We start from the raw sequence: 57671 nt of genomic DNA on the forward strand, positions 1-57671 counted from the left end.
TCCGGCGGGCTTCGGGACGGGCGGGCAGGGCGCGGCGCAGCATGGCAGGGATTCTGTGCTTCGGGTACGACTCTCGCGACCCGTTTACCCCTTACACACGCGGTCGCTGGGCCGGAAGGTGAGCGAACACACGTGCTCTGCCATGCTGACCCGGTGATGACGACCTGGCGGCACCTGCCCGCACCGGCCCGCGAGATCGCCGAGACGGCCACCGACGCGGTGGGCGCCGCGCAGGCCCGCGACGCCGAGACGTACGCCCCGGCCGTCGAGCGGCTGGCCGCCGCCGACCGGTCCGGGCTGGTGCTCGGCGGTGTGGTCCGGCTGCTGCTGGAGGAGGGCCATCCGGACGGGCTGGACGGCGACGACGTACGCCAGGTGCTGGAACAGTGCGTCCGGTCGGCGGCGGCCTGGTGGCCCGACGTCGACCCGCACGTGCTGCTGGTGCTGCTGGCCGGCGCGCTCGGCGTCTACGACCCCGGTGACGACGAGAACCCGCCCGGCCCGGCGGCGGTCGCCCGGCACGCCCCGCTGCTCGTGGCCGACCTGCTGGCGGTCACCGGACGACCGTTCGCCGAGTACCTGACCGCCGCGTTCGCCGAGGTGGCGCGCACGGAGACGCACGACTGACGGACCTGTTGGCCGGCGGCTCACCGGCCGGCGGCTGGCGCGTCGGTTTACGGGCCCGCGGCTGGCGCGTCGGCCTACGGGCTCGCGGCCAGGAAGACGAACGCGGCGAGCAGCACCAGGTGCACGCCGCCCTGGAGCACTGTGGCCCGGCCCGGCACGACGGTGAGCACCGCTGTGACAGCGGTCAGCGCCAGCAGCGTCATCTGGGTGCCGCCCAGGCCCAGCATCAGCGGCCCGTCCAGCCAGATCGAGGCGATCGCGATGGCCGGGATGGTCAGGCCGATGCTGGCCATGGCCGAGCCGAGCGCGAGGTTGAGGCTGATCTGCACGCGGTCCCGCCGGGCCGCCCGGGCGGCGGCGAGCGTCTCCGGCAGCAGCACCAGCAGCGCGATGACCACGCCGACGAACGCCTGCGGCAGGTTCGCCGCGCTGACCGCGGTCTCGATCGCCGGGGAGATCGTCTTCGCGTCGCCGACCACCGCGACGAGCGCCACCACCAGCAGGGCCAGGCTGGCCAGGGCGGTACGTGTGGACGGCGGCTCGGCGTGGCCGTCGCCGGTCTTGTCCTCGGCGAGGATGCTGCCCTCCTGGGTGACCGGGAGGAAGTAGTCGCGGTGCCGGCCGGTCTGCACCATCACGAACAGCAGATAGAGGGCCAGCGAGGCGACCGCCGCGAAGGCGAGCTGGGCGGGGGAGAACTCCGGGCCCGGCCGGCTCGTGGTGAACGTCGGCACCACCATGCTGAGCGTGGCGAGCGTCGCCACCGTCGCCAGCGCCCCTCCGGTGCCCTCCGGATTGAACACCGCCACCTGCCGGCGCAGCGCGCCGAGCAGCAGCGACAGGCCGAGGATGCCGTTGCAGGTGATCATGACGGCGGCGAAGACGGTGTCCCGCGCCAGCGCCTGCGTCTTGTCCCCACCGCTGATCATCAGCGTGACGATCAGACCGACTTCGATCACGGTGACCGCCACCGCCAGCACGAGCGAGCCGTACGGCTCACCGACCTTGTGCGCCACCACCTCGGCGTGGTGTACGGCCGCCAGCACAGCCGCCGCGAGCAGGGCCGCCACCACGAAGATGAGCGGGCCGGGCAGCTCCCGTCCCCAGGTCATCACGAGCACGAGCACGGCGACCAGGGGCGCGACGGTGGTCCAATCGGTCAGGCGGGATCGGATCATCGGCGGCATGCGCATAACTTTGCCAGGCGGCAGGGTCGACGCCGCGTGGCGGGGTGGCTTCGGGCAGTCCTGTCGATCTATTCGGTCGAGGCCGGTTGCTCCACATGGGTGGGCAGGTCACGGAGGTCCGCGATCACCGGTCCGATCCAGCCGGGATCGGTGTCCTGGTGCTCGGTGGTCCGCAGCACCGTCATGCCGACCGCCGCCGCGCCGGCCAGTTCGCCGTCCGCGCCGTCGCCCACGTAGACGCATTCCGCCGGCGCGACGCCCAGGCGCTGCGCGGCGGTGCGGTAGATCGCCGGGTCCGGCTTGGCCAGCCCGACCGCGCTGGAGAAGACCGCGACGTCGAAGCGCCGGGCGAGTGGGCCGGCCGCCCACGCCTCGGCGGTCTCGGAAGTGGCATTGCTGATCAGGGCCAGCCGGTGGCCGCGCTCGCGCAGCGCGTCGAGCACGTCCAGGGTGCCGACCGGGACGCGGCCCAACACGCGGCGGGCCAGCGCACGCCGATGCGCGGCGGCGCGGCTTACCTGCTCGTCCGTCGGCGAGCCGCCGAGGCGTTCGGCGAGGATGCGGACGGTCTCCTCCGCGCTCCACCGGACGAGCCGGTCCCGCCACGTCGCGTGGTACGCGGCGACGAGCGCCGCCGGAGCCACCCCGACCAGGAGCGCCATCTCGCCGACCACCCGGTCCCGCTCGTCGTCGGCGCCGTGGACCAGGGTGTGGAAGAGGTCGAAGATGACCGGCCGTGGCATGCCGGGATCCTACTGCGAGGGTGATCACGGCTGGGGAAACGCAGAGGGCACATCCGATGGATCGGATGTGCCCTCTTACCTCTGGTCGGGGTGGCCGGATTCGAACCGACGACCTCTTCGTCCCGAACGAAGCGCGCTACCAAGCTGCGCCACACCCCGAGGCGTGCCGACAAATAGTAGCCCACCCGCCCGCACGGTCAAACTCGGTACCCCCCGCTCCGCGCGGGCGGCAGATCTTGGTACGAACCGGCCCTCGGAGGGGCGGGCGCGTACCAAGATCTGCCGGGAAGCGGGGACGCCGGGCGGCGGGGTCAGCGGGAGATCAGCGTGAGGATGCTGGCCTCGGGGGGGCAGGCGAAGCGGATGGGGGCGGTGGGGTGGGTGCCGAGGCCGGCGGAGACGTGCAGCCACGAGTCCGAGCCGGGCCAGCGGTGCAACCCGCGCGCCATCGAGCGGGGCAGCCCGCAGTTGGTCACCAGCGCGCCGTACCCGGGCACGCACACCTGGCCGCCGTGGGTGTGCCCGGCGAGCAGCAGGCCGAAGCCGTCGGCCGCCATCCGGTCCAGCACCGCGGGCTCGGGGGAGTGGGACAGCGCGATCGACAGCGCCGCGTCGCCGCTGACCGGGCCGGCCACGGCGTCGTAGTCGTCGCGTTCGATGTGCGGGTCGTCCACGCCGACCAGCTCGATCTCCCGCCCGCCGGCCTTGAGCGAGGTGCGCGCGTTGTTCATGTCGACCCAGCCGGCGCCGGTGAGGATGTCGCGCAGTTCCTCGTACGGCAGGGGCGTGCCCTCGGTGTATTCCCGGTCCGGCAGGAAGTAGGTGAAGGGGTTCTTCAGGACCGGGCCGGTGTAGTCGTTGGAGCCGAAGACGAACGCGCCGGGCAGGTCGAGCAGCGGTTGCAGCGCGCGCAGCACACCCGGCACCGACTCCGGGTGGGCCATGTTGTCGCCGGTGACCACGACCAGGTCCGGGTCGAGCGCGGCCAGCGAGGCCACCCAGTCCTGCTTGCGCCGCTGGGCGGGCATCATGTGCAGGTCCGAGAGGTGCAGCACCCGCAGCGGTTCGGCGTCGGTCGGGAGCACCGGCACGTCGTACCGGCGCAGGGTGAACATGTTGCGCTCGATGAGCGACGCGTACGCGAGGGTGGCCGCCCCGGCGGCGACGGTTCCGGCCGCGAGACGGAATAGTGTGCGCTTTCGCATGGCGTTCAGGGTAGTTTCACCGTCCATGAGCACGCTGAAGGACCGTCTCACCGCCGACATGCGCGCCGCCCTGAAGGCGCGCGACGAGCTGACCACCTCCACGCTTCGCATGGCCCTCGCGGCCGTGGGCAACGCCGAGGTGGCCGGCCGGGAAAAGCGCGAGCTCAGCGACGACGAGGTGCTCGCGGTGCTGGCCAAGGAGGCGAAGAAGCGCCGCGAGGCGGCAGTGGCGTTCGCCGACGCCGGGCGCGCCGAGCAGGCCGGCAAGGAGACCGCCGAGGGTGAGGTGCTGGAGCGGTACCTGCCCAAGCAGCTCTCCGACGAGGAACTGGCCGAGCTGGTCTCGGGGGCGCTCGCCGCGGGCGGCTTCACCGGCAAGGCGCAGATGGGCCCGGCCATGAAGGCCGCCCAGGCCGCGGTGGCCGGCCGCGCCGAGGGGGGCCGGGTGGCCGCCGAGGTACGCCGCCAGCTGGGCCTCTGACCGTCCCGTAGGCACAAGACGAAGCGACGGCCACCCCCTTCACGGAGGTGGCCGTCGCTTCGTCTGGGATCAGTTCCCCGGTCGTCCTGGTCGGCCGTTACCCGGTCCGCCCGGGCCACCTGGTCGGTCCGGCGTCGCGGTGCCGCCCTGGTCCGAGTCGCCCTTGCCGGAGCTGACCTCGATCATGACGACGCCGCCCTTGATGGTGCGCCCGTTCGGGCTGGTGCCGGCCGCGGTGCCCGCCGGGCAGTCCGACGCCACCTTGTTGCTGGAGACCACCGGTTCGAAGCCGGCGCCCTTGAGCCGGGACTTCGCGCTCTCGATGGACGCGCACTTCACATCCGGGATGGACCGCTGGTCACCCAGGACGATCTTGCCGCTGGGCGGGGTGAAGTTCTTCCGGTCCTTGCCCTTCATGGCGTCCCGTAGCGTTTCGTAGACCGCCGGGTTGATGCCGGTGGGCACGTCGTGGCCCATCTTCTGGTTGGTCTGCGGCCAGTCCGGGTCGGCCATGATGCCGGCCACCGCGTACTGCTTGGTCATGGCAACCAGCGAGGAGGTCTTCTCCGAGTCGGTGGTGCCGGACTTGCCGGCCACCGGCGCGTCGACGATGTTGCGGACGTTGCCGGCGGTGGCGGTGCCGCACTTCGTGGTCGAGGAGCGGTCACCCACCGGGCAGCGGGCGGCGTCCACGGCGGCCCGGGCCACCTCGGTGCTGACCCGCTGCTCGCAGCGCGGGTTCGCGACGTCGAGCTTCTCGCCCTCCGGGCCGCGGATCTCCTGCACCGGGATCGGCTCGCAGTACTTGCCGTCGGCGCCGAGCGTCGCGTACGCGTTCGCCAGCTCCAGCGGGGTGGTCTGCGAGACGCCGAGGCTGAACGCGCCCCACTGGTGCGGGTTGGCGGCAAGTTGCGCGTCGCTCGACGAGCGGAACGAGATGCCGAGCTTCTGCGCCGCCTTCACCACGTTCTCCGCGCCGACCCGCTGCTGCAGGTCGATGAAGAACGTGTTGACCGAGAAGCCGAAGCCGCTCCACATGTTGTGCATGCCGGCCATCGAGGCGTTGGCGTTCTTCGGGCAGTACTTGTTGGTGCCCGGGCAGGCGGCCGGCGAGTTGAACTCGACCGGGTAGTTCGACTTGAACACCGGCTGCGCGTTGATCGGGTAGCTGAGCGGGTAGCCCTTCTCCAGCGCGGCCACCAGCGTGAAGATCTTGAAGGTCGAGCCCGCCTGGTAGCCGGCGATGCCGGGGCCACCGGTGATCAGCGGGTTCACCGTGTTGGGGTAGTTGCCCCGGATCTTCTTCTTGGCCTTCGCCGGGTCGCTGGAGATCTTGTTCTGCGGGTCGTCCGGGTCGTCGAGCTTGAAGTTGCGGTTGACGGCGACGGCGCGTACCCGGCCGGTGCCGGGCTCGACGGCGGCCACCATCCGGGCCGCCTTGCTGCTCTCGCCCAGGTTCTTGCGGACGGCCTTGTCAGCGGCCTTCTGCGCCTGCACGTCGAGCGTGGAGATGATGGTGTAGCCGCCGCTCTTGAGCCGCCGCTCACGGTCGTACGAGGTGGCGCCGAACGTCTCCTGCTGCAGCCACCAGCGGTAGAGGTAGTCGCAGAAGAAGCCCCAGGAGCGGGTGGTGGTCTGGGTGCAGCCGTTCGGGGTGCGCTTGCCCTTGACGACGAGCTTGATCTTCTTGGCGGCGTCCGCCTCCTGCTGGGTGATCGCCCCGATCTGCACCATGTTGTCGATGACGTAGTCGCRCCGGCCGACCGCCTCGGGGTAGCCCGCGGGGGTGGTCGGGTCGAACGCGGTGGGCGCCTTCACCATGCCGGCGAGCATGGCCGACTCCTGGATGTCCAGCTTGCTCGGCGGCTTGTTGAAGTAGACCTGGCTGGCCGCCCAGATGCCGTACGCGCCGTTGCCGAACGCGGCGATGTTCAGGTAGCGCTCCAGGATCTCGTCCTTGGAGAGCTCCTTGTCGATCTGCAGCGCCAGGCTCATCTCGCGCAGCTTGCGGGCGCTGGTGTCCTCGGTGGCGGCGACCACGTCGGCCGGGTGGGTGGCCGAGTAGGAGATGGCCAGCCGGACGTACTGCATGGTCAGCGTCGACGCGCCCTGCCGGGAGGAGCCGGCGGCCTGGTTGTTGACGAACGCCCGTGCCACACCGTTGAGGTCCACGCCGTTGTGCTTGTAGAAGTCGTGGTCCTCGGCCGCGATGATGGACTTCTGCATGTGCGGCGAGATGTCCTTGAGCTTGACGTCCTTGCGGTTCTCGTCGTACATCGTGGCCAGCACGGTCTTGCCGTCGGACGCGAGCAGCTTGGTCATCTGCGGCGACCGGGCGACTGTGAGCTCCTTGGGCAGCGCGCCGAATGTCTCCGAGCCGGCCTTCGCGGCCAGTCCGGTCATCGCCACCGCGGGGAAGGCCGCCGCAGCGACCACCACTCCGGCCAACAGGCCGCAGATCAGCAGCGATGCGGCGTTGGTCAGCACGTTGTGGTCACGTTTCCGCATCCAGGTCACCTCGACAGGGTACGCGAGCAGGGATCGGCGGGCGCGCGGGGAACTTTCCCCATTTCCTGCATGCGCCGGCCTCGTTGTGCTAAACGCACGAGCCCTGGTCCTGGGTTGCGTGAGATCCGGCGGAAGTCTCTCTGAAACCCGGGAGGGGCGCAGCGTTTTCACGTACCCGGGCGGGGTAGACGCCGGGCGAAAGCCCGGGAAGCCGGGAGTGTCCGGAATGATGGATTTCGCCGACAACGTTGCGTAATCGGGCGACTACACAGCATGATGGTGGCGGCGAAGGCAGCCGTGCGTCGTTCGTGCCGCCCTGGGGAGGCCGGCGCGGACGACCGGGGGGAGTTCGAGGGCTGCTCGCACGAAGTCGGTAGGTACTGCAAGGGGGGACGTGTACAGATGGGCATGATCACTGACTGGCCGTCACTGGCGGCATGTCAGAACGGAGACCCGGACGCGTTGTTCGTACAGGGCGCCGAACAGAACGTGGCGAAGAGGATCTGCCGGAGCTGCCCAGTTCGGTACGAGTGCCTGGCCGACGCGCTCGACAACCGGATCGAGTTCGGTGTGTGGGGTGGCATGACCGAGCGCGAGCGCCGGGCGTTGCTGCGCCGTCACCCGCAGGTGACCAGCTGGCGCAAGATGTTCGAGGCGGCCATGAAGAAGAACGCCAAGGAGAAGGCCGGCAAGGACAAGGTGCTGGTGACCACTGCCACCTGACCGCCAGGTCAGCTCCGGCTGATCGCCTCGCCGATCGTCCGCAGCCCGTCGACGTCGTGCACGTCGGCGGGCTGCGCGGCCACCGACACCGCCGGCACCGCCGGGAACGCCTCGGTGAACCGGGCCGCCACCTGATCCTCGCGTACCGCCTGCTGGGCCAGCGCGGCATGCGCGCGCAGCACTTCGACGGTGCCCTCGTGCCCGCCCGCCGCGGCCAGCCGCTCCGCGGCGGCCAGGCTCTCCGCCGCGGACAGGTCCGCCGCCGGCCGGTGTACCCGGTTGAGCACCAGCCCGGCCAGCGGCATCTGCTCTTCCCGCAGGCGACCCGCGAAGTAGGCGGCCTCCCGGACCGCGTCCGGCTCCGGGGCCGCGACCAGCAGGAACGCCGTCTCCCGGGCCTGCAGGATCCGGTACGTCTGCTCGGCCCGCTGCCGGAACCCGCCGAACATCGAGTCGAGGGCCGCGACGAAGCCGGACAGGTCGGTGAGCAGTTGGGCGCCGAGCACCTTCTGCACCACCTTGGAGAACATCCCGAAGCTCGCCGTCACCAGGTTGAACATGCTGCGTCCGCCGGTGCGCGCCGGGGCCAGCAGCAGTCGCAGCATGCGGCCGTCGAGGAACCGGGACAGGCGGGCCGGAGCGTCCAGGAAGTCGAGCGCGGACCGCGACGGCGGCGTGTCCACCACGATCAGGTCCCACTCGCCCCGGGCGTGCAACTGGCCCAGCTTCTCCATCGCCATGTACTCCTGCGTGCCGGCGAAGGTGGAACTCATGGCCTGGTAGAACGGGTTGGCGAAGATCTCCGCGGCCTTCGCCGGGTCGGTGTGCTGGAGCACCACGTCGTCGAACGTGCGCTTCATGTCCAGCATCATGGCGTGCAGCTCGCCGCCGCTGGCCTCGACGTCGATGCCCTTGACCTGGCGGGGTGTGTTGTCCAGCTCGGTCAGGCCGAGCGACTGCGCCAGCCGGCGGGCCGGGTCGATGGTGAGCACCACGGTCCGGCGGCCGTGCCGCTCGGCCGCGCGCAGCGCCAGCGCCGCGGCAGTGGTCGTCTTGCCCACGCCGCCCGCCCCGCAGCAGACCACGATCCGTACACCGTCGTCGGCGAGGATCTGGTCGACGTCAAGCGGAGGCGCCGCGTCTTCGGAAGGCACCAATCGAGCGTATCGGTCCCGAGGGGCACTCTGCTCCGTGCCGGTCGCAGGTGTGAGTCAATCCGCCCGGACGAGGGTCTCGGCGAGCGCCTCCAACCCGGCCCGGTCGACTCCTCCGGGCAGCAGCGGCAGTTCGATCATGGGCAGGCCCAGCTCCACCAGGTCGCCCCGGAGCGAGTCCTCCAGCTCTCGGCGTACCTGCTGGTCGTGGGCCTCCTCGACGAGCCCGGCCACGGTCGGGCCGTCGGTCGGCAGGCCGGCGGCGGCCAGCCCGCGCTCCAGCTCGGCCGCGGTCACGGCCCGGCCGGCCGGCACCGGCGGGCGGACGCCGTTGACGATCACCCGGCCGACCGGGAAGCCGAGCTGGGTCAGCTCGGCGACCGCGTCCAGCGTCTCCTGGACCGGCATCTCCTCCAGCAGCGTGACCACGTGCACGGCTGTCATCGGCGACCGGAGCAGCGCGGAGACGCCCTCGCTCTGGGTCTTGATCGGGCCGACCTTGGCCAGCCGGGCGGTCTCCGCTGTCACGTTCAAAAAGCGGCCGATGCGTCCGGTCGGCGGCGCGTCCAGCACGACCGCGTCGTACGTCCGGCGCGAGCCGCTGGTCCGGGTGGTCGCCTCCTTGACCTTGCCGGTGAGCAGCACGTCGCGCAGGCCCGGCGCGATCGTGGTGGCGAAGTCGATCGCGCCGAGCTTGCGCAGCGCCCGCCCGGCCGCGCCGAGCTTGTAGAACATGTCCAGGTATTCCAGGAGCGCCGCCTCGGCGTCGACCGCCAGCGCCCGCACCTCACCGCCGCCGGGCGCGTCGGCGAGGTGCCGCTCCTCGTACGGCAGCGGGTCGGTGCCGAAGAGCTGGGCGATGCCCTGCCGGCCCTCCACCTCGACCAGCAGGGTGCGCCGGCCCCCGGCGGCCAGGCCGAGGGCCAGCGCGGCGGCCACGCTCGTCTTGCCTGTGCCGCCCTTGCCGGTCACCACGTGCAGGCGGGCCGGCCATCTGCCGGCGGACTCGGCCGGCTGCTCACTCGCTGCCACCCGTCGAGCCTAACCAGCCGGCCGGATCAGCCGACCTCGCAGACCCACCAACCCGTCTTCCGCACCACTGTGAAGCGCAGGGACTGCTCGGCGACCTTCTCGTCGGCGGTGGTCATGGTCACCCGGGCGGAGACGGTGGCCCGGTCGCCGGTCTCGTTGTCGACGGTCGGGTTGCTCCAGCGGAACCGGGGGTTCTGGTACTGCTCGGCGTACTTGCGCACCTCGGCGACCTTGGCGGCGATCTTCTCGTCGTCCCGGGCCGCCGAGCAGACGAACGTGGCCGCCTTCTCGGCGTCCCGCTCCTGGTAGACGGCCTTGAGGAAGCCGTCCACCGCGATCTGCGGTTCCTTCGCTCCCTGGCCGTTCTCGGCGTCGCGCAGGACCAGGAACGCGGCAGTGCCCCCACCGCCGCAGAGCAGGACCGCGGCGGCCAGCACCAGCGAGGCGATGAGCAGCGCCGGTCGCTTGCGTGGCGGGCCGCCGGGCGGGCCGGGCGGATACGCCGGTGGCCCGGCGGCGGGAACGGCGCCCGGCGGTGTGCCGCCGCCGGGCGGTGATTGTGGGTGCGGGTCGCCGGGCGTGCCGGTGTCGCCACCGGCGGGCGGTTGGGTCATCTGTCTCCCCCGGGTTGCGGCTCCCGTCGCCGCCCCAGGCGACGGGCACGGGTCGAGGTGGTCGGGCGCGCGTCCGCGCGTGCCCAGTCCGGAAGGGTAGCGGTCGGCGGGGCGCTTGCCAGCCCCGCGTGCGCACCGGCGGGAGGCGAGTTCGCGGTCGCGTTCCGGACCAGGCTTGTGTCACATATGTGACTGGCTGTGACGAAGCGTGCGCGTCCCGTTGTCGGGACTGGCCGGAGGTCCTACGTTCGTCCCGACACGGAGAGCCGGACCCGCCGGACGGTGCCGAGGCGGATGGCGGTGTCAGTGAGCAGGTACGACGCCCGGAGGCGACGCATGCGCGACGCGGAGAACACCCCCCGAGCCCAGTTCCCCGGCGACCGGTCCGGCCGGCCCGGCGAGGCCGACGTGCCCGCCTCGTTCAACGAGCGGTCGTACCGCCTTCCGGTCGAGGTGGTCCGGACGCCGTCCCGCCCCGGCGCGAAGGGGCGGGACGAGGACGAGCCCGGCTACGTCATCCACCTGCCGGTACGGGTGGCCGACCTCGCCGCGGCCACCGCGCTCGCCGGCACCGTGGCCACCTCGCTGAGCTTCCTGGTGGAGCTGGACGCGGGCGAGACCACCGTCTCCACCGCCGACGACCAGAACAACAGGCACCGGGTCTTCTGCGATCTGCTGCTGCCCGACCGCAGCCGGTGCCCGCAGCGCTTCGAGCACGAGGGCCCGTGCGGCGAGCCGCCCTCCGCGCCGGAGCCGCGTCCCGCGTCCCGTTGACGACGGCGGACCGTAGGCTGTGCCTGACCGAAGTCCAAGTCAGGCAAGGGAGCCCTCCTCCGATGCAGAAGTGGGAATACGCCACGGTGCCGCTGCTGGTCCACGCGACCAAGCAGATCCTCGACAACTGGGGCGAGGACGGCTGGGAACTGGTCTCGGTGGTGCCCGGCCCGAACCCGGAGCAGCTCGTCGCGTACCTGAAGCGTCCGAAGGGCTGACCGGCATGAGCAACGGACCCCACGCGAAGCTCGCCGAACTCGGCCTCGCACTGCCCGAGGTGGTGCCGCCGGTGGCCAGCTACGTGCCGGCCGTCCAGTCCGGGCAGCACGTCTACGTCTCCGGCCAGCTGCCGATGGCCGAGGGCAAGCTGCTCGCCACCGGCAAGGTCGGCAACGGCGTCTCCGCCGAGCAGGCGAAGGACCTGGCGCAGCGGTGCGCGCTGAACGCGCTGGCCGCGATCGACGCGCTGGTCGGGCTGGAGAACGTGGTGAAGGTCGTGAAGCTGACCGGCTTCGTGGCCAGTGCGCCCGGTTTCACCGGCCAGCCCGGCGTGATCAACGGTGCCTCGGACCTGTTCGGCGCCGTGTTCGGCGAGGCCGGCCGCCACGCCCGCAGCGCGGTGGGCGTGGCCGAACTCCCCCTGGACGCCCCGGTAGAGGTAGAGGTCATCGTCGAGGTCGTCTGACCCGCGCCGACGAGCCCGCGATCTTGCGGTTGCCGCCCTGGCAGAAGCCCCAGACGGGGACAAACCAGCGGCGGGAACTGCAAGATCGCGGGGAGTGGCCGGGGGAGTCGTACGATCGCTGCCATGGGTGGGCGTGTGACCGGGGCCGCTGGGGCGCTTGCAGATGGGCTGCCGGGGTGGGTGACGCTGTTGCGCGCGCCCAATCCGGGGCCGATGACGCTCGACGGGACCAACACGTGGGTGCTGCGGGCCGGGCCGGACGCGCCGGCCCTGGTGGTCGACCCGGGCCCCGCCGACGAGGGGCACCTCGCCGCGATCGCGGCCCAGGGGCCGATCGGCGCGGTGCTGATCACGCACGGGCACCCCGACCACACCGAGGGCGCGCCCCGGCTGCGTGAGCTGCTCGACGGCGTACCCGTGCTCGCCGCCGACCCGGCCCACACCGCCGGCGGTGACCCGCTCACCGCCGACACGCGCCTCGACCTGGGGCTCGACCTGCGGCTGCTGCCCACCCCCGGGCACACCGCCGACTCGGTCTGCCTCCTCGCCGAGCACGACGGCGATCGGGTGGTGCTGACCGGCGACACGATCCTCGGGCGGGGCACCACCGTGGTGGCCCACCCCGACGGGCACCTCGGCGACTATTTGTCGAGCCTGGAACTGCTCTCCACGTACCGGGAGGTCCCGGTGCTCCCGGGCCACGGCCCGGCGCTCGCCGACTGCGGCGCGGCGGCCGACTTCTACCTGGCCCACCGGCGGGCCCGGCTGGACCAGGTGCGCGCCGCCGTGGCCGCGGGCGCCACCACCGCGCCCGAGGTGGTCGCCGTGGTCTACGCCGACGTCGACAGGTCGCTGTGGTGGGCCGCCGAGTGGTCCGTCCGCGCCCAGCTCGAACACCTCGGAGTGGAGCAGCCGTGACCTGCCCGGTGTGCGGGACGGTAGCGGTACCCGGGGCGCGGTTCTGTCACAACTGCGGCGCGGCGCTGCCGGCCGCCGCCACGCTGCCCGCCGCCGAACGCCGCGTGGTGACAGTGCTCTTCGGTGACCTGTCCGACTTCACCTCCTGGTCGGAGGACCTGGACCCGGAACGGGTCGGCGCGGTCACCGACCGGGTGCTCGCCGCCCTCGCGGGCGCGGTCAAGACGTTCGGCGGCCACGTCGACAAGCTCACCGGCGACGGGATCATGGCGGTCTTCGGCGCGCCGGTCGCCCACGAGGACGACGCCGAGCGGGCGGTCCGCGCGGCGCTGTCCATGCAGCGCGCGGTGCGGCGGGTGCTCGACGACGAGCGGGGCGGCGGCGCGCCGCTGGGCCTGCGCGTCGGCCTCAACACCGGGGACGTGATCGCGGGCATCCAGGCGGCGATCGAGTACACGGTCATCGGCGACACGGTGAACACCGCCGCGCGGCTCGCCGACGCCGCCGCGGTCGGCGCGGTCTACGCCGGGGCGCGCACCTCCGCCGCCACCCGGCACGTCGCCTCCTGGCGGGCGCTGCGCCCGCTGCGGCTCAAGGGCAAGCGGGAGCCGGTCGAGGCGTACGAGCTGCTGGGCCTGCTGGACGCGCCCGGCACCCGGTCCGGTCTCGGCGACGAGGCGCCGTTCGTGGGCCGGGAGACCGAAATCGGCCGGGTCGCCGGCCGGCTCGCCGAGGTGATCGACCGGGGCGAGCCCCGGGTGCTGCTGATGACCGCCGAGGCGGGCATCGGCAAGTCCCGGTTCGCGGCCGAGGTGGAACGCCTCGCCGCCGGATACGACGTCGGCGCCGGCCGGTACGCCGCGCACACCGGCGCCCGGGTGCTGTCGGTGCGGTGCGCCGCGTTCGGCGAGCGCCGCCGCCTGGCCCCGCTGGCCGACCTGGTCCGCGCCGCCGTCGGCCTGCCCGGCGACGCGGCCACCGCCGTCACCCGCCCGGCCGTCGAGGAGCGGCTGCGCCGCCTCGGCCAGCGCCTGTCCCGGCTCCCCGGCGACCCGCCACCGATCGCCGTGGACCAGCTCCTGGCCCTGCTCGGGTACGCCGAACTGCCGCCCGCCACGGAGAACGGTGAGTGGAACGCGGCCGGGCCGCCACCGGACGACGAAGCCGTGCCGACCGCTGTCGCGGACCTGCTCACCGCGCTCGCCGTGGAGGCGCCGCTGGTGATCGTGGTGGACGACCTGCACGACGCCACGGCCGAGACGCTCAAGGCGTTGGCGCTGACCCTCAACCGGCTCAGCGGGCCGGTGCTCGTGCTGCTGCTCGGCCGTCCCGAGCTGGTGCGGACCGCCGGCGCGCTGACCCGGGTCGCGGACGCCGAGGTGCACGCGCTGCCGCCGCTGCGCGGCGCGGACGCCTCCCGGCTGCTCACCAGCTACCTCGCCGGTGGCCGCATGCCCCAGGCCGACACGGACCGGCTGCTCGCCACCGCCCAGGGCAACCCGTTCTACCTGGCCGAACTCGTGACGCTGCTGATGGAGCGCGGCGCGCTGACCGCCGGGCCCGGCCGCGGCGCGGACGTCGGCTGGCGTCTCGCGCCCGGCTCGCTCGGCAGCCGGCTGCTCTCCCGGGACCTGGCCGCGGTGCTCGCGGCGCGTATCGACGCGCTGCCGCCGGATGCCCGCTCGGCGCTGCGCGACGCCGCGGTGGTGGGCGACACAGTGCCCGCCGGTGCGCTGGAGGCGCTGCGCGAGCAGCGGCTCGGGCAGGACGGCCGGCCCGCCGCGGTGGCCGCCGTCGAGCTGGACCGGGCCGTGGAGGAGCTGCTGCAACGCCGCATGCTGCACCGCACCCGCACCGGGTTCGCCTTCGCCACCCCGCTCATGCGGGAGGCCGCGTACGCCGGGGTGAGCAAGGCCGAGCTGGCCGAACGGCACGCGGCGCTGGCCCGCTGGGCCGCGCCGGAGAGCGTGGACGGGACGGGCGGCGCCCCGGCGGGCGCCTTCACCGAGGCCGCCCGGGACGACTTCGTCGCCGAGCACGTCGAGCGGGCCACAGCGCTCGCCGACGCGGTCAAGCTGCGCCCGGACGCGCCGGCCCGGGCGGTCACCCCGCTGGGCGTGGCCGCGCTGGGCCGGGCCGCCCGCCGGTCACTGCGGTCGGGGGAGCCGGCTCTCGCGGTCGAGTACGCCGAACGCGCGGCCGAGCTGGCCCGCGACGGCGTACCGCCGGCCGACCGGGTGACGCACGCCCGGGCGCTGCTCCAGATCGGCCGCCCGGCCGACGCGCTCGCGTTCGCCGAGAAGATCGCCGCGAACACCGGTGACCCGGCCACCCGGACCGCCGCGCTGCTGCTGGCCGGGCAGGCCCAGCAGACGCTGGGCGACGCCGAGCGGGCCGAGCGCAGCTGGCAGGAGGCGTTGCAGGTGGCCACCGACGCCGACCTGCCCACCATGCGGGCGTCGGCGATGCGGCGGCTCGGCATGGCCGACTTCATCGCCGGCCGGCTCGGGCAGGCGAGCAGCCGGCTGGCCGCGTCCTATCAGGTCAGCCTGGCCGCCCGGGATCCGCGCGGGCAGGCCTGGTCGTTGCAGAACCTGGCCTGGGTGACCACCACCCGGGGCGACTTCGCCGGCACCGACGCGGTGCTCGGGCGGGCCGCCCGGCTCTTCGCCGAGCTGAAGGACCCGTACGGGCGGGCCTGGCTGCGCGGCACCACCGCGTTCGCCCGGCTGCTCGCCGGACGGCTGCGGGAGGCGTGCCGGATGGCGCGGGTGTTCCTGCCGTTCGGGGAGCGGGTCGGCGAGGCGTGGGCGGTCGGCACGCTGCGCGCGGTCGAGGCGTACGCCACCGCCGAGCTGGGCGACCTGGCCGAGGCGGACCGGGCGGCGCGGCGCGCGTACCGGGACTTCGCCGAGGTGGGCGACGACTGGGGACAGGGCTTCGCGCTCGTGGTGCGCGGGGTGGTGGCGCGCGGGCTGGGCGAGCCGGAACACGCGGCCGACCTGTTCACCGACGCGCTCGAGTACGCCGACCGCACCACCCACCCGCTGCTGACCGGCATGGCCGGGACGCTGCGCGGCTTCGTGGCGCTGGACATGGGCGACCACGAGACCGCCGAGCGGGAGGCACGGTCGGTGCTGACCCGGGTGGAGCCGCACAACCCGCAGGCCCCGGCCCAGGTCGCGCCCCGGGTGCTGCTCGCCATGGCCCGCCTCGCGGCCGGTGACCCGGGCACCGCCGTGGGGCTGCTGGCCCCGGTCGCCACCGGTGCGGCGAACGCGCCCTCGCTGCTGTTCTCCCGGCGGCAGACGATGGCCCGGTACGCCGCCGCGCTGCTCGCCCACGGCCAGCGCGAACAGGCGCTCGACTGGGCGCAGCGGTCGATCACGGCGCCGGCCGAGGACGTGCGCAGCCAGGTGGTGGCGCGGCTGGTGCTGGCCGAGGCGCTCGACGCCTGCGGCCGCCGGGCCGAGGCGCTGACCAACGCGGAGGAGGCGGTACGCCTCGCGTACGCCACCGAACAGCGCAGTGAGCGGATGGTCGCCGACGCGTTGCGGGTTCGCCTCTCCGGCGGCTGATCGCCCGCTGTTCTGACGGTTCCGGGGATGTGTTCGTCGGTGGAGCCGGTTAGCGTGGGCGGCGACAGTCGTGGATCGACTGCCGCCTCCCGGTGCGCGCCTGCGTCACCGGCGGACCACGCTGGGGAGGGACGATGAGGCTGCCGCGCTCGGGCGCCGGCTGGACGATCGCGGTCTTCGGGCTCCTCGCGCTGCTCCTCGGCGCGCTCGGCCTGATCTGGCCGGAGACTCAGCTTCGTCTGCTCGGCTTCGAGGTGCCGGCCGAACGCGCACCGGGCGACTACACCGGCACGTTCCTCACCGCGTCGTCGATGGCCTCGTTCAACATGGGGGTCTACTACCTGCTCGCCGTTGCCACCGAGTGGCGGCCGTTCTACCGCTTCACGGTCTGGTTCCGCCTGGTCACGTTCACCGTCTTCACCATCGCGGTGCTGTCCGACGTCGCGCCGGACCGGTTCTTCGCGGTCGCCGCGTGGGAAGGGCTGGGCGCGGTCGCGACAGCCGTCGGCCTGTGGTGGGACGCGCGCCGGGCGGGCACCGCCACTGACGACTCCGCGCCGGATCCGGTGCCGGCCACCGATGCGGCCCGCTGAGCGGCCGGACCAGTTGGGTATTTTCGAACCGTGACCGAGACCCCGCCCGGCGCCGTGCGGCTGCCAATCGTGCCCGGTCTGACCGATCTGCAGGTGTTCGCCCGGGGCGGCTACGCCACCATCTACCGGGCCACCCAGATCTCGGTGGGGCGCGAGGTGGCGGTCAAGATCGAGAACCGGACGCTGGACAGCGAACGCGACCAGGCCCGCTTCCTGCGCGAGGCCCGCGCCGCCGGGCGGATGTCGTCGCACCCCCACGTGGTCGACCTCTTCGACGTCGGGGTCACCGTCGACCAGCACCCCTACCTGATCATGGAACTCTGCGACGGCTCGTACGCGGAGCGGATGCGCACCTCGCCGCTGGGCCCGGAGGAGACCCGCGACCTCGGCGTGAAGATCGCCGACGCGCTGGCCCACTCGCACGCGGCGGGCGTGCTGCACCGGGACGTCAAGCCGGCAAACATCCTGCACTCCGAGTTCAACTCGGCGGTCCTCGCCGACTTCGGCCTGGCGGTGCTCGCCGAGTTCCGTGACTCCTCGGTCATGCTGGAGGCGCTCACCCCGGCGTACGCGCCGCCCGAGACGTTCAACCACAGCCCGCCCAGCCCGGCCGTCGACGTCTACTCGCTGTGCGCCACCCTCTACGCGGTGATGTACGGCCGGCCGCCGCGCTGGCACTCGGAACGCAACCCGAGTCTGGTGACCGTGCTGGAGATGTTCCAGCAGCCCATCCCCGGGCTGCCCGGGGTGCCCGGCGAGCTGATCGACGTACTCCGGCTGGGGATGTCGAACGACCCGGGCGCGCGTCCCTCCGCGGTCGAGTTGCGCGGCCTGCTCGCCGGGCTGCCGCTGGACGGCGCCCCGGCCGGCGGCGCGCTCTACGACGGCGCCGAGCGCTACCGCCGTAGCGGCGGCCCGAACCCGCGCCCGCCCGCCGACGACGACCACCCGACCGTGGCGTCGCGGGCCCGCCGCTGGCCCAAGCGCTGGTTCCTCGGCGGCGCCGGGGTGCTCGCGCTGGCGGCGTCGGCCGGTGGCGGCTGGCTGGCCGCCGGTCACACGCCCGCCGCTCCGCCGACCCCGGTGACGAGCGGCGTGGCCGGGGGGCCGGTGCCCGGCTGCGCGTCCGCCGACGTGCGGCTCCCGGCCGGCGCGCGGTGCGCTTCCGAGCTGGAGTGCTTCGGTCCGGTACGGCTGCGCCGCGACCGGGCCGAGGCGAGCCGGGTGCCCTGCGACGGCCAGCACACCTGGGAGACGTACGCCGCGGGTGACCTGCCGGCCGGTCTCGCCGGCGCCAAGCACGACGCGGTGGTCGCCGACCCGGCCGTCGGCAAGGTGTGCAACCCCGACACGTTCCGGGTGGTCAGTGGCGCGGACCCGGCGAACGGATGGAACCTCGAGGTGCTGCCGCCGGAGACCGACGCCGACCGCACCTACCGGTGCCTGGCCGGGCGGGGAGTGAACGCGCTCGCCGGGCCCACGCTCACCGGCCGCTGAGCCCTCGGCTCTGCCGCACCGACCTCGGGTCGAGCGTCTCCAGCGTGTCGGCGTCCACCGCGGTCTGCGTCCGCAGGCCGCGTACCGCCCGCGGGTCCAGCGTCTCGAGCGTGTCCGCGTCGACCGGATGGCCGCCGGGGGCGCGCAGGTTCCGTACCGCCCGGGGGTCGATCGCCTCGAGCGTGTCGGCGTCCACTCCGTACCCGGCCTCGGGCAGCCAGGTCTCGGGCGACGGGGTGTGCCCACCACCGCTGACGGGCTGGCGGGCCGCGGTGATCGTCACCCCGGCGATCATGCCCAGCACGACGCAGACCAGGGCCAGCACGACCGACAGGATGCCGGGCGGGCGCCACACCGCGAGGGCCACCACCGCCGCAACCGTCGCCAGGGACGCGACGACGGCCTTCGCCCGCGCATCGGGCTTCGGGAACGATCTCACCCGACAAGCATGGCCCAGCGCGGCAACCTGTCAACCGGCGGGCCGAGACGGCTTCCCGTCAGTCACGCTCCACTTCGGAGCAGCAGAAGCGTCGATCGAGCAAAAATCGTTACATCTGTTGGTCGGCTGCCGTATCGCTCCGGGTTGGGAAGCCGCTACCGTGAGCGTCGATCCGGGAGTGGCGAGGCCGAGGTCTCCTCGACCACACCGCCCAGTGACGGACCCCCGGGGTACGGCAGGTGATCGGGCACCCGCCGTACCCCGGGCCCACCTCGGTCAGTAGGACTTGTCCTGGCCGAGGACGTGCTGGGCGACGAAGTTGAGGATCATCTCGCGGCTGACCGGGGCGATGCGGCCCGCGCGTACCGCGCCGAGCAGCGTCGACACGCCGTACTCGGTGGTCATGCCGGCCCCGCCGAGCGCCTGGACGGCGGTGTCGACGGCGAGCGCGGCGGCCTCACCGGCCGCGTACTTGGCCATGTTGCCGGAGATGCCCGCTTCCAGGTCGCGACCCGCGTCGTACAGCGTCGCCGCCTTGTAGATCATCAGACGGGCCAGCTCGACCTGGACCGCCGCGTGCGCGAGCGGGTGCGCCACGCCCTGGTGCGAGCCGATCGAGTTCCCGCCCCACACCTTGCGGGTGGCGGTGTAGTCGCTCGCCCTGTCGATCGCGTACCGACCGGTGCCGGCGCCCATCGCGGCCACCGTGATGCGCTCCGGGTTGAGCCCGGCGAACAGCGCCGGCAGCCCGGCGTCGAGCGACTCGCCGACGAGCGCGTCGGCGGGCAGCCGGACGTCGTCGAGGAAGAGCAGGAACTGGTTCTCCGGCGACAGGATCTCCATGTCCAGCTTGGACTTCTCCAGGCCCGGCGCGTCGGTCGGCACGATGAACAGCGCCGGCTTCAGCTTCCCGGTGGACGCGTCCTCGGTGCGAGCGACCACGAGGACGTGCCCGGCCTCGTCCACGCCGGAGATGTAGATCTTCCGGCCGCTGAGCAGCCAGTCGTCGCCGTCGCGACGAGCCACTGTGGAGAGCCGGTGGAAGTTCGAACCGGCGTCCGGCTCGGTGATCGCGAAGACGATCTTCTCGGAGCCGTCGGCGAGCCCGGGGAGGTGCTTCTTGCGCTGCTCCTCCGTGCCGTGCTTGCTGATGATCGTGGCGGCGATGGCGGGGGAGACCACCAGGAGCAGCAGCGGGCAGCCGGTCGCGGCCAGCTCCTCGCACACCAGCGCCAGGTCGGTGATGCCGCCGCCCCCGCCGCCGTACTCGGTGGGGATGTTGACGCCCAGGTAGCCCAGCCGGCCGGCCTCGTGCCACAGCTCGGTGGTGTGCTCGCCGGCCTTGGCCTTCGACACGAAGTAGGAATGGCCGTACTTGCGTCCCAGCTCCCGCACCGCATCGCGGAGCTGGTCCTGTTCGGGGGTGAGGTCGAAGTTCACTGGTGGTCCTCCTCGGGGTCCACGACGGCCAGTACGGCACCCGTCTCGACCTGGCCGCCGGCGGGCACCGGCAGTTCCGTCACCACGCCGTCGGCGGGGGCGAGCACGGGATGTTCGAGCTTCATCGCTTCGAGCGTCAGCAGCAGGTCACCGGCGGCGACGCGCTGACCGACCTCGACGTGCACCCGGGTGACCGCCCCGGGCAGCGGCGCGAGCAGCGACCCGGCCGCCAGCTCCGCGGTGGGCAGGGGCAGGCGGGGCAGCTCGGTGAGGCTCGCCGCCCCGTCCGGGCCGTCCACGAAGACCGACGACCCCACCCGGTGTACGCGGAAGGCCCGCCGAACCCCGTCGACGTCGAGCACCACCCGGTCCGGGGCGGCTGTCACCAGCTCGACCACCGGCAGCTCGGTGTTAACAGGGGACCCTTCCTCTACCGGATCCGTTAAGAGGGGGCCCTTCCTTCCCCACTCGGCGAGGGCGCCGGTGCGGTCGAGGCGGTAGTGGATCTCGATCTCCTCGTCACCGGGGCCGGTGAACCGGGTGACCTGCGGGAAGGACGGCACGTTGCGCCAGCCCGACGGCAGCCCGGCCAGCACCGGGGCGGCGGCCCGGCGCGCGGCGGCGGCGGCCAGCGCGGCGGCCAGCGCCACCACCGGAAGCTGCTCGGCCGGCAGCAGCGGCTCGAACACCTCCGGGTGCCGGTCCAGGAAGCCGGTGTCGACGTCCACGGCGGCGAACTCCGGGCTGCGCAGCACGCGTACCAGCAGGTCCCGGTTGGTGGCCACGCCATGCAGCTCGGCGCGGGCCAGCGCGCCGGCCAGGGCGCGGGCCGCCTCGGTGCGGGTGGGCGCCCAGGCGACGAGCTTCGCCAGCATCGAGTCGTAGTGCACGCTCACCGTCGAGCCGTCCACCACGCCCGAGTCCAGGCGCAGCCCCCGGGCCGGACCGAACTCGGCGGCGACCCCGGGGATCGCGAACCGGTGCAGCGTGCCGGTGGCCGGACGGAAGCCCTGGGCCGGGTCCTCGGCGCACAGCCGTACCTCGATGGCGTGGCCGTCGGCCGGCGGCGTGGTGGTGACCGGCAGCGGCTCGCCCTCGGCGACGAGTAGTTGCAGCCGTACCAGGTCCAGCCCGGTGGTCAGCTCGGTGACCGGGTGTTCCACCTRGAGGCGGGTGTTCATCTCCAGGAAGTGCACCTGCCCGTCCGGCGCGAGCAGGAACTCCACTGTTCCCGCGCCGACGTAGTCGACGGCCCGCCCGGCGGCCACCGCCGCCTCGTGCAGCGCCGCGCGCACGTCGTCGGGCAGCACGCCGGGCGCCTCCTCGACGATCTTCTGGTGGCGGCGCTGGATCGAGCAGTCGCGTACCCCGAGGGCCACGACGGTGCCGTGGGTGTCGCCGAAGATCTGCACCTCGACGTGGCGGCCGCGTTCCACGTACCGCTCGATGAAGACCGTGCCGTCGCCGAACGCCGCCGCCGCCTCGCGGCGCGCGCCCGCGACGGCCTCGGCCAGCCCGGCCGCGTCGTGGACGATCCGCATGCCCCGGCCGCCGCCACCCGCGGCGGCCTTGACCAGCACCGGGAAGGCGGTGACCTCGGCCGGGTCGGTCCAGGTGGGCAGCATCGGCACGCCCGCGTCGGCGAGCAGCGCCTTGGCGGCCATCTTGTCGCCCATCGCCGCGATCGCCTTCGCGGACGGCCCGACCCAGGTCAGACCCGCGTCGGTCACCGCCGCCGCGAACTCGGCGTTCTCGGCCAGGAAGCCGTAACCGGGGTGGACGGCGTCCGCGCCGGACCGGCGGGCCGCGTCGAGGATGGCGTCGACGCGCAGGTACGTCTCGGCCGGGGTGTTCCCCGGCAGCCGTACCGCCTGGTCGGCGTCGGCGACGAACGGCGCGTCGGCGTCCGCGTCGGAGTGCACGGCGACGGTGGCCACGCCGAGGGCGCGGCAGGTGGCGAAGACCCGGCGGGCGATCTCGCCCCGGTTCGCAACCAGAAGCTTGGTGATCATTTGAGTACGCCCCCTACATCCGGAAGACGCCGAAACCGTCGGCGCCCTTCACCGGTCCGTTGTGGATCGCCGACAGGCACAGCCCGAGGACGGTACGGGTGTCCCGGGGGTCGATCACCCCGTCGTCGTAGAGCCGCCCGGACAGGAACAGCGCGCCGGACTGCGACTCGATCTGCTGCTCGACCATCATCCGCATGGCGGCGTCGGTGTCCTCGTCGTACTCGCGTCCCCGGGCGGCGGCGGCCTGCCGGGCCACGATGGACAGCACCCCGGCGAGCTGCGCCGGGCCCATCACCGCCGACTTCGCGTTCGGCCAGGTGAACAGGAACCGGGGCTCGTACGCGCGGCCGCACATGCCGTAGTTGCCGGCGCCGTAGGAGGCGCCCAGGTTGACAGTCAGGTGCGGCACCTTCGAGTTCGACACCGCGTTGATCATCAGGGCGCCGTGCTTGATGATGCCGCGCTGCTCGTACTCGGTGCCGACCATGTAACCGGTGGTGTTCTGCAGGAAGACCAGCGGTGTGTCCGCCGCGTTGGCGAGCTGGATGAACTGCGCCGCCTTCTGCGCTTCCTCGCTGAACAGCACGCCCCGGGCGTTCGCCAGCACACCGACCGGGTAGCCGTGCAGCTCACCCCAGCCGGTCACGAGCGCGGTGCCGTAGCCGGGCTTGAACTCGTCGAACGCGCTGTCGTCGAGTACCCGGGCCAGCACCTCGCGCGGGTCGAACGGCACCTTCAGGTCGGCGCTGGCGATGCCGAGCAGCTCCTCCGGGTCGTACCGGGGTGGCAGCGGGTGCGGGTTGCGGGGCGGCGGGCCCTGCTTGCGCCAGTTGAGCCGGCGGACGCACTGCCGGGCCAGCCGGATCCCGTCGCGTTCGTCCTCGGCGAGGAAGTCGGCCAGGCCGGACGTGGTGGCGTGCATCGCCGCGCCGCCCAGCGACTCGTCGTCGGTGACCTCGCCGGTGGCCATCTTCACCAGCGGCGGCCCGGCGAGGTAGACCTGCGAGCGGTCCCGGATCATGATGGTGAAGTCCGACATGCCGGGCACGTACGCGCCACCGGCGGTGGCGTTGCCGAAGACCACGCTCACCGTCGGGATCCGCTGCGCCGACAGCCGGGTCAGGTCCCGGAACACCCGGCCGCCCGGAATGAAGATCTCCGCCTGGGTGGGCAGGTCCGCGCCGGCCGACTCGACCAGGTTCACCATCGGCAGCCGGTTCGCCGCCGCGATCTCACCCGCCCGCCGGGTCTTCGCCAGCGACCACGGGTTGATCGCGCCCCCGCGTACCGTCGGGTCGTTCGCCACGATCAGGCACTCGACGCCCTCGACCACGCCGATGCCGGTCACGGTGCTGGCGCCGACCGGGAAGTCGGTGCCGAACGCGGCCACCGACGACAGCTCCAGGAACGGGCTGTCCGGGTCGAGCAGCAGCTCGATCCGCTCCCGCGGGAGCAGCTTGCCGCGACCGTGATGGCGGGTCACGTACTTCTCGCCGCCACCGCCCCGGGCCTGGTCGAGCGCCGCCTCCAGTTCGGCGAGGCGTTCCAGCAGCGCCTCCCGGTTGGCGGTGAAGGCGGGCGCGGACGGGTCGATCGTGCTCTGCAGAACTGTCGTGCTCACAGGCCCATGCCCTTCGCGATGATCTCGTTCATGATCTCGGTGGCGCCGCCGCCGATGCCGAGCAGCCGGGCGTCGCGGTAGTGCCGCTCCACCTCGGCGTCACGCATGTAGCCGAAACCGCCGTGCAGTTGCAGCGCGGCGTCGACGACGAAGTCGCACGCGGACACCGCCACGTTCTTCGCGATCGCCACCTCGGTCACCACCGGCTGCCCGGCGGCGACCCGCTCGGCGACCTCGTGCACGTACGCCCGCGCCGCCTCGGTACGGGAGTGCATCTCGGCCAGCCGGTGCCGCACCACCTGCCGCGAAACGAGCGGCCGGCCGAACGTCTGACGGTCCCGGCACCACCGCACCGTCAGGTCCACGCAGCGCTGCGCGGTCGCGTACGCCTGCGTGGCGAGCGACAGCCGCTCGGCGGCGAACTGCTGCATGATGGCGAGGAAGCCGGTGTCCTCCGGGCCGACCCGGTTGCGCACCGGCACCCGGACGTCGACGAAGGACAGTTCGGCCGTGTCGGAGCAGTGCCAGCCCAGCTTCTCCAGCCGCCGGCCCACCGTGAACCCCGGCGTGCCCTTGTCGATCACGAGCAGGCTGAGCGAGCCCGACCCGGGAAAGTCGGTGCAGACCGCAGTGGTGACGAAGTCTGCCCGGACCCCGCTGGTGATGTACGTCTTGGCGCCGTTCACGACGTAGTGGTCGCCGTCGCGTACGGCGCAGGTGCGGATGCCCGCCACGTCCGAGCCGCCGTCCGGCTCGGTGATCGCCAGCGCGCCGATCATCGTCCCGGCGAGCGTCGGCCGGACGTACTTCTCGATCAGCGTCTCGTCCTGAGCCTGAACCATGTGCGGCAGCGCGATGCCGTGCGTGAACAGGGCGGCGATCAGCCCCGACGACCCGCCCGAGCGGATGATCTCCTCGGTGACCACCATCGAGTCGAGCAGGTCGCCGCCGCTGCCGCCGACCGACTCCGGGAAGCCGATGCCGAGCAGGCCGACCTTCGCGGCGGTCTCGTGCAGCGACCGGGGCAGTTCGCCGGCCCGCTCCCAGTCGGACAGGTGCGGCAGCACCTCCCGGACGACGAACGAGCGGGTCAGCTCGCGTAGCTGCCGGCGTTCCGGCGTGTCCACGATGGTCATGCCGGAGCCTCCGTCGGAAGGTCGACCACTCGCGAGCGCAGCAGCTCGCCGAGCGCCTTGGCCTGGGGGTCGAACCGGGTGGACGCGGCCACGCCCTGCCCGAGCAGCCCGCGGATCACGAAGTTGACGGCGCGCAGGTTCGGCAGCTCGTACCGCTCGACGGTGAGCGACGCCGTCTCCGGCAGCAGCTCGGCCAGCCGTTCCACGGTCAGCCAGTCGCGCAGCCACGGCCAGGTCGCGTCGGTGCGGGCCCAGACGCCCAGGTTGGCGTCGCCGCCCTTGTCGCCCGAGCGCGCGCCGACCAGCTCACCGAGCGGCCCCCGCCGGGTGGCGTGCAAGGAAGGGCCCCCTGTTAACGCCTCGTGTTGTACAAGGGTCCCTTCCAAACCGCTCGTCACCGTCGGCGGCGGGATCGGCACCCGCTCGCCGGAGGGCAGCACCGCCACGTGCTCGACCGCGTCCTGCGCGATCGCGTCGGCGGTGAACACCCCGTACGGCGTCGCGTCACCGGGCAGCGTGGTGAGCGTGCAACCCGGATAGGAGGCCAGCGCCAGCTCCACCGCCGCCGCCGAGAACGCCCGCCCGGCCCGCGACTTGTCGCCGTCGCGCAGATGTACGTGCAGCAGCGCGCTCGCCGCCTCGGTGTCGCCGGTGTCCGGGTGGTCGGTACGGGCCAGCGTGAACTCCAGCCCCTCCGTGCCGACCGACTCCTCGATCTGGGCGCGGACCAGTGCCGCCTTGGCCGGGATGTCCAGCCCGCACAGCACGAACGTCATCGAGTTGCGGAAGCCGCCCAGGTTGTTGACGCCCACCTTCAGCGTGTCCGGCGGCGGCGTGCCGCGGACCCCGGACACGCGTACCCGGTCCGGGCCCTCCTGCTCCAGCCGTACCGTGTCGAGCCGGGTCACCACGTCCGGCCCGAGGTAGTCCGGGCCGCCCACCTCGTACAGCAGCTGGGCGGTGACCGTCTCGACCGTCACCGCGCCGCCGGTGCCGGCGTGCTTGGTGAGCACCGACGAGCCGTCCGCGTGCAGCTCGGCGATCGGGAATCCGGGCCGGTGCCCGCCGTCCGGCAGTTCGGTGAAGAAGCTGAAGTTGCCGCCGGTGACCTGCGCGCCGCACTCGATCAGGTGCCCGGCCACCGTGGCCCCGGCCAGCGCGTCGAGGTCGTCGCGGGTCCACCCGAAGCGGGCGATGGCCGGGCCGACCGCCAGCGAGGCGTCGGTGACCCGACCGGTGACCACCACGTCCGCGCCCGCGTCCAGGCAGGCCGCGATCCCGAACGCGCCCAGGTACGCGTTGGCGGTCAGCGCGTCCGGCCGCTGGATCGCGTCGCCCTCGACGTACCCGACCCGCACCTGGAGGCCGAGCCGGTCGCCGAGCGACCGGATCGCGTCGGCCAGCCCCGCCGGGTTGAGGCCGCCCGCGTTTGTGACCAGCGTGACGCCGCGGTCCAGCGCGGTGCCGAGCACGCCCTCCGCCTGGCGCAGGAACGTCTTGGCGTAGCCCAGCGACGGGTCGCGCATCCGGTCCCGGCCGAGGATGAGCATGGTCAGCTCGGCCAGGTAGTCACCGGTCAGCACGTCCAGCTCGCCGCCGTCGAGCATCTCCCGCCAGGCGGCGAAACGGTCGCCGTAGAAGCCCGACGCGTTCCCGATCCGCAGCACGCTCATGAGGGAACTCCGCTCGCCGGTTCCCGCTTGTCACCGGGCGGGCCGGCGAACGCCTGGGCCACGTCCAGCCACTCGTCGGCCACCGGCCCGGTGGCGGTCAGGGCCAGGTCGGCGCGGTGCCGGCGCTGCGTGACGAGCAGGCAGAAGTCGAGCGCCGGGCCGGTCACCCGGTCGGCCGCGTCGGCCGGCCCGAACTCCCACACGTCACCGCCCGCGGGCGCGGTCAGCTCCACCCGCACCGGCGCCGTGGGCACCGCACGGCCGTGGGCGGCGAAGCCGTGCCCGAGGGTACGGAAGCCGAGGTGCGCGATGTGGCGCAGACGCTGCGTCGGGGTAGGGCTGACGCCCAGCGCGTCTGCCACGTCCTCGCCGTGCGCCCACGTCTCCATCAGCCGGGCCGTCACCATCGAGGTGGGCGACATGCTGGTGCCGTACCAGGGGATCTTCTGCCCGGCCGGGACGGCGGTGAGCGCGCCGGCGAGCGCCGACCGGCCGGAACGCCAGCGGGCCAGCAGCGCAGGCGGGGGCGCGAGGAAGGACTCCGCGCCGTCCTCGACCAGGCGCGACGGGTCCGGCGCGGCCATCACCGAGGCGAAGAACGCGGACTCGTCGGTGGCCGCCAGGTAGGCGACGTGGTCGGTCCAGGCCAGGTGTGCGATCTGGTGTGCGACGGTCCAGCCCGGGGCCGGTGTCGGCCGCTCCCATCCGTCCGGTGGCAGGTCCGCGACGAGCGCGTCGAGTTGTTCGGACTCGGCGGCCAGATCCGCGAGCAGGGCTGTCAGGTCGACCATTGTGCCTCCGGACGGGGGTGGGTCAGGGGATCAGTGCCGCTCGCTCTCGGGGGTGAGCAGCGCGGCGAGCTGGCGTTTCCAGGTGTGCAGCAGGGCGGCGCGGCGGGGCGAGTCGTCGCTGAGCAGGTTGGCCACGCCGAGGCCGCGGAGCAGGTCGAGCGTGGCCTGCACCGACTCGCGTACGCCCGGCTTGCGCTCGTCCACGCCGAGCAGCTCGACGGTGAGCCGGTGCATCTCGCGGCCGATCCGCGCCTCCAGCGGCACCAGCGCGGCGCGCAGCTCGGCGTCGGTACGCGCGGCCACCCACAGCTCCAGCGCGGCCGCGAACAGCGGGCCGGTGAAGGAGGCGGCGAGTAGGTCGACCACGCCGTCGAGCCGCTGCGGGCCGACCGGCAGGGCCGCCGCCTCGGCGCGCAGCTCGGCCGCCCGGCGCTCGGTCAGGTGCGCGACGGCGGCGGTGACCAGCGCGGCCTTGGTGGGGTAGTGGTGCAGCTGGGCGCCCCGGGAGACCCCGGCGCGGGCCGCCACCACTGTCGTGGTGGTGCCGGACCAGCCGTGCTCCACCAGGCAGTCGACTGTCGCCTCCAGCAGCCGGGCCTGGGTGGCGCGGCTGCGCTCCTGCTGCGGAACTCGGCTCGTTGCGGTGGACACGCCATCAGCCTGCCGCCCCCAAAACAAACAGTCAAGCCTGACTTTTTTGAAAGGAGGGGGCCCTTGTTAACGCCTGCGGTAGCGGAAGGGCCCCTTGTTAACGCCTCAGCGACCGTCGCGCGGAGCGAAGACGGTGAGCGCGTCGGCGTCGGAGTGGAGGGAGCGGACGTACTCGTCGGCCCAGGCCGCCGCGTCCGGAAAGGCGGACTCGGTGGCGATCCGGGCACATGCGGCGTCCAGGTCGAAGCGCGCCCGGCGAAGTTGCACGCCCGGACCGAGCAGCGCCCACCAGGCGCCCGCGCCCCCGTACGGCATGCCGACGCTGCCCGGGTTCACCACCAGGCGGCGGTCGGCCAGCCGGGTGAACGGCATGTGCGTGTGCCCGCAGACCACGGTGCCGACCTCGGGCGGCAGGCCGGCGAAGACCTCGGCCCAGCGGTCCAGCCGCGAGTCGACGAGCACGACCTCCTCGTCGTCGCGCGGGGTGGCGTGGCAGAACAGCACGTCGCCCAGACCGGTGACCGGCAGCGTGACGGACGGCGGCAGCGCGGCCAGCCGGGCCACCTGGCCGTCGCGGAGCTGCCCCGCGGCCCAGTTCGACACCTCGATCGGGGACGCCGCCCCGGCACGCGCCTGCACCAGCTCCCGGTCGGCGTTCCCGCCGACCCAGCAGGCCCGGTCGCCGAGCGCGGCCAGCCGGTCCAGCACCTCGACCGGTTGCGGGCCGGCCGCCAGGTCACCGGTGAGGACGATCAGGTCGGCGGCGGCCACGTCCGGCTCGGCCAGCACTGCTTCCAGCGCGGGCAGCACACCGTGGATGTCGGAGAGAACGGCGACACGATCGGGCATCGCCCCAGCCTGGCGACACCGGCCCGGCAGGACCAAGCGATTCTGCGGCGGGCAGAGACGGCACCGGCCCGCTCAGACGCGGCACCGGCCCGATGCGCTCAAGACGGCACCGGCCCGGCTCCGCGCGTTGGCGGGCCGGGCCGGAGAAGCCGGTACGGAGGTCAGACCCGCGCGCGGCGGGCCAGGCGCTCCGGGTCGAGGATGATGATGCTCTTGCCGTCCAGTCGCAGCCAGCCGCGCGAGGCGAAGTCGGCGAGCGCCTTGTTGACGGTCTCGCGGGAGGCGCCGACGAGCTGGGCGATCTCCTCCTGGGTGAGGTCGTGCGTCACGCGCAGCACGCCGCCGTCGCGGGTGCCGAAGCGGCCGGCCATCTGGAGCAGGTTCTTGGCGACCCGGCCCGGCACGTCCGTGAAGATCAGGTCGGCGAGCGAGTCGTTGGTCCGGCGCAGCCGGCGGGCCAGCACCCGCAGCAGCTGCTCGGCGATCTCGGGCCGGTTGTTCAGCCACGGCCGCAGGGCCTGCTTACGCAGGCGTACGAGCCGGGTGTCGGTGACCGCGGTGGCGGTCGCCGTACGCGGACCGGGGTCGAAGAGCGACAGCTCACCGACCATGTCCGACGGGCCCATCACGGCGATCAGGTTCTGCCGGCCGTCCGCCGCGCGGCGACCCACCTTGATCTTGCCGGACAGGAGGATGTAGAGACTGTCGCCGGGTTCGCCCTCGTTGAAGACGATTTCGCCCTTACGGACCTCGATCGTCTCCATCTCCTTGGCGAGCGCCTCGGCAGCCTCCGGGTCGACACCCTGGAAGATCCCGCTGCGGGCCAGTACCTCGTCCATCGCGCACCTCCGCCTGCGCGTGCCGTCCGTCGGCCGGGTCCGCCGTCCGCTGATCCCTCGCGCGCCGCCAGTCTAGGCGCACATGAGTAGGAATCAGAGGTGCACCCCTGGAATCTTGATCGTTGGGCGTAACCCGCCCGACCCGGTGAGCAGCTAAGATCCCGCTTCCGGTCCGGGCCGGCGCCACCCGTTCCCTCCTGTGATCGTAGGGTGACCGGCGTGCTGTGTGAGCCGTTCCTGACCACCAGGTCCGAAGCCGGGTGGGACATCCCCCTGCTGGTCTGGCGGGCCGAGACGCCGCTGCTGGCGGTCGGCTCCGCTCCGCTGGGCGGCGGGATCGGCGTCCGCGGGTGGGTGCTGAACGCGACGGTGCCGATGTCGTACGACCGGGACGACCCCGCCGCGCACCTGGCCGAACTGGCGCACGGCCTCGGCCTGGGCGGACCCGGCGTCGGGCTGCTGACCGGCGTGGACGTGACCGAGGTGGTCAGCCACGCCGACGGCGGCGTCCGGGTCTGGGTGACCGTCGGCCTGGGCACGCCGGTCTGGGCCGCCGCGCCCGAGCCGGCGCGGCCCGCCGTGCCCGAGCCCGCGCAGCGCGTCGGCACGGTCAACATCGTCGCGTACGTGCCGCAGCGGCTCGGCGACGCGGCACTCGTCAACGCGGTGGCCACCGCCACCGAGGCGAAGGCGCAGGCGATCTGGGAACTCGGACTGCCCGCCACCGGCACCCCCACCGACGCGGTGACTGTGCTCTGCCCGGCCGACGGCGATCCGGCCCCGTACGGCGGGCCCCGGTCGGCCTGGGGCGCGCCACTGGCCCGGGCCGTGCACGCCGCCGTCCGCTCGGGCGGCGCCGGGACCGTGGTGCCCTGGTCCGACCGGCGGGCGGGTTGACGTGCGTCCCTCACATGCGACACGCCGGGTTTTCCGACCGATCGGCCCTCGTCGCGGCGTTCCGGGGACGGTAGCGTCGCCGACGATGTACGCTCCCGCCCGTTCTGTGCCCCGTGCCCGCCGCGCCGCCGTCGCCGCGCCGCGCCCAGCCCTCCCCGGACCTCGTCGAGGAGCGGTCCGGACCCGTCTGGCCGCGCTCGCCGCGCTCGCCGCCGTCCTGTTCGCCGCCGGCTGCGCCGGTGACGCCGGCGGATCGGGCGGCGACGCGAGGTGGCAGGCCGGTCAGGGCGGCGGGTCGACCGGCGCGGCCGGACCCGCCACCGGTGACCAGCCCGCGGCGCCGAACGCCCCCGACGAGCCGTCGATCTCGCTCACCGCGACCGGCGACGTGATCATGGGCAACGCCCCGGACCGGCTGCCGCCCAACGGTGGCAAGGGCTTCTTCGACGACGTGAAGTCGGCGCTCAAGGGTGACCTGGTGATGGGCAACCTGGAGGAGCCGCTCACCGACGACACCGGCGCCGGCAAGTGCGGCCCGCAGCCGAAGAACTGCTACCAGTTCCGGGCGCCGCCCGGCTACGCCGCGCACCTGCGCTCGGCCGGGTTCCAGCTGCTCAACCAGGCCAACAACCACGGCTACGACTACGGCCGGCAGGGCTACGAGAACACCCAGTCGGCGCTGGAGGCGCACGGGCTCAAGCACACCGGCGCGCCCGGTGAGATCACCGTGGTGGACGTCAAGGGCGTCAAGGTCGCCGTGGTGGGCTTCTCGTCGTACCCCTGGTCCAACAGCCTGGTCGACCTGAACGCCGCCAAGCAGGTGATCGAGATGGCCAAGGAGGCGGCCCAGATCGTCGTGGTGCAGGTGCACATGGGCGCCGAGGGGTCGGACAAGACCCGGGTGAAGCCGGGCACCGAGATGTTCTTCGGCGAGAACCGTGGCGACCCGATCCGCTTCTCCCGCACCGTCATCGACGCCGGGGCCGACCTGGTCATCGGCCACGGTCCGCACGTGCTTCGCGGGATGGAGTTCTACRAGGGGCGGCTGATCGCGTACAGCCTGGGCAACTTCGCCGGCGGCGGGAAGTCGCTGAACAGCTCCGGGCGACTCGGCTGGGGCGGCGTGCTCAAGGTGTCGCTCACCGCCGAGGGGAAGTTCGTCGGCGGCACGTTCACCTCCACCGTGATGAACGGAGTGGGACGCCCGTCGGTCGACCGGCAGAACCGTGGCCTCGGGCTGGTCCGCGAGCTGAACGGGGCCGACTTCCCGGACACCGGCGCGAAGCTCGACGCGACCGGGAGGATCACCGCGCCCGCGGGTGGCTGAGCGCACGACCACCGCGCCGAGCCGCCGGAGCGTCGGCCCCGCGACGTAGGCTGGCCGACGTGACCACGCGCTCCCCCGAGACCGACCTCGGCCGTACGCGCCGCGCCCGGCGCATCGGCCGCGTGCTGACCGAGACGCACCCCGACGCGCACTGTGAACTCGACCACTCCAACGCGCTGGAGCTGGCAGTCGCGACGATCCTGTCCGCCCAGTGCACCGACAAGAAGGTCAACGAGGTCACGCCGAAGCTGTTCGCCCGCTACCGCACCGCCGCCGACTACGCCGGGGCGGACCGCGCCGAGCTGGAGGAGCTGATCCGGCCCACCGGGTTCTACCGCAACAAGACCAGCTCCCTGATCAACCTCGGGCGGGCGCTCTGCGAGCGGTACGACGGCGAGGTGCCCGGGCGGCTCGACGACCTGGTCACGCTGCCGGGGATCGGCCGCAAGACCGCCAACGTCATCCTCGGCAACGCCTTCGGCGTCCCCGGCATCACCGTCGACACGCACTTCCAGCGGCTCGTGCAGCGGTGGGCGCTCACCACCGAGACCGACCCGGTGAAGATCGAGCACGCGATCGGCGCGCTCTACCCGAAGCGCGACTGGACGATGCTGTCGCACCGGGTGATCTTCCACGGCCGCCGGGTCTGCCACGCCCGCAAGCCCGCCTGCGGCGCGTGCACGCTGGCGAAGCTGTGTCCCGCGTACGGCACCGGGCCGACCGAGCCGGCCGCCGCGGCCAAGCTGCTCAAGGGCCCCCGGGCCCGTGACCTGGCGGTGGCCGTCGGCCTCGACCCCGACCTGGTGCCGCAGCAGGCCGCCGCGGCGGACGTGCCGTGATGCGCCGTCTCGCGTACCTTCTCGTCCCGCTGCTGCTCGCGGTGGCGGGCTGCACCGCCACGGCCGACGAGCCGGAACGTCCGGCGCCGGCGACCCGGGCCGAGCGCCCCTCGCCGTTCGCCGACTGTGCTCCGCTGACCGTCGTGCCCGCCGCTGCGGCTCCGACGCCCGCCGGTAAGGCCGGGGACCAGCTCCCCGACCTGACGCTCAACTGCTTCACCGGCGGCGCGCCGGTGAACCTGCGCGACGTCAAGGGCCCGGCGGTGATCAACGTGTGGGCGTCCTGGTGCCCGCCGTGCCGCAAGGAGCTGCCCGCGTTCCAGCGGCTCAGCGAGCGGGCCGACGGCCGGTTCCAGGTCATCGGCGTGAACAGCCGGGACAGCCGCGGCGGCGCACAGTCCATCGGCGAGGACTACGGCGTCGGCTTCCCGATGCTGCTCGACCAGGGCGACGCGTTCCAGCGCGCGCTGGAACGCAACGCGTTCCCGCTCACGGTGCTCGTCGACGCCGACGGGCGGATCCGGCACACCGACGCCACCGGCGCGCTCGACGACGCCCGCCTCGCCGCGCTGCTCCAGCGCCACCTCGGGGTGAAGGTATGACCCGACGGCCGCCGGGGTGGTTCGACCCGCTGCTGGGCCGGCTCGGCACCGCGCGCGCGGAAGACTTCACCCGCATCGTCACGCCGGAGCGCGGCGGCCGGGAGAGCGCCGTGCTGGTGCTGCTCGGTGAGGAGCCCGGCGCCGGGCCGGACGTGCTGGTCCTCCAGCGCGCCGCGACGCTGCGCAACCACGCCGGTCAGCCGGCGTTTCCCGGCGGCGCCGCCGACCCGGAGGACGCCGACGCCCGCGCCACCGCGCTGCGCGAGGCGAACGAGGAGGTCGGGCTCGACCCCGGCAGCGTCACCGTGCTGGCCGAGCTTCCCCGGCTCTGGATCCCGGTCAGCGACTTCGTGGTCACGCCGGTGCTCGCCTGGTGGCACGACCCGCACCCGGTGCACCCGCGCGAGCCGGCCGAGGTCGCGCACGTGGCCCGGCTGCCGGTCACCGAGCTGGTCGACCCGGAGAACCGGATGCGGGTCCGTCATCCGAGCGGCTGGACCGGCCCGGCGTTCTCGGTGCGCGGCATGCTGGTCTGGGGCTTCACCGCCGGCGTGATCGACCGGTTGCTGGAGATGGGCGGCTGGTCCCGGCCCTGGCCGCGCTCACGGGTGGTGGAGCTGCCGCCGGTCGACGCCACACCCGCGCCGTCGGCGGGCACCGAACCGGCCGACGAGACACCCGTGCGTTGATCACCGGTACGCATCCTCGGGTCACGTTCCGCGAGCGCTGAGCCGAGCACGGGCCCGGTGCCCGTACCCTTGGGGCGTGTCCGCCGTGGATCTCGTCCTTCTCCTGCTCATGCTCGTGTTCGCGATCAGCGGATACCGTCAGGGTTTCGTCATCGGGGCCCTGTCGTTCTCCGGCTTCTTCCTGGGCGCGCTGCTCGGTCTCCAGGTCGGGCCGCTGATCGCCCAGCAGTTCACGGCGAGCGGCACCCGCGTGCTGGTCTCCCTGGTGGCGATCTTCGGGCTCGCGGTGCTCGGGCAGGCGCTGGCCGGCTGGCTCGGCTCCAACCTGCGGGCGGCCATCACCGGGCCGGCCGGGCGGAAGGTCGACGACGTCGGCGGCGCGTTCATCTCGGTCATCGCGGTCATGCTGGTGGCCTGGCTGGTCGCCGTGCCGCTCGGCTCCTCCTCGGTGCCGTGGCTGGCCTCCTCGGTCCGTAACAGCGCGCTGCTCACCGTCGTCGACCAGGTGCTGCCGGACAAGGCGCAGGACCTGTCCACCGCGCTGCGTGACACCGTCGACACCAACGGCTTCCCGGACGTGTTCGGCGATCTCGCGCCGACCCGGGCCCGGCAGGTCGCCCCGCCCGACCCGGCGCTGGCCAACTCGCAGGTGGTGCAGAACAGCAGGCGGTCGGTGGTGAAGGTGCTGGGCTCCGCGCCGAGCTGCTCGCGCCGCATCGAGGGCTCCGGCTTCGTGTACGCCGACGACCGGGTGATGACGAACGCGCACGTGGTCGCCGGCACCCGCTCGGTTGCGGTGGAGCTGCGCGGCGAGCGGTACGACGGCGAGGTCGTCGTCTACGACCCGGACCGGGACCTCGCCGTGCTCTACGTTCCCGGGCTGCCCGGCCCGTCGCTGCGCTTCGCCGCCGGTCAGGCCGCCACCGGCGCGGACGCGATCGTGCTCGGCTTCCCGCTCGACGGCCCGTACGACGCCCGCCCGGCCCGGATCCGGGACGTCGACCGGATCACCGGTCCGGACATCTACTCGGCCGGGGACGTCACCCGGGAGATCTACACGATCCGGGCGCTGGTCCGCAGCGGCAACTCCGGTGGCCCGCTGGTCTCCTCGAACGGTCTGGTGCTCGGCGTGATCTTCGCGGCGGCGGCGGACGACCCGAACACCGGTTTCGCGGTGACAGCGGCCGAGGCGCGGCCGGTGGCGCTGGCGGGCGCGGAGCGTACCCGGGGAGTGGCCACCGGCGAGTGCACCTGAGCCGGCCGGCGGCGCTCAGCCGCCCGCGGATGCTCCCGCCGGTGTCACGTCGTCGCCGGAGCGGGACAGCGGCAGCCGGGCGCGACCCCAGGTGAGCGTGCGGTCGAGCACCGCCCGCGCCATGATCGCCACGCAGGCGCCGCCGTTGAGGAACGAGGCGACCACGTCGCTGGGGTGATGCATGCCCCGGTACATCCGGGTGAGCGCCACGCCCACCGGCACCAGCACCAGCAGCGCCCACCAGCCCACCTTCACGGGGGTGCTGCGCGCCCGCAGCGCCAGCAGCACCGCGAGACCCACGTAGAGCGCGGTGGCCGCCGACGTGTGCCCGGACGGGAAGCTCGAAGTCGGCGGGGAGGCGTCCATGTGCTCGACGGCCGGACGGTTCCGGTCGATCACCATCGTGGTGAACAGGAAGATCAGTGCCTGCGCGGTCACCGCCGCGCAGAGGAACAGCGGCTCCCGCCAGCGGTGCAGCACCAGCCGCAGCACCAGCGCCGCCAGCACCGTGACCACGACGATCATCTGGGTGCTGGCGAGCGTGCTGAACACCAGCGAGACGTCGTTCCAGCCCGGCGTGCGATCGCCGGCCAGCTCCCGGTTGACCGTGTCCTCCACGGTGAACGGCCAGGTACGCGCCAGCACCCGGGTCACCAGCAGGCCCAGACCCACCATCAGCGCGAAGAGCAGGGCCAGCGGCAGCAGGACACGCCGGGTGACTCGGATCACGACATCGGACATGGGCTCGCCTGTACCCCGTGGCGGCTCCGGCTACGCCCGGCCGCCCTCCGGCCGCTGATCGGCCAGCTCCGGCTCGACGCCCTCGCGGAGCGGACGGGCGGACGGTCGCCCGGATCCGCTGCGCCAGGTGGCGAACGCGGCCGAGGTCGCGGCCACCACCGCCGCCCCGAGCACCCAGCCACCCACCACGTCGCTGGTCCAGTGCACGCCCAGCGCGATCCGGCTGAGCCCGGTCACCACAGTCACCAGCAGCGCGGCGGCCCACAGCATGATCCGGCCGGCGCGGCTGTCCCGGGCGAACGGCAGGAACACCAGCAACAGCACCCCGGCCGCCAGCGCCGCGTTGAGCGCGTGACCGGACGGGAACGAGTAACCGGCCGCCCGGGCCACCGGTTCGAGCAGGTCCGGCCGGTCCCGCCCGACCAGGAGCTTGAGCAGCGCGCCGAGCAGCCCACCGGCGATCATGGTGACGACCACCCAGGCCGCGAGCCGGGACGCGCCGCGCCGGAACAGCCACACCGCCACCGCTGCCGCGGCCACCCGCAGCGGGCCGGGCCCGAAGACGTGCGTCCAGACCGTCATCACCGCGACCCAGGCGGGATGGTCCTGCGCGTACCCGTGGAACGCGTCGGCGATCGAGGCGTCCAGCCGGAGCAGCGGCGACCAGGCGCCGAGCACCAGCAGCGCGAGCAGGGCGAACGGGATCAGCACCAGGAACGCGGCGGCGGTGGCCAGGGAGAGCCGCAGACCCAGTGAGTGGTCCCGGTCGAGGCGGCGGCTCCGCCACGACCGGCGGCGCGTGACAGTCGCCCCGGTGGTGTCCATGGGGGCTTCCCTACCCAGGAACGGGCGCGGTCAGACCACCGCGTCGGTCAGCGACGGATCTGCCGGAACCGGCGCACCATCAGCGCGCTGCCGGTGATCAACGCCACGAACAGCGCCAGGCCGCTCCAGAGCCGCTCCGGGGCGCCCACGACGGTCTGCCCCGCCGGCAGCGCCGACCAGCCCTCCGGCCTGCGCCCCAGCGGGTCGCCGCCGCGGCCCGCCGCCGCGGCCCGGGTGTCGCGTCCGTCCTCCGGGGCCGGCCCGAAGCCCACCACGCCGGGAGAGTCGTTGTCGTCCAGCGGGTTGTGACCCACCGACGGCACGTCGGCGGTCAGCGCCGCCACCGGGTCCACCAGGCCGTAGCCGAACCGGTCGTCGCGTCCGGTCGGGCCGAGGTCCCGGGCCGTGCTGATCAGCCGGTTGACCACGTCCCCGGCGGACATCTTCGGGTACCGCGAGCGGACCAGCGCGGCGGTCGCGGCCACCAGCGGCGCGGCGAAGCTCGTCCCCTGCACCCGCCAGTAGCCCCCCTCCGGCCGCGCGCCGTAGAGCGCGGTGGCGGGTGCGCTGAGGACCGTCTCGTGGCCGGTGATCGAGCCGGACCAGAGGTTCTCGCCGGAGCGTTCCAGCCCGGCGACGGCCAGCACGCCGGGCTCCCGGGCCGGGTACCAGACCTTGGTGGTCGTCGAGGTGGCCAGGTTGCCGGTGCAGGCGACCACCACCACGTCCCGGGCGAAGGCGTAGTCGAGCGCCGCGGCCAGGGCCGCGCTGTCGCTGCTGCCGCCCAGCGACAGGTTGACCACTCCGGCGCCGTTGTCCACCGCCCAGCGCACCGCCTTGGCGATGATGAGCGCGTCGTCGTAGCGGTTCTCGGCGTCGAGCACCCGGACCGGGAGGATCTTGGCGTCCGGCGCCAGCCCCACCACGCCCCGGTCGTCGTCGGCCCGCCCGGCGATCAGCCCGGCCACGGTGGTGCCGTGCCCCACCGGATCAGGCCCGTCCGAACCGTCCGGAGTCACCAGGTCGAGGCCGGGCAGGACCTGGCCGGCCAGGTCGGGATGCGATCCGTCCACACCGGAATCGATCACCGCGACCACCACGCCGCGCCCGGTCGAGGTGCGCCAGGCGGTCTTCGCCCGCAGCTTCTCCAACTGCCACTGCTCGTCGCGGACGTGGTCGCCGCGGAGCACCCGGTCGGGAGCCGCCAACTGCCGCTGAGAGGCGGCGACCGGGACGGACGGCGCGGCCTGTGCCGGCGGCGTCAGCGGACCGGCGACGACGACCAGCGCCGACGCGACGGCCAGCAACGCGCGCCGGGCGACGCGCCGGGGCGGCCCACCGGGCAGGCCCTGCCGATCCCTGGTCACATTCCCCAGCCGTTCCGTCGCGTCAGACACATGCCGCTCGGAGATTACCGGTTGTCCCGGCCGTCACGGGCCAACTCGGCACTTCGGATCACCCGGGCGGAAGATGCGCCAACTGCACCAGGCGCACCCCCTCACGACGGGTGACCAGACGGGCCCGGCCCGGCGGCAGCGGCCCGGCCTTCACCTGACCGACGAGCGCGCCCTCCTCCGGGCCGCCCGACATCACCAGCCCGGCCGTGGACAACTCCCGCAGTCGCTGCACGATCGGCTCGTACGCGGTCCGTCCCGCCCCGCCGGTCCGCCGCGCCAGCACCAGATGCAGCCCGACGTCCCGGGCGTGCGGCAGGTGCTCCTCCAGCGCGCGCAGCGGGTTCGTCGGGCCGCCGGCCACCAGGTCGTAGTCGTCCACCAGCACGAACAGCTCCGGCCCCTGCCACCAGGACCGGCTGCGCAGTTGAGCCGGGGTCACCTCCGGTCCGGGCTGCCGCCCCGCGAGGTAGCCGGCGGCCGACTCGATCAGCTCGGCGGTGTGCGGCGCCGCCGTGCCGTACCCGATCAGGTGTGGAGTGTCGATCACGCCCATCAGGCTGCGCCGGTAGTCCACGAGCATCACCCGGGCCTGCTCCGGGGTGAAYCGGTTGACGATCGACGTGGCGAGCGCGCGCAGGAACGACGACTTGCCGCACTCGGCGTCGCCGAAGACCATGAAGTTCGGCTCGGTGGCGAAGTCCAGCACCACCGGGGCGAGGTCCGCCTCCGCCACGCCGATCGGGAACGCCAGCCCGGTTGTCGCGCTCTGGTCCAGCTCGGCGTAGGGCAGCACCGGCGGCAGCAGCCGCACCCGGGGCGCGGGCGGACCGGTCCACGCCCCGGCGACCGCCTTCACCAGGTCGGCGGTCTCGCCGCCGAGCGCGTCGACCCGGGGCAAGGCGGTGAGGAAGTGCAACCCGCCGGCGGTGATGCCCCGCCCCGGCCGCTCCTCCGGCACCGTCGCCGCCAGCGCCCGCTTGACCACCACCGAGTCGGCCGGGTCGCCCAGGCGCAGCTCCAGCCGGGAGCCGAACAGGTCGCGGATCGCCGGGCGGAAGTCCGACCAGCGCAGCGCGGTCGCCACCACGTGCACCCCGTACGCCAGGCCGCGGGTGGCCAGTTCGGTGACCAGCGGTTCCAGGTCCTCGTACTCGCCGCGCAGGGTGTTCCAGCCGTCCACCACCAGGAACACGTCGCCGAAGGCGTCGGTCGCGCCCGCCGCCCGGCGCTGTCGCCACGCGGCCATCGACTCCACGCCCGCCTCGGCGAAGCGCCGCTCCCGCTCCGCGAGCAGGCCGGCGACCTCGCCGACGGTACGGCGCACCGCGGTGCCGTCGGAGCGCCCGGTGACACCGCCCACGTGTGGCAGGTCGCGCAACGTGCCCAGCGTGCCGCTGCCGAAGTCGAGGCAGTAGACCTGCACCTCGGCCGGGGTGTGGGTGAGCGCCAGCGCGCAGACCAGGGTGCGCAGCAGGCTGGACCGGCCGCTGCGGGTGGTGCCGACCACCGCGACGTGCCCGGCCGCGCCGTCCAGCGCCAGCCAGAGCAGGTCACGCCGCTGCTCGAACGGCTTGTCCACCACCGCCACCGGCACCTGCAGCGCCCCGTGCAGCTCCGGGTTGGCGACGGTGAGCCCGCGTACCGGGTCGGCGCCGACCGGGCCGAGCAGCTCGTCCAGGGCGGGCGAGGCGTCCAGCGGCGGCAGCCACACCTGGTGCGCCGGCGGGCCCTGCCCGGACAGCCGGTCCACCAGCAGGTCCAGCAGCGTCTCGCCGCTGTCGTCCTCGGCGGGGAGGGCGGCGGGCGTGGCCGGCTCGGGCACCGGCACCAGATGGGTGGAGAAGGCGAGCACCCGCGACTCACCGGCGTCGGGCGCGCCCGCCGGCCCGCCGCGCCGGTGGACCGCGCCGGAGACGTACGCGGCCTTGAACCGCACCAGCGGGTCGGTGCCGGAACGCAGGTAGCCGTGCCCCGGGCTGCGCGGCAGTTCGTGCGCGTCCGGCACGCCCAGCACCGTCCGCGACTCCAGCGCCGAGAACGTCCGCAACCCGATCCGGTACGACAGGTGCGTGTCCAGCCCGCGCAACCGCCCCTCCTCCAGCCGCTGGCTGGCCAGCAGCAGGTGCACCCCGAGCGACCGGCCCAGGCGGCCGATCTGCACGAACAGGTCGATGAAGTCGGGCTTGGCGGACAGCAGCTCGGAGAACTCGTCGCAGATCAGCAGCAGTGACGGCAGCGGCGCCAGCGGCGAGCCGGCCGCCCGGGCGCGCTCGTAGTCGCGCACGCTCGCGAAGTTGCCCGCCCGGCGCAGCAGTTCCTGCCGGCGCATCAGCTCACCGTTTATCGCGTCCACCATCCGGTCCACCAGTGGCAGCGCGTCGGCCAGGTTGGTGATCACGGCGGCGGTGTGCGGCAGCCGCTCGAACGGCGCGAACGTGGCGCCGCCCTTGAAGTCGACGAGCACGAAGTTGAGCTGCTCCGAGCTGTGCGTGGCGGCCAGCCCGAGCACGAGCGTGCGCAGCAGCTCCGACTTGCCGGAGCCGGTCGCGCCGATCAGCAGGCCGTGCGGGCCCATGCCGTCCTGCGCCGACTCCTTCAGGTCGAGGTCGATCGCGCCGCCGTCCGCGCCCACCCCGATCGGCACCCGCAGCCGGTCCCGCGCGGCCCGGGGCGCCCAGCCCTGCTCTGCGGTGAAGCCGTCCGGGTCACCGAGCCCGAGCAGCTCGGGCAGGCCGGGTTCGGCGCCGGGCGGCGCGTCCGGCCCGCGTACCGTGCCGGCGAGCCGCAGCGGCGCGAGCCGCCGGGCCACCGCCTCGGCGTCGGCGGTCGCCAGCGCGTCGGCGGCGCCCACCTCGGCGTGCCCCTCGGCGGAGTGCGAGTGCAGCCGGCCGTCGACCAGGTCGAGCAGGAGGGCGTACCGGTCGAGCAGCCGGGGCGGCGGGGTGTCCAGGTCGAGCACGGTGACCGCGTCGATGCCGCCGTCGCCGGCCAGGTCGGTGGCCCCGGTCAGGTCGCCGCCGTCGAGCACCACCACGACGTGCGGCCCGTCCGTTGCCACGCCGTGCGGACTGAACCGCGACCGGGCGCCGAGCACGTCGTGCAGCAGCCGTTCCAGGTCGGCGGCGGAACTGGTGACCAGCCGCACCGGGCCGAGCGCGTCGGTACGGCTCGGGTGGTGGGCGTGCGGCAGCCACTTGACCCACTCCCAGGCGGCCCGGCGTTCCGGCCCGGAGCAGACCGCGATCAGCAGCTCGTCGGGCGCGTGGAAGACGGCGAGCTGGGTGAGCACCGCCCGGGCCAGCGCCTGCGCGGCGGGCGATCCGGTGCCGCGTACCGGGCCGGCCGGCCCGCGCACGAAGACCCGGGCGAAGCTGCGCAGCGACAGCGCCACCGGCAGGTCCGGCACCACCGAGTACGCGTCCAGGAAGCGCCGCAGCGCCCCGGCCGTCATCGGCTCCAGCTCCTCCAGCGGGCGGGTGACCGGCGGGACCAGCGGGGTGGCCAGCGTCTGCGGCCCGACACCGACCCGGACCACGGCGAAGTCCGCGTCGTCGGGCCGCCGTTCCCAGACCCGGTGGCTGTCGACGGTGGACCAGAGTCGCCCCGGATCGGGATGGCGGTAGGACAGGCCGGCCCGCTGCGCGCCGGCGGTCTCCCGCACCCGGCGGCGCAGCGTGGCCAGGTGCCGCAGGTACTCCCGGCGGGCGGCCATCAGCTCGGACTTCTTCGGCCCGGCGCTGCCCCAGGTGGTCACCAGCATCGCCAGCGAGGAGAGGCCGAACATGCCGCCCACCACGTACGAGTAGGCGCCGCCGCCGCGGCCGAACATCATCGCCATGGCCACCGTCCCGCCGAGCATCGGCAGCACCATCAGCGCCTGCTGCCAGCGCCCGCCGGTCGCCACCGGGATCTCCGGCGGCGCCTCGACCGGCAGCTCGCCGACCGGAATCTCCGGCGCCGGGCGGCGTGGCGGCCGCTTGATGACGACAGTGGACACTCACCCTCCCCGGAAGTGGCTCTGGGTAACCCGAGCCTGGCTCATCGTAGGTAAAGTCCTCTCGTCCGTCAGCCCACTGTTCCCGCTCGATATGGAGGTGCCTCGATGACAAGCGGGCTCGCCCGGGTCACCATCAGCGCGCCCCGGCGGCGGGTCGACGTGGCCCTACCGGAGCAGGTCCCCCTGGCCGAGCTGCTGCCCGAGGTGCTCCGGCACGCCGGGGAAGGCCTGGCCGACGACGGGGAACGGCACGGTGGGTGGGTGCTGCGCCGCACCGACGGCGGGGTGCTCGCCACCGCGCAGGCGCTCCTGCCGCAGGGCGTCCGCGACGGCGAGGTGCTGCACCTGGTGCCGGCCCGTGCCGAGTGGCCCGAGCTGGAGTACGACGATGTGGTCGAGGCGATAGTCGACGGGGCCCGGCGCCGGGGCGCCGCCTGGTCGGCCCGCGCCACAAGGGCCGCCGCGCTGGGCGGCGCCGCCGTACCACTGGCCGTCGGGCTGGTCGCCGTCGTCGCGGCCGGACCGGACGAGCGCGGCTGGCCGGTCGCCGCGGCGGTCGCCCTGATCCTGGTGCTCACCGCCACCGCGGCCTCCCGGGCGTACGGCGACGGCGCCGTCGGCGCCACCCTCGGCGGGTACGCGCTGCCCTGGGCGGCGACGGCCGGCGCGCTCGCCGTCGCCTCCGGCGATCCGGTCGGCCCGATTCCCGGCCTGCGCTGGGTGGGCGCTCCGGAACTGCTCGTCGGCTCGGTGGCGCTGCTGCTGGTGGCGGTGCTCGGGCTGCTCGGCGTGGCCAGCCGGTCCCGGGTCTTCGTGGCCGGGGTGACGGCAGGCGTGGCCGGCGTGGCGTCCGCGTTCGGCGGGCTGCTGCTCGACCCGGCCGGCGCCGCAGCCGTCCTGCTCGCCGTGCTGGTGTTCGCGCTCGGCGGGCTGCCGTTGCTGGCCATCCGGGTCGGCAAGCTGCCGTTGCCGCCGCTCACCCTGCCCAGCCCGGCCGGCACCCGGGACCTGCCGGACCGGGGCCGGGTGCACGCGGCGGTGGCCCGCGCCGAGGAGGTGCTGACCGGGATGCTGCTCGGCCACGCGCTGCTCGCGGTCGGCGCGGTCGCGGTGCTCGTCGCCACCGGCCGGACCGCCGGGCTGCTGCTCGCCGCCGTCGCCTGCGGGGTGCTGCTGCTGCGCTCCCGGCTGTTCGTGGCGGTCCGCCACCGGGTGCCCGCCGTCGTCGCCGGGCTGGCCGGGTACGCCCTGCTTGGCGCGGTGCTGGCCGAACACGCCGGTCCGGCCGGCCGGTTCGCGCTGGCCGTGGGCGGGCTGGCGCTGGCCCTGGTCGCGGTCACCGCGGGCGCCACGTACGCCCGGCGACCTGTCTCCCCGTACCTCGGCCGGCTGGCCGACCTGACCGACACCGCGCTGGTGGTCGCGGTCGTGCCGGTGGCCTGCGCGGTGCTGGGCCTCTACGACCGGGCCCGCGACCTGCTCGCCTGAACACGCGGAGGCCCGGGTCGCGAAGCGCGACCCGGGCCTCCGGCGAAAGCGTGAGCGTCAGTGCAGCGTCTCGCCGCGCTCCTCGGCCTCCTTGGCCCGCCGGTACGAGGCGGCGATCTCCGCCTCGGCCTCGACCCGGCCGACCCAGGTCGCGCCCTCGACCGACTTGCCCGGCTCCAGGTCCTTGTAGACCTCGAAGAAGTGCTGGATCTCCAGCCGGTCGAACTCGCCCAGGTGGTGGATGTCGCGCAGGTGCTCCTGGCGCGGATCCTCGTAGGGCACGCAGAGGACCTTGTCGTCGCCGCCCTTCTCGTCCGTCATCCGGAACATGCCGATGGTGCGGCAGCGGATCAGGCAGCCGGGGAAGGTCGGCTCGGGCACCAGCACCAGCGCGTCCAGCGGGTCGCCGTCCTCGCCGAGGGTGCCCTCGATGAAGCCGTAGTCGGCCGGGTACTGCGTGGAGGTGAAGAGGGTACGGTCCAGCCGGATGCGGCCGGTCGCGTGGTCTACCTCGTACTTGTTGCGGTGACCCTTGGGGATCTCAACCGTGACGTCGAAATCCATCTCCCACGCTCCCTCGTTTGCCCACGCTGGCTAACGGAACCAGCGGTTCGCCCCCGGCGCGGGGGAACGCCCCCCGTCGGCCTCGGCCGCCGCATAGTGTTCGGACCGAAGTAGTGTCGCCCAAGGCGATTTCGAGCGGGGAGGAGGGGGCCGTGGGGAGGGAAGATTCACACTACCGCCCCGAGAGGGTTGACGGGTCCGCTTCCGGGGGTTCCGGTTCCGGTGGCGCCACCGGCCGGGTGTCCGTCCCGGGTGCGAACGTCCCCCACCGTCCGGCTCCGGGTCCGATCCCGGTGAGCCCGCCGGTCCCACCGGCCGGCGCCGCGCCGCCCCCGCCCTCCCCGCCTCCGGCCGCGCCGCGTCGCCGCTCCCGGCTGGTCGCGGCGCTCGCGTGCGTACTCGTGCTGGCCCTGGCGGTCGCCGGGCTGGCCGTGTTCCGGCCCGGTCCGGTCGCGGGCTGGCTGGGCGACGACAGTTCTTCGGGTACGGCGGTCGCCGCGCCGCCCGAGCCCACCCCGCCGGCCGTGCTGGCCGGGCCGGACGGCAACGCCCCGCTGCCCACCGAGGCCGGAATCCGCGCCGCCCTGGACCCGCTGGTGCGCGCCGCCGCGCTCGGCGACCGGGTGCACCTGTCGGTGGCCGACGTGAGCACCGGCCAGGCGCTCTACGGCAGCGGCCAGGACACCCCGACGGTGCCCGCCTCGGTGACCAAGCTGGCGACCGGCGTGGCGGTGCTCGCGGCGCGCGGCCCGGCCTACCGGATCCCGACGAGGGCGGTGGCCGGCCCGAACCCGGGCGAGGTGGTCCTGGTCGGCGGCGGTGACCCCACGCTCGCCGTGGACAAGGACGGCTTCTACCCGGGCGCGGCCCGGCTGGACGACCTCGCCGCCCAGGTGCGCAACGCGCTCGGCGGCACCGCGCCGACCAAGGTGATCGTCGACTCGTCGCTGTTCACCGGCCCGGTCTTCGAACCCGGCTGGGACTCCGACATCCCCACCGGCGGGTTCGGCGCGGCGATCACCGCGCTGATGACCGACGGCGCCCGGAAGAACCCGGCGGAGGCGCGCCGCACCGCCGAGCAGACCAACCACGCCGCCGAACGGGTGCCCCAGCCGGACCTGACCGCCGGCCGGCAGTTCGCCAAGCTGCTCGGGCTCACCGGCGGCGCGGCCCAGGTGACCCGGGGCACCGCGCCGGCCGCGTCCGGCGCCACCGGTACGGCCCCCGGCGCCGAACTGGGCACCGTCGAGTCCCTGCCGATGATCCGGCTGGTCGACATCATGATCAGCGACAGCGACAACGTGATCGCCGAGGCGATGGCCCGCCAGGTGGCGCTCGCCAAGGGCAAACCCGGCTCGTTCGCCGGCGGCGCCGCGGCCACCGGCCAGGTGCTCGGCGAACTGGGTCTGCCGGCCGGCGAGATCAGCCTGGCCGACGGCAGCGGGCTGTCCCGCACCAACCGGATCAGCCCCTCGCTGCTCACCGACCTGATCACGCTCGCCGGCAACGGCAGCCACCCCGAACTCGCCGCGATCTTCGGCGGCCTGCCGGTCGGCGGCTGGTCCGGCACGCTCGACGAGCGCTACCGGGCGGCGGCGACGAGCGCCGGCGCGGGCGTGGTGCGCGCCAAGACCGGCACGCTCAGCGGGGTCAACGCCATCGCCGGCACGGTCACCACCGCCGACGGCCGGCTGCTCACGTTCGCCGTGCTCACCGACCGGACGCAGGGCTCGCTGGACGAGACCCGGGCGGCCCTGGACCGGATCACCTCCGCGCTGGCCGGGTGCGGCTGCCGCTGACCGACGGGCGTCGATCGGCGGGCGCGAGCCCGGGTGGGGGTGTTCCGGCGCGGGTACGGTGGGTTCATGGCGCAGTTCGTGGACTGGGATCTGGCCGCCGCGACAGCGGGGGCGCTGAGCAAGTCGGGCCCCCGGGTGTCGTACGCCGAGGCCACCGACGTGGTCGGCGACCTGCGCCGGCTGACCGAGGAGGCGGCCGGGCACGTCGCCGACTACACCGGCCTGCGTCCGCAGGTCGCCCACCCGCCGGTACGCGTGGTCGACCGCCGGGACTGGGCCGCGGCGAACATCGCCGGGCTGCGTGAGGTGGTGTCCCCGCTCGTGGAGCGCCTCTCCGGCGACAAGCGGCCGGGCGCGCTCACCGAGGCGATCGGCTCCCGCGTGACGGGTGTGCAGGCCGGCACCGTGCTGGCGTACCTCAGCGGCCGCGTGCTCGGCCAGTACGAGGTGTTCGCCGGTGACCCCGGCCAGCTGCTGCTGGTGGCCCCGAACATCCTCGAGGTGGAGCGGAAGCTCGGCGCGAACTCGCGCGACTTCCGGCTCTGGGTGTGCCTGCACGAGGTCACCCACCGCACCCAGTTCACCGCCGTGCCGTGGATGCGCGCGTACTTCCTCGGCGAGGTGCAGGCGTTCGTGGACGCCTCCCAGGGCGGCGAGCACCTGCTGGAACGGCTCCGCCGCGGCGTGGCGACGCTCTCCGACGCGGTCAAGGACCCGGAGAGCCGGGCCAGCGTGCTGGACATCGTGCAGACCCCGGCCCAGCGCGCCGTGCTGGACCGGCTGACCGCGCTGATGACGCTGCTGGAGGGGCACGCCGAGTTCGTGATGGACGGCGTCGGCCCGCAGGTCATCCCCAGCGTCGAGTCGATCCGGGCGGCGTTCAACCGCCGCCGCGAGTCCGGCAACCCGCTGGAGAAGGCGATCCGGCGGCTGCTCGGCATCGAGGTCAAGATGCGCCAGTACGCCGAGGGTCGCAAGTTCGTGCACGGCGTGGTCGACCGGGTGGGGATGCCGGGCTTCAACAAGATCTTCTCGTCGCCGCTGACGCTGCCGCGCCTGGACGAGCTGGGCGACCCGGACGCCTGGGTGAACCGCGTACACGGGCCCGCCGGTGCCACCCCGCCCCTCGGCTGACCCGCCCGGCCCGGGTGGTTCGCCCAGTTCGGTCGGTGCGCTGAGTTCGGCTGGCTCGGTCGTGCCGGGCGGTCCCGCCGGCTCGGCGGATCCGGCTGGCTCGGTGGATCGCCCCGGCCGGGCTGATTCCGGCGCGCGATCGCGCCGCTCTCCGTCGCCCGCTCCCGCCGTCGCCGCCGTGCGGCTCGCCGTACGCCGGACGCTGACCGGCCTGCCCGGCGCCGGACCGGTGCTGGTGGCCTGCTCCGGCGGCGCCGACTCGCTCGCGCTCGCCGCCGCCACCGCGTTCGTGGCTCCCCGCCTCGGCCGCCCGGCGGGCCTGGTGACAGTCGACCACGGCCTGCAGCCCGGCTCCGCCGAGCGGGCCGAGGCGGTCGCCGCCTGGGCCCGCTCGGCCGGGCTCGACCCGGTCGAGGTGCTTCCGGTACGGGTGGACGGCCGGCCCGGCGGCCCCGAGGCGGCCGCCCGCGAGGCCCGGTACGAGGCGTTGGTCGCGGCGGCCCACCGGCACCACGCGGCCGGGGTGCTGCTCGGGCACACCCGGGACGACCAGGCCGAGACGGTCCTGCTCGCGCTGGCCCGGGGCGCCGGGCCACGAGGGCTGTCCGGGATGCCGGAAAGTCGTGATCTCGACGGGGTATCCCTGCTGCGCCCACTGCTCGACATCCCACGTGCCGACACCCGGGACGCCTGCGCCGCGCTCGGGCTCGACCCGTGGGCGGACCCGCACAACGCCGACCCCGCGTACGCCCGGGCCCGGGTCCGGTCCGACGCGCTGCCGGCACTCGTCGACGCGCTCGGGCCGGGGGTGGTGGCGAACCTGGCCCGTACCGCCCGCCTGCTCGCCGCGGACAACGCCGCGCTCGCCGCGCTCGCGGACGCCGCGCTGGCCGACGTCCGGGCCGACGGCCGTGCGCTCTCCGTCGACGGGCTGGCCGGGTTGCCGGCCGCCGTCCGTACCCGGGTGCTGCACACCTGGGCCCGCGAGCTGGGCGCCGCGCCGGCCGCGCTGTCCCACAGTCACGTGGCAGCGCTGGACGCCCTGGTCACTGATTGGCGCGGCCAGGGCCCGGTGCACCTGCCCGGCGGCCACCAGGTACGCCGCCAGGCCGGTCACCTCCTGCCCTGACCGGTGATCCAGCCGGGTTCGCGCCGCCACTCCGGCGGCCTGGCGCCCCGCGGCGTCTCGCCCCTCCCGCCTCGCCTCGCCTGGCAGTGATCAAGGACTTTGTGTCCACTTCACGCCTCCGGCAGCCCGCAAACTCCTTGATCGCGGGTGCGGCGCGGGAAGCGGGCCCACCCGGGGGGCGGTGATCATGAGGTTGACGGGGAGGAAACGGACGAAATCCACGGTCAACTTCATGATCGCCGGGGTGGGCCGGGCCGGGTGGGCCGGGTGGAGGGGGAGCGTCAGGCGGTGGTGCGTTCGCGGAAGGTGGTGCGGTAGGCGAGCGGGGTGGTGCCGACGCGGCGGGTGAAGTGGTGCCGCAGCGCCGCCGCGTCGCCGAAGCCGGCCTGCTCGGCGACGCCTTCCACGCTCAGCGTGGTGTCCTCCAGCAGGTGCCGGGCCAGCAGCACCCGCTGGTTGGTCAGCCAGTCGTGCGGGGTGGTGCCGGTCTCGGCGCGGAACCGGCGGGCGAACGTGCGCGGGGCCATGCCGGCGCGCGCGGCCAGCTCGTCCACTGTCACCGGGTGGCGGAGGTGCCCCATCAGCCACTCCAGCACCGGTTCCAGGGTGGGCGCCTCGGGGGCCTTCGGGATGGGCGCCTCGACGTACTGGGACTGGCCGCCGTCGCGGTGCGGTGGGACGACCATCCGGCGGGCCAGCCGGGTCGCCACGGCGGAGCCGTGCTCCTGGCGTACCAGGTGCAGGCAGGCGTCGATGCCGGCGGCGGTGCCGGCGCTGGTGAGCAGCCGGCCGTCCTGCACGTAGAGCGAGTCGCACTGCACCTGGGCGGCCGGGAAGCGTCGCTGGAGTTCGTCTGTGTAGCGCCAGTGGGTGGTGCAGGCACGCCCGTCGAGCACGCCGGCTTCGCCGAGGACGAACGCGCCGGCGCAGACGCTGAGCAGCCAGGCTCCGCGGTCGGCGGCGCGGCGCAGCGCGGCGAGCACCGGTTCGGGCACCGGGGCGCCGTCGGCGTGCGCGGGCACCGCCACCAGGTCGGCCTCCTCGACCACTGTGAGGTCGGCGGTGGGGGCGAGCAGGAATCCGGAGCGGCTGCGGACCGGGCCGCCGTCGGCGGTGCAGACATCGAACCGGTAGCTGGGGAAGCCGTCGGCGGTGCGGTCGGTGCCGAAGACCTCGGCGAGCACGCCGAGCTCGAACGCGGCGACCTGGTCCATGACGATGACGGCGACCGAGCGGAGCATGTGACGAGGGTAACCCGACCGGTGGCAGTAAATCGATGCCCAATGACATTCCTGCCACTGTCCGTATCGGTCGGTGGCTCGCAGAATCAATGGTGTCCGGTGCGCACCGGCGGCGAAAACCGTCTCAACCATGCGAAAGCGAGCGCCGCCATGACCGTTCTGTTGTTCCTGCTCTTCCTGCTTCTCCTCGTCGGGGCCAGCGCCTTCGGGCTCACCGCCGACACCCGCGACTCGGCCGACTGGAAGCCGAGCGATGACGGGCAGCGCTGGCGCTCCCGTACCTGCTGAGGTGATTTGTTCAGATCGCGCCGAAAATCCCCGGCGGGACCGCGCCAAAAGGAGCGGCCCCGCCGACGGCCGCCGTGGGGCGTACGGCAGGCTAGGAGCATGGCTGACGGCTCCTGGTACGACGCCGACATCGACCACGTGATCATCTCGGAGGCCCAGATCCGCGACAAGACCGCGGAGCTGGCCAAGCAGGTCTCGGCGGACTACGCGCACGTCGAGGACGGCCTCCTGCTCGTCTGCGTGCTCAAGGGCGCGGTCATGTTCATGGCCGACTTCGCCCGCGCGCTGGGCCGCCAGGGCCCGCCCGCCGAGCTGGAGTTCATGGCCGTCTCCTCCTACGGCCAGGGCACCACCTCGTCCGGCGTGGTCCGCATCCTCAAGGACCTGGACCGGGACATCGCCGGCCGGCACGTGGTGGTGGTCGAGGACATCGTCGACTCCGGTTTGACCCTGTCCTGGCTGCTGCGCTACCTGGAGTCGCGCTCCGCGGCCAGCGTCGAGGTGGTCGCGCTGTTCCGCAAGCCGGACGCGGTCAAGGTGCAGGTTCCGGTCAAGTACGTCGGATTCGACATCCCCACCGAGTTCGTCGTGGGCTACGGCCTCGACTTCGGCGAGCGCTACCGCGAGGTGCCCTACGTCGGGGTGCTCAAGCCCGAGGTGTACGCGCGGGCGTGAGTTCCGCCGAGCCCTTCGTCAGCGGACATTCAGCGGGCTCTCAGCCTTCCGGTCTACGGTAGGGGCCGGTGACGTGGAGGCACCCTCCACGCCCGACCCCTCGAACCGCTGACCGTGCGGTATGGGTGGGCCGGGTGCGGAGCTCCCCGCCACGCCGGCCCAAACCCGGGTTCGCCCTGCGCGTAAGTGACGGGCTCGCAAGCTCGCTCGTCGCGCGTACGGTGTACCGTCGAATGACCGTGGTGCGGCAGTTTGCGTGCCCCGGGGGTCGGGCCGGCCCGCACGGCGGCCCCGGCCGCCGCTCAAGGCGGCGACACCATTCAGACGGTCAGGACGTCGATCAGGAGGATGCGGGCGCCTCGGCACCCGACAACAGCATGGAACGTACGCGTTTCTTCCGCCGACCGGTGGTCTGGATCATCCTGGTCATCCTCGGCGCCGTTGTGCTCAGTCAACTGTTCACCGCTGGTCCCAGCTACCACCGGGTGGACACGTCTGTCGCGCTCGACCAGCTCAACAAGGGCGGCATCGAGAAGGTCGTCTTCCAGGACAAGGAGCAGACGCTCCAGCTCGACCTGAAGGACAAGGCCAAGTTCGGCGACGACACCACCACCGACAAGATCGAGGCGCAGTTCCCGTACGAGGTCGGCGGCCAGGTCTGGAACCAGGTCCGCGAGGCCGAGGCGGCGGACCGGATCACCGGCCCGGTCGACACCAAGGTGTCGTCGGACAGCATCTGGGTCAGCCTGCTGGTCAACCTGCTTCCCATCGCGCTTCTCGTGCTCCTGCTGCTGTTCTTCATGTCGCAGATGCAGGGTGGCGGCTCGCGGGTGCTCAACTTCGGCAAGTCCAAGGCGAAGATGATCACCAAGGACACGCCGAAGACCACCTTCGCGGACGTGGCCGGGGCCGAGGAGGCCGTCGAGGAACTGCACGAGATCAAGGACTTCCTGCAGAACCCGGCGAAGTACCAGGCCCTCGGCGCCAAGATCCCGAAGGGCGTGCTGCTGTTCGGCCCGCCCGGAACCGGCAAGACGCTGCTGGCCCGCGCGGTCGCCGGCGAGGCCGGGGTGCCCTTCTACTCCATCTCCGGCTCCGACTTCGTCGAGATGTTCGTCGGCGTCGGCGCCAGCCGTGTCCGCGACCTGTTCGAGCAGGCCAAGTCGAACGCCCCGGCGATCGTCTTCGTCGACGAGATCGACGCGGTCGGCCGCCACCGTGGCGCCGGCATGGGGGGCGGCCACGACGAGCGGGAGCAGACGCTCAACCAGCTTCTGGTCGAGATGGACGGCTTCGACACCAAGGGCGGCGTGATCCTGATCGCCGCCACCAACCGGCCGGACATCCTCGACCCGGCGCTGCTGCGCCCGGGCCGGTTCGACAGGCAGATCCCGGTCGACGCCCCCGACATGGAGGGCCGCAAGGCCATCCTGCGGGTGCACGCCAAGGGCAAGCCGTTCACGCCCGACGTCGACCTCGACGCGGTCGCCCGGCGTACCCCGGGCTTCAGCGGCGCCGACCTGGCCAACGTGATCAACGAGGCCGCGCTGCTCACCGCCCGTAAGGAGCAGCGGGCGATCACCAACGACTCCCTGGAGGAGTCGATCGACCGGGTGATCGCCGGCCCGCAGCGCCGGACCCGGGTGATGAGCGACCAGGAGAAGAAGATCACCGCGTACCACGAGGGTGGGCACGCGCTGGTCGCCTGGGCGCTGCCGCACGCCGCGCCGGTGCACAAGGTGACCATCCTGTCCCGGGGTCGCTCGCTGGGTCACACGCTCGTCCTCCCGACGGAGGACAAGTACACCCAGACCCGGGCCGAGATGATCGACACCCTGGCGTACGCGCTCGGTGGCCGGGCGGCGGAGGAGCTGGTCTTCCACGAGCCGACCACCGGCGCCGGCAACGACATCGAGAAGGCCACCCAGCTGGCCCGCGCGATGATCACGCAGTACGGCATGAGCTCCAAGCTCGGTGCGATCAAGTACGGCACCAGCGGCGACGAGCCGTTCCTCGGCCGCAACATGGGCCACGAGCGGGACTACTCCGACGCGGTGGCCGCCGAGATCGACGGCGAGATGCGCGCGCTGATCGAGCTGGCGCACGACGAGGCCTGGGAGATCCTGGTGGAATACCGGGACGTCCTGGACAACATGGTCCTGGAGCTGATGGAGAAGGAGACCCTCTCCACCGCCGACATGGCCCGCATCTGCGCCCGGGTGGTCAAGCGCCCGCCGATGGCCCCGTACCACGGCTTCGGCAAGCGTCAGCCCTCCACCGAGCCGCCGGTGCTCACCCCGGCCGAGAAGGAGGCGCTGGCGACGCAGGCCCGCGCCGACGCGGCCGCCTCGATCGGTGGTTCCAGCTCGATCGGTGGTTCCAGCAACAACTCGGACGGTACGCACTGAACAGCGATCCGACGACGGCCGGCTCCCCGCACAGGGAGTCGGCCGTCTCCGCGACCGAGCCCGACGGCGACGACGCGCTCGACTACGTGGCCGCGCGCCTGATCAGCGGAAAGCTGACAGGCGGCCCGGTGGAGGACAGCGTCGACCTCGCCCGGATCGAGAAGGCGGTACGCGAGATCCTCATCGCGGTCGGCGAGGACCCGGACCGCGACGGCCTCCAGCAGACCCCGGCCCGGGTCGCCCGCGCGTACGCCGAGCTCTTCGCCGGCCTGCGGGTCGACCCGGCGCAGGTGCTGCGCACCACGTTCGAGGCGAACCACGAGGAACTGGTGCTCGTCCGGGACATCGACGTGATGAGCCTCTGCGAACACCACCTGCTGCCGTTCCGGGGCAGCGCGCACATCGGCTACATCCCCGGCCCGGACGGCCGCATCACCGGCCTGTCCAAGCTGGCCCGGCTGGTCGAGGTGTTCGCCCGGCGGCCGCAGGTGCAGGAGCGGCTCACCTCGCAGATCGCCGACCTGCTGATGTCCAGCCTCGCCCCGCGCGGCGTGATCGTGGTGCTGGAGTGCGAGCACATGTGCATGGCGATGCGCGGCATCCAGAAGTCCGGCGCGAAGACGATCACGTCCGCGGTGCGCGGCGGCCTGCAGAACGACGCGAAGTCGCGGGCCGAGGCGATGGCACTGATCATGGCGCGCTGACCCTCGACCGACACCGACGGCCGCGTACTCCCGCCCGGGAGACGCGGCCGTCGTCAGCTCGGCAGCATGGCCAGCAGCAGGCCGGCGGCGGTGAGCACGGCCGGGATCAGGCAGACCAGGGCCCCGAACCGGGGCGTGCGGTCCACCCGGTCGGTCGGACGCGGGCGGAAGAGCCGCCCCACCGCGAGCCAGCCCAGCATGAACGCGACGGCCGGCAGTGGCAGCCCCACCAGCAGCGCCAGCACCGTCACCGCCCCCGGCCCGGCCACCGCGTACAGCACGAGCTGGAGCAGCGGCACCACGAGCGCCAGCGGCCCGTACACCAGCAGGTTGCGCGGCCGGGACGGCCACCGCGCCAGCCGGGTCAGGCCCCGCGCGGCGAGCGTGTCGTCCGCCGCGTCCGCCCAGTCCCCGGCGGCGCGCAACGCCGCCAGCACCGCCGACGGCCCACCCGCCATCGACCGGGCCGCCTCGGTCACCTCCGGCGGCGTCGGTACCAGCAACAACGCCGGTACGCCCAGCTCACGCAGCCGGGACTGCTGCGGCGCCAGCCGTTCGCGTACCGCTGTCAGCTCCTCTCGGGCCGCCGCCACCGACCGCGCCTGCTCCCCGGCGGCGGTGGCCGCCGCCCGGCGTACGCCGTCGAGCGCCCGTGCGGCCGCGACGTACTCCGTCCAGGCCGACTCGGCGGGTTCCGCCACTGTTGTCGGTCCGCCGTTGCGGGGCCCGGGCACGGTCGTGCCGGTCTCGCTCATGCCGAACCCTCCCCGGCGCCGAACGGCACGAAAACGGTGCCCTGCTCGTCCGGGCCGTCCCAGAGCATCGCGCGGCCCGGCCGGGGCCGCCACCAGACCGGACGGTCGAAGAGCTGCTCCAGCCGCCCGCCCGGCACGTCGGTGACCGCCACGGCGGTGAGCTTGTCCAACTCACCCTCCGGGCCGAGCAGCCCGGCCAGCGGCGCCGGCGTCCGCCACCAGCCGAGCAGGTGCCGCCCGGCCGGCGGGCCCTCCAGCAGCAGCGACCGCAGCAACTCCGGCGGCAACTCGGTGGCGTCCGGCACGTCCACCCCGAACACCACCAGGTAGCCGGGCTCGTCCGACGCCATCGCGGTCCGCAGCCCGGCCGCGTCGACGGTCTCCACCCGATGCCGCCCGGCCAGTTCGGCGGCCAGCACCCCGGCCGGCTCGGCCGACCCGTTCGCCAGCGGCGCCAGCACGAACCGGGCCGCGCCCGGATGCGCCGCCGCCGCGCTGCGGACCGCCGTCACCAGCAGCCGCTCGGCCTCCTCGTCCCGGCCCAGGACGGCCAGGTTGCGCCCGGCGCCCGGCCCGAGCGGCACCGTCACTGTGGAGCGCCGCACGTCCACCGCCCGGCCCAGCAGGGCGGCGGGAGCGTGGGCCCGGCCGGCCAGCGCGGCCCGGTGCCGCGGGTCGTTGGCGAGCAGCGGGCGGGCGTACCCGGCGAACACCACCGGCGGCGTCGCCGACTCGCCCCGCGCCTCCCAGAGGCGTCGCCGCAGGCCGGCCAGGACCTCCGGATCCTCGTACGGGTCCGGGAAGCGGATCATCCGCTCATGCCCGCGGGTCGCGCCGCGCGGACCGCCCAGACCGCCCGCCGTGTTCACCACCGCGCTGCCCACCGGCAGCCCGGCCGCCGAGTCGTTCGCCGGCTCCAGCACCGCCGAGCCGCCGGGCAGTGCCACCCGCACCGGGAACTGGCCGAGCAGCGGATCCCGCGGGCCGCCGATGCCCAGGTCACCCTCGCCCGCGAGGACCAGGTGGATGCCGTACGACCGGCCGGCGCGGGCCAGCGCGTCCAGCCGGGCCAGCAGGTCGGCGGCGAGCCGGTCCCGCTCGCGCAGCACCAGCGGGAAGTTGTCGATCACGCAGACGATCCGGGGCAACGGCTGGTGCTGCCGCAGCTCGGCGTAGCGCTGCCCGCCGGCCCGCCGGGACGCCTCTTCGCGGCGGCGCAACTCCGCCTCCAGCTCGCCGAACAGGTCGGCCACGTACTCCCGGTCGGCCGCCATCGCGGCGGCGCGCACCTGCGGCACCCAGGAACGGTCCCGCTCGGTCTGCAGGAACTCCACGAAGGACTCGCCGTCGGCCAGGTCGGCCAGGTAGAGCGCCAGCTCGTCCGGGCCGTACCGGGCGGCGAGCCCGAACAGCGCGTCGGTCAGGAACGCCGACCGGCCGGCCTGGCCCCGGCCACTGACCAGCCAGTGCGGGGTCAGCTCGGTGAAGCCGAGGCTGACCGGGCGCCCGGCGGCGTCACCCACGGTGGTGCTCAACCCGTCCGCCGAGCCGTCGGTCCAGAAACCGTCCGCCGGGAGCAGGTCACCCAGCGAGAGGCGGGAGCCGTCCTCGATCTGCCGGACCAGCCGCGCGCACACAGCGGCGACCAGTTCGGCGGGCGGGTCGTCGTCCAGGAACACCGGCGAGTTCAGCCCGCCCGGCGGCTCCGCGCCGGGACTGCTGAACCCGGCGCCGGGCGGGTCGCCGACGAGCGCGTACGCGGTGCGGACCGTGATCGCCGTGGCGCGCGGCAGCGGACCGCCGTCCGGCCAGCCGGCGACCACCAGATGCAGCCCGGCCCGGGGCCCGCCCTCGGCCAGGCCGGCGAGCCGGTCCAGGTCGGCAGTGGTAGTACCCTCCGGCAGCGCGGCCACCACGAGCAGCAGCGTCCGGTCGTGCGCCCGCTGCCGGGCCGTGCCGGCGGCCACCCACTGCTCCGCCTCGGCCAGCACCGCGCGCATCCCCGCGAGGTCGGTGGCGGGCGGGGGCAGCAGGCCGGCGTCGGCGAGCGGCGCGTACCCGGCGAAGGTGTCACCGGAACCGCCGTCCACCGCGCGAGCCAGCAGCGCTCCCGCCGGCGTCGCCGCGAACACGCGCAGCAGCAGCGCGCGGAGCAGCCCCGCCACCCGAGGGTCCGAGGCGTCGGCGTCGAGGCTCACGTGACCACTGCCGAACAGAGGCGCGAGCGCGGGGAACCGGGCGTCGTCGAGCGGCGCGGCGGTGCCCATCCGGACCAGTGGCGGCGGGCCGTCACCGGGTGGCGTCGCCGCGGTCAGCGTCTCCAGCGGACCGCCGGCCCAGCCCGGCGCGGCCAGTTCAGCAGCCGCGCGCAGACGCTCGGCCAGCTCGTACTGCCGGTGATGGTCGGCCGGCGCGGGCCGGATCTCGTCGAGGATGCCCGCCGCCGCCGTCGCGGCGGCCTCGGCCCGGCGGTGCAGCGCGGCGGCCCGGCCGGCGCGCGCCTTCGGAGTCGCCACCGCGTCCACCTCTCTTCCCGAGGCCGACATGTCCTCCCCGAGGTGTGACGGTAACCCAGCCGGGGGCCGTCCACCGGGATGTCGGTCGGCGCGGTGAGCTGGTCGGCGGTGAGCAGCCTCACCCCGCCGCCGGGCGGCCTCCGCCCGGCGGTTCGCCACGATCCGCCGGTTCCAGGCATTGGGTACGCGACGCGCAGCCGATAGCCTCAGGAGGTGGAATCAGTGCAGCCCCCCGCCGGTTCCCAGGTGTCCCGAGTACCGGCGCAGCGGACCCCGCCGGAGCAGTTGGCGCCTCCCGCGCCCGCTCCCGCGCCGGTACGCCCCAAGCGGTCGCTGCGGACGGTCGTCGGCGTCGTCGCGGGGGTGCTGGCGCTGCTGTGCACGGGTGGAGCGGTGGCCGGATTCGTGCTGTACGACCGCGCGACAGCGCCGGACCGAAGCGCCCCCGACGTCGTGGTCGACAACTATTTGCGAGCTTTCCTCGTGGACCGCAACGACACGAGAGCTGAGGAATTCGACTGCGCGGGGAGGGCGGACGCTGACGCATTGCGTGCGTTTCGCGAAGACCTCGTCGCCCGTGAGCAGCGCTTCAACACGACGATCTCTGTGAGCTGGGGCCCGCTGGCCGTCC

50 protein-coding genes and 1 tRNA gene (1 of these 51 running past the window's edge) are annotated in these 57671 nt (G+C 73.8%); 25 read left to right on the forward strand and 26 right to left on the reverse strand.

Going from position 1 to position 57671, the window contains the following annotated elements:
- Nucleotides 1-156: 156 nt before the first annotated feature.
- Entirely contained in the window at nt 157-627 is a 471-nt protein-coding gene (locus A8711_RS11695; protein WP_233607679.1) for a hypothetical protein, read from the forward strand.
- Nucleotides 628-701: 74 nt separating this feature from the next.
- Here the strand turns inward: A8711_RS11695 and A8711_RS11700 are convergent, their stop codons facing one another.
- From A8711_RS11700 to A8711_RS11715, 4 genes are all read right to left on the reverse strand, one after another.
- Nucleotides 702-1805, reverse strand: a complete 1104-nt coding sequence (locus tag A8711_RS11700; RefSeq protein WP_043330855.1) for a calcium:proton antiporter — start codon at nt 1803-1805, stop codon at nt 702-704.
- A 77-nt stretch (nt 1806-1882) separates the two neighbouring features.
- Nucleotides 1883-2557 (reverse strand): HAD family hydrolase, encoded by a 675-nt coding sequence (locus A8711_RS11705; RefSeq protein ID WP_069088216.1) that lies wholly within the window; start codon nt 2555-2557, stop codon nt 1883-1885.
- Nucleotides 2558-2639: 82 nt separating this feature from the next.
- Nucleotides 2640-2716, reverse strand: a tRNA-Pro gene (locus tag A8711_RS11710).
- Nucleotides 2717-2868: 152 nt separating this feature from the next.
- The gene (locus A8711_RS11715; RefSeq protein WP_043327854.1) at nt 2869-3762 is read right to left on the reverse strand and encodes a metallophosphoesterase; all 894 of its coding nucleotides are present in this window, start codon (nt 3760-3762) and stop codon (nt 2869-2871) included.
- Between the two features lie 25 nt (nt 3763-3787).
- Between A8711_RS11715 and A8711_RS11720 the strand changes: the two genes are divergently transcribed.
- Nucleotides 3788-4243 (forward strand): GatB/YqeY domain-containing protein, encoded by a 456-nt coding sequence (locus A8711_RS11720; protein WP_043327855.1) that lies wholly within the window; start codon nt 3788-3790, stop codon nt 4241-4243.
- Nucleotides 4244-4312: 69 nt separating this feature from the next.
- On the opposite strand, the gene A8711_RS11725 is transcribed toward A8711_RS11720, so the two are convergent.
- On the reverse strand, nt 4313-6751 hold the full coding sequence (locus tag A8711_RS11725) for a transglycosylase domain-containing protein (RefSeq protein WP_069088245.1): 2439 nt from the start codon (nt 6749-6751) through the stop codon (nt 4313-4315).
- A gap of 402 nt (nt 6752-7153) precedes the next feature.
- Between A8711_RS11725 and A8711_RS11730 the strand changes: the two genes are divergently transcribed.
- Nucleotides 7154-7474 (forward strand): WhiB family transcriptional regulator, encoded by a 321-nt coding sequence (locus A8711_RS11730; protein WP_043327856.1) that lies wholly within the window; start codon nt 7154-7156, stop codon nt 7472-7474.
- Nucleotides 7475-7482: 8 nt separating this feature from the next.
- Here A8711_RS11730 and A8711_RS11735 read toward each other — a convergent pair whose 3' ends face one another.
- Genes A8711_RS11735 through A8711_RS11745 form a run of 3 tightly spaced genes read right to left on the reverse strand, consistent with a single transcriptional unit; the run spans nt 7483 to nt 10274 of the window.
- On the reverse strand, nt 7483-8631 hold the full coding sequence (locus A8711_RS11735) for an ArsA-related P-loop ATPase (protein WP_176722798.1): 1149 nt from the start codon (nt 8629-8631) through the stop codon (nt 7483-7485).
- 54 nt (nt 8632-8685) lie between these two features.
- A complete protein-coding gene (locus A8711_RS11740) occupies nt 8686-9660 on the reverse strand; it encodes an ArsA-related P-loop ATPase (protein WP_043327858.1) in 975 nt (324 codons plus the stop codon).
- A gap of 26 nt (nt 9661-9686) precedes the next feature.
- Nucleotides 9687-10274: a hypothetical protein gene (locus A8711_RS11745; RefSeq protein ID WP_069088218.1), complete on the reverse strand. Its 588-nt coding sequence runs from the start codon at nt 10272-10274 to the stop codon at nt 9687-9689.
- A 336-nt stretch (nt 10275-10610) separates the two neighbouring features.
- Between A8711_RS11745 and A8711_RS11750 the strand changes: the two genes are divergently transcribed.
- The 7 genes from A8711_RS11750 (at nt 10611) to A8711_RS11775 (ending at nt 18319) form a co-directional block, all read left to right on the forward strand.
- Complete coding sequence (locus tag A8711_RS11750; protein ID WP_043327859.1) at nt 10611-11048, forward strand: hypothetical protein; 438 nt, start codon at nt 10611-10613, stop codon at nt 11046-11048.
- Nucleotides 11049-11110: 62 nt separating this feature from the next.
- Complete coding sequence (locus tag A8711_RS32020) at nt 11111-11266, forward strand: DUF4177 domain-containing protein (RefSeq protein ID WP_013289021.1); 156 nt, start codon at nt 11111-11113, stop codon at nt 11264-11266.
- Between the two features lie 5 nt (nt 11267-11271).
- Complete coding sequence (locus A8711_RS11755; RefSeq protein ID WP_043327860.1) at nt 11272-11733, forward strand: RidA family protein; 462 nt, start codon at nt 11272-11274, stop codon at nt 11731-11733.
- Between the two features lie 123 nt (nt 11734-11856).
- Nucleotides 11857-12651 (forward strand): MBL fold metallo-hydrolase, encoded by a 795-nt coding sequence (locus A8711_RS11760; RefSeq protein ID WP_069088219.1) that lies wholly within the window; start codon nt 11857-11859, stop codon nt 12649-12651.
- Nucleotides 12648-16229 carry an adenylate/guanylate cyclase domain-containing protein gene (locus tag A8711_RS11765; RefSeq protein WP_064446802.1) on the forward strand — a complete coding sequence of 1194 codons (3582 nt, stop codon included), beginning with the start codon at nt 12648-12650 and terminating at the stop codon, nt 16227-16229. Before A8711_RS11760 ends, A8711_RS11765 begins: the two co-directional genes overlap by 4 nt.
- A 134-nt stretch (nt 16230-16363) precedes the next feature.
- Complete coding sequence (locus A8711_RS11770) at nt 16364-16822, forward strand: hypothetical protein (protein ID WP_043327862.1); 459 nt, start codon at nt 16364-16366, stop codon at nt 16820-16822.
- Between the two features lie 30 nt (nt 16823-16852).
- Nucleotides 16853-18319, forward strand: a complete 1467-nt coding sequence (locus A8711_RS11775) for a serine/threonine-protein kinase (protein WP_064446801.1) — start codon at nt 16853-16855, stop codon at nt 18317-18319.
- On the opposite strand, the gene A8711_RS11780 is transcribed toward A8711_RS11775, so the two are convergent.
- The 10 genes from A8711_RS11780 to A8711_RS11825 all read right to left on the reverse strand — a co-directional run bounded on the left by A8711_RS11780 (nt 18306) and on the right by A8711_RS11825 (nt 29770).
- Entirely contained in the window at nt 18306-18758 is a 453-nt protein-coding gene (locus A8711_RS11780; protein ID WP_043327863.1) for a hypothetical protein, read from the reverse strand. The genes A8711_RS11775 and A8711_RS11780 overlap by 14 nt on opposite strands.
- 276 nt (nt 18759-19034) lie before the next feature.
- Nucleotides 19035-20198 (reverse strand): acyl-CoA dehydrogenase family protein, encoded by a 1164-nt coding sequence (locus A8711_RS11785; protein WP_043327864.1) that lies wholly within the window; start codon nt 20196-20198, stop codon nt 19035-19037.
- Nucleotides 20195-22210 (reverse strand): biotin carboxylase N-terminal domain-containing protein, encoded by a 2016-nt coding sequence (locus A8711_RS11790; RefSeq protein WP_069088220.1) that lies wholly within the window; start codon nt 22208-22210, stop codon nt 20195-20197. The genes A8711_RS11785 and A8711_RS11790 overlap by 4 nt, the downstream gene beginning before the upstream one ends.
- 13 nt (nt 22211-22223) lie before the next feature.
- The gene (locus tag A8711_RS11795; protein ID WP_069088221.1) at nt 22224-23831 is read right to left on the reverse strand and encodes an acyl-CoA carboxylase subunit beta; all 1608 of its coding nucleotides are present in this window, start codon (nt 23829-23831) and stop codon (nt 22224-22226) included.
- The gene (locus A8711_RS11800; RefSeq protein WP_069088222.1) at nt 23828-24967 is read right to left on the reverse strand and encodes an acyl-CoA dehydrogenase family protein; all 1140 of its coding nucleotides are present in this window, start codon (nt 24965-24967) and stop codon (nt 23828-23830) included. Before A8711_RS11800 ends, A8711_RS11795 begins: the two co-directional genes overlap by 4 nt.
- Complete coding sequence (locus A8711_RS11805) at nt 24964-26640, reverse strand: acyclic terpene utilization AtuA family protein (protein ID WP_069088223.1); 1677 nt, start codon at nt 26638-26640, stop codon at nt 24964-24966. Before A8711_RS11805 ends, A8711_RS11800 begins: the two co-directional genes overlap by 4 nt.
- The gene (locus A8711_RS11810) at nt 26637-27431 is read right to left on the reverse strand and encodes a TIGR03084 family metal-binding protein (RefSeq protein ID WP_069088224.1); all 795 of its coding nucleotides are present in this window, start codon (nt 27429-27431) and stop codon (nt 26637-26639) included. The genes A8711_RS11805 and A8711_RS11810 overlap by 4 nt, the downstream gene beginning before the upstream one ends.
- A gap of 30 nt (nt 27432-27461) precedes the next feature.
- Nucleotides 27462-28082: a TetR/AcrR family transcriptional regulator gene (locus A8711_RS11815; RefSeq protein WP_069088225.1), complete on the reverse strand. Its 621-nt coding sequence runs from the start codon at nt 28080-28082 to the stop codon at nt 27462-27464.
- A 105-nt stretch (nt 28083-28187) separates the two neighbouring features.
- Entirely contained in the window at nt 28188-28931 is a 744-nt protein-coding gene (locus A8711_RS11820; RefSeq protein ID WP_069088226.1) for a metallophosphoesterase, read from the reverse strand.
- A 161-nt stretch (nt 28932-29092) separates the two neighbouring features.
- Entirely contained in the window at nt 29093-29770 is a 678-nt protein-coding gene (locus A8711_RS11825) for a Crp/Fnr family transcriptional regulator (RefSeq protein WP_007466162.1), read from the reverse strand.
- A gap of 219 nt (nt 29771-29989) precedes the next feature.
- Here A8711_RS11825 and A8711_RS11830 point away from each other — a divergent pair, with 219 nt between their 5' ends.
- From A8711_RS11830 to A8711_RS11855, 6 genes are all read left to right on the forward strand, one after another.
- Complete coding sequence (locus A8711_RS11830; RefSeq protein ID WP_069088246.1) at nt 29990-30667, forward strand: adenosylcobinamide amidohydrolase; 678 nt, start codon at nt 29990-29992, stop codon at nt 30665-30667.
- Between the two features lie 106 nt (nt 30668-30773).
- Entirely contained in the window at nt 30774-31994 is a 1221-nt protein-coding gene (locus A8711_RS11835; protein WP_255365610.1) for a CapA family protein, read from the forward strand.
- Nucleotides 31995-32053: 59 nt separating this feature from the next.
- Nucleotides 32054-32833, forward strand: a complete 780-nt coding sequence (gene nth, locus A8711_RS11840; protein ID WP_064446796.1) for an endonuclease III — start codon at nt 32054-32056, stop codon at nt 32831-32833.
- Complete coding sequence (locus A8711_RS11845) at nt 32833-33435, forward strand: TlpA disulfide reductase family protein (RefSeq protein WP_043327874.1); 603 nt, start codon at nt 32833-32835, stop codon at nt 33433-33435. The genes nth and A8711_RS11845 overlap by 1 nt, the downstream gene beginning before the upstream one ends.
- A complete protein-coding gene (locus A8711_RS11850) occupies nt 33432-34124 on the forward strand; it encodes a CoA pyrophosphatase (RefSeq protein WP_043327875.1) in 693 nt (230 codons plus the stop codon). Before A8711_RS11845 ends, A8711_RS11850 begins: the two co-directional genes overlap by 4 nt.
- A gap of 76 nt (nt 34125-34200) precedes the next feature.
- On the forward strand, nt 34201-35379 hold the full coding sequence (locus A8711_RS11855) for a MarP family serine protease (RefSeq protein ID WP_043327876.1): 1179 nt from the start codon (nt 34201-34203) through the stop codon (nt 35377-35379).
- 15 nt (nt 35380-35394) lie between these two features.
- Here the strand turns inward: A8711_RS11855 and A8711_RS11860 are convergent, their stop codons facing one another.
- From A8711_RS11860 to eccCa, 4 genes are all read right to left on the reverse strand, one after another.
- Complete coding sequence (locus A8711_RS11860) at nt 35395-36120, reverse strand: phosphatase PAP2 family protein (protein WP_069088227.1); 726 nt, start codon at nt 36118-36120, stop codon at nt 35395-35397.
- A 30-nt stretch (nt 36121-36150) separates the two neighbouring features.
- On the reverse strand, nt 36151-36945 hold the full coding sequence (locus A8711_RS11865; protein ID WP_069088228.1) for a phosphatase PAP2 family protein: 795 nt from the start codon (nt 36943-36945) through the stop codon (nt 36151-36153).
- A gap of 47 nt (nt 36946-36992) precedes the next feature.
- Nucleotides 36993-38291, reverse strand: a complete 1299-nt coding sequence (gene mycP / locus A8711_RS11870) for a type VII secretion-associated serine protease mycosin (RefSeq protein ID WP_064446861.1) — start codon at nt 38289-38291, stop codon at nt 36993-36995.
- A gap of 109 nt (nt 38292-38400) precedes the next feature.
- Complete coding sequence (gene eccCa / locus A8711_RS11875; protein ID WP_069088229.1) at nt 38401-42339, reverse strand: type VII secretion protein EccCa; 3939 nt, start codon at nt 42337-42339, stop codon at nt 38401-38403.
- A 105-nt stretch (nt 42340-42444) separates the two neighbouring features.
- Between eccCa and eccD the strand changes: the two genes are divergently transcribed.
- Nucleotides 42445-43827: a type VII secretion integral membrane protein EccD gene (eccD, locus tag A8711_RS11880; protein WP_069088230.1), complete on the forward strand. Its 1383-nt coding sequence runs from the start codon at nt 42445-42447 to the stop codon at nt 43825-43827.
- Nucleotides 43828-43884: 57 nt separating this feature from the next.
- Here the strand turns inward: eccD and A8711_RS11885 are convergent, their stop codons facing one another.
- Complete coding sequence (locus A8711_RS11885; RefSeq protein ID WP_013288994.1) at nt 43885-44391, reverse strand: inorganic diphosphatase; 507 nt, start codon at nt 44389-44391, stop codon at nt 43885-43887.
- 293 nt (nt 44392-44684) lie between these two features.
- On the opposite strand from A8711_RS11885, the gene dacB reads away from it, so the two are divergent.
- The 3 genes from dacB (at nt 44685) to tilS (ending at nt 48453) form a co-directional block, all read left to right on the forward strand.
- On the forward strand, nt 44685-46190 hold the full coding sequence (gene dacB, locus A8711_RS11890) for a D-alanyl-D-alanine carboxypeptidase/D-alanyl-D-alanine-endopeptidase (protein ID WP_369830110.1): 1506 nt from the start codon (nt 44685-44687) through the stop codon (nt 46188-46190).
- A 66-nt stretch (nt 46191-46256) separates the two neighbouring features.
- The gene (locus A8711_RS11895; RefSeq protein WP_043330860.1) at nt 46257-47324 is read left to right on the forward strand and encodes a zinc-dependent metalloprotease; all 1068 of its coding nucleotides are present in this window, start codon (nt 46257-46259) and stop codon (nt 47322-47324) included.
- A gap of 178 nt (nt 47325-47502) precedes the next feature.
- The gene (gene tilS, locus A8711_RS11900) at nt 47503-48453 is read left to right on the forward strand and encodes a tRNA lysidine(34) synthetase TilS (protein WP_069088231.1); all 951 of its coding nucleotides are present in this window, start codon (nt 47503-47505) and stop codon (nt 48451-48453) included.
- 281 nt (nt 48454-48734) lie between these two features.
- Here the strand turns inward: tilS and A8711_RS11905 are convergent, their stop codons facing one another.
- Nucleotides 48735-49694 (reverse strand): GlxA family transcriptional regulator, encoded by a 960-nt coding sequence (locus tag A8711_RS11905; RefSeq protein ID WP_069088232.1) that lies wholly within the window; start codon nt 49692-49694, stop codon nt 48735-48737.
- A 150-nt stretch (nt 49695-49844) separates the two neighbouring features.
- Here A8711_RS11905 and A8711_RS32435 point away from each other — a divergent pair, with 150 nt between their 5' ends.
- From A8711_RS32435 to folE, 4 genes are all read left to right on the forward strand, one after another.
- Nucleotides 49845-49982 carry a hypothetical protein gene (locus A8711_RS32435; RefSeq protein WP_167435576.1) on the forward strand — a complete coding sequence of 46 codons (138 nt, stop codon included), beginning with the start codon at nt 49845-49847 and terminating at the stop codon, nt 49980-49982.
- 99 nt (nt 49983-50081) lie between these two features.
- Complete coding sequence (hpt, locus tag A8711_RS11910) at nt 50082-50657, forward strand: hypoxanthine phosphoribosyltransferase (RefSeq protein WP_013288988.1); 576 nt, start codon at nt 50082-50084, stop codon at nt 50655-50657.
- Nucleotides 50658-51034: 377 nt separating this feature from the next.
- Nucleotides 51035-53065, forward strand: coding sequence for an ATP-dependent zinc metalloprotease FtsH (gene ftsH, locus A8711_RS11915; RefSeq protein WP_043327886.1), 2031 nt, complete (start codon nt 51035-51037; stop codon nt 53063-53065).
- An 86-nt stretch (nt 53066-53151) separates the two neighbouring features.
- Nucleotides 53152-53769, forward strand: coding sequence for a GTP cyclohydrolase I FolE (folE, locus tag A8711_RS11920; protein WP_013288986.1), 618 nt, complete (start codon nt 53152-53154; stop codon nt 53767-53769).
- A gap of 53 nt (nt 53770-53822) precedes the next feature.
- On the opposite strand, the gene A8711_RS11925 is transcribed toward folE, so the two are convergent.
- Together A8711_RS11925 and A8711_RS11930 are read right to left on the reverse strand one after the other, a co-directional pair.
- Nucleotides 53823-54524 (reverse strand): hypothetical protein, encoded by a 702-nt coding sequence (locus A8711_RS11925; protein WP_069088233.1) that lies wholly within the window; start codon nt 54522-54524, stop codon nt 53823-53825.
- A complete protein-coding gene (locus A8711_RS11930; protein ID WP_176722801.1) occupies nt 54521-57049 on the reverse strand; it encodes an FtsK/SpoIIIE domain-containing protein in 2529 nt (842 codons plus the stop codon). Before A8711_RS11930 ends, A8711_RS11925 begins: the two co-directional genes overlap by 4 nt.
- 213 nt (nt 57050-57262) lie before the next feature.
- Here A8711_RS11930 and A8711_RS11935 point away from each other — a divergent pair, with 213 nt between their 5' ends.
- Nucleotides 57263-57671, forward strand: partial view of a hypothetical protein gene (locus A8711_RS11935; protein ID WP_069088235.1) — the 5' portion only. 149 nt of this gene lie beyond the right edge of the window; only the first 409 of its 558 coding nucleotides appear in the window; it begins with the start codon at nt 57263-57265; its stop codon lies off the right edge, out of view.

The organism is Micromonospora sp. II (assembly GCF_001709195.1).
Lineage (GTDB): Bacteria > Actinomycetota > Actinomycetes > Mycobacteriales > Micromonosporaceae > Micromonospora > Micromonospora chalcea.

Bases quoted from the DNA above. Each gene is read 5' to 3' on its own strand.
- A8711_RS11695 (WP_233607679.1), top strand. From the start codon at position 157: ATGACGACCTGGCGGCACCTGCCCGCACCGGCCCGCGAGATCGCCGAG.
- A8711_RS11700 (WP_043330855.1), bottom strand. From the start codon at position 1,805: ATGATCCGATCCCGCCTGACCGATTGGACCACCGTCGCGCCCCTGGTC.
- A8711_RS11705 (WP_069088216.1), bottom strand. From the start codon at position 2,557: ATGCCACGGCCGGTCATCTTCGACCTCTTCCACACCCTGGTCCACGGC.
- A8711_RS11715 (WP_043327854.1), bottom strand. From the start codon at position 3,762: ATGCGAAAGCGCACACTATTCCGTCTCGCGGCCGGAACCGTCGCCGCC.
- A8711_RS11720 (WP_043327855.1), top strand. From the start codon at position 3,788: ATGAGCACGCTGAAGGACCGTCTCACCGCCGACATGCGCGCCGCCCTG.
- A8711_RS11730 (WP_043327856.1), top strand. From the start codon at position 7,154: ATGGGCATGATCACTGACTGGCCGTCACTGGCGGCATGTCAGAACGGA.
- A8711_RS11745 (WP_069088218.1), bottom strand. From the start codon at position 10,274: ATGACCCAACCGCCCGCCGGTGGCGACACCGGCACGCCCGGCGACCCG.
- A8711_RS11750 (WP_043327859.1), top strand. From the start codon at position 10,611: ATGCGCGACGCGGAGAACACCCCCCGAGCCCAGTTCCCCGGCGACCGG.
- A8711_RS32020 (WP_013289021.1), top strand. From the start codon at position 11,111: ATGCAGAAGTGGGAATACGCCACGGTGCCGCTGCTGGTCCACGCGACC.
- A8711_RS11755 (WP_043327860.1), top strand. From the start codon at position 11,272: ATGAGCAACGGACCCCACGCGAAGCTCGCCGAACTCGGCCTCGCACTG.
- A8711_RS11760 (WP_069088219.1), top strand. From the start codon at position 11,857: ATGGGTGGGCGTGTGACCGGGGCCGCTGGGGCGCTTGCAGATGGGCTG.
- A8711_RS11770 (WP_043327862.1), top strand. From the start codon at position 16,364: ATGAGGCTGCCGCGCTCGGGCGCCGGCTGGACGATCGCGGTCTTCGGG.
- A8711_RS11800 (WP_069088222.1), bottom strand. From the start codon at position 24,967: ATGACCATCGTGGACACGCCGGAACGCCGGCAGCTACGCGAGCTGACC.
- A8711_RS11805 (WP_069088223.1), bottom strand. From the start codon at position 26,640: ATGAGCGTGCTGCGGATCGGGAACGCGTCGGGCTTCTACGGCGACCGT.
- A8711_RS11810 (WP_069088224.1), bottom strand. From the start codon at position 27,431: ATGGTCGACCTGACAGCCCTGCTCGCGGATCTGGCCGCCGAGTCCGAA.
- A8711_RS11820 (WP_069088226.1), bottom strand. From the start codon at position 28,931: ATGCCCGATCGTGTCGCCGTTCTCTCCGACATCCACGGTGTGCTGCCC.
- A8711_RS11825 (WP_007466162.1), bottom strand. From the start codon at position 29,770: ATGGACGAGGTACTGGCCCGCAGCGGGATCTTCCAGGGTGTCGACCCG.
- A8711_RS11845 (WP_043327874.1), top strand. From the start codon at position 32,833: ATGCGCCGTCTCGCGTACCTTCTCGTCCCGCTGCTGCTCGCGGTGGCG.
- A8711_RS11850 (WP_043327875.1), top strand. From the start codon at position 33,432: ATGACCCGACGGCCGCCGGGGTGGTTCGACCCGCTGCTGGGCCGGCTC.
- A8711_RS11860 (WP_069088227.1), bottom strand. From the start codon at position 36,120: ATGTCCGATGTCGTGATCCGAGTCACCCGGCGTGTCCTGCTGCCGCTG.
- A8711_RS11865 (WP_069088228.1), bottom strand. From the start codon at position 36,945: ATGGACACCACCGGGGCGACTGTCACGCGCCGCCGGTCGTGGCGGAGC.
- eccD (WP_069088230.1), top strand. From the start codon at position 42,445: ATGACAAGCGGGCTCGCCCGGGTCACCATCAGCGCGCCCCGGCGGCGG.
- A8711_RS11885 (WP_013288994.1), bottom strand. From the start codon at position 44,391: ATGGATTTCGACGTCACGGTTGAGATCCCCAAGGGTCACCGCAACAAG.
- A8711_RS11895 (WP_043330860.1), top strand. From the start codon at position 46,257: ATGGCGCAGTTCGTGGACTGGGATCTGGCCGCCGCGACAGCGGGGGCG.
- A8711_RS11905 (WP_069088232.1), bottom strand. From the start codon at position 49,694: ATGCTCCGCTCGGTCGCCGTCATCGTCATGGACCAGGTCGCCGCGTTC.
- A8711_RS32435 (WP_167435576.1), top strand. From the start codon at position 49,845: ATGACCGTTCTGTTGTTCCTGCTCTTCCTGCTTCTCCTCGTCGGGGCC.
- hpt (WP_013288988.1), top strand. From the start codon at position 50,082: ATGGCTGACGGCTCCTGGTACGACGCCGACATCGACCACGTGATCATC.
- ftsH (WP_043327886.1), top strand. From the start codon at position 51,035: ATGGAACGTACGCGTTTCTTCCGCCGACCGGTGGTCTGGATCATCCTG.
- A8711_RS11925 (WP_069088233.1), bottom strand. From the start codon at position 54,524: ATGAGCGAGACCGGCACGACCGTGCCCGGGCCCCGCAACGGCGGACCG.